Source organism: Pseudarthrobacter sp. H2, assembly GCF_050157045.1.
Lineage (GTDB): Bacteria > Actinomycetota > Actinomycetes > Actinomycetales > Micrococcaceae > Arthrobacter.
The window spans coordinates 3864411-3920421 of the sequence record NZ_CP189594.1 but is presented as its reverse complement, the minus strand read 5'-3'; the positions used below and the strand labels follow the sequence as shown (position 1 = coordinate 3920421).

The window sequence follows — 56011 nt, the reverse complement described above, 5'->3', positions numbered from 1 at the left end:
CAGGCTCATCAGGGTGGGCTCAGATTCGCCGCAAGAGTCCTTGCTGCGGCTGGCCATCGTCCGGGCCCGTCTCCCCGAGCCGGAACTGAACGTCCCCATCATCGCCGGCGACGGGTCCCGGCACCACGAGCCGGACCTGTCCTACCGCAACTACAGAATCGGAATCGAGTACGAGGGGGAGCAGCATGGTGAAGAAGGCCAGATCGTCCGGGACATTGCGCGGTCGGAACGGTACTCGGCCCTGGGCTGGACAGAGGTCCGCATTTCCAAACGCCACATGCACGACGACGCGAGAGCCGCGGTTGCCAAGATCCGCACCGCGCTCGTCCAGGCAGGCTGGCGTCCAGGCAAGTGATTAAACGGCTGCTCCGTAACTGCCGTTTCCGGAGTGCGGAAGGGCGGTTACGGAGCAGCCGATGGAGGTTGGTTAGCCGAAGTACTTCGGCAGGGTGGACTCGTGGGCTTCGCGGAGCGCCTCGAGGGACAGGGTTTCGACGCCGTTGATCTCGAGCGTGCCGCCCTCGGCGTCCACGACGCCGATCCGGACGTGTGCGAAGCCGCGGGCGGTGCACATGTCCGTGAAGCGGATCTCCTCGGACCGGGGCACGGCCACGATCGCGCGGCCCTGGGACTCGGAGAACAGCGCCGTGAACAGGTCCACGCCGTCGCGGTCCAGGACATCCTGCAGGGCGATCCGGGCACCCACACCGTAGCGCAGCGCGGATTCCACGAGGGCTGCCGCGAGGCCGCCCTCGGAGAGGTCGTGGGCAGAGTCCACCATGCCGTCGCGGGACGCGTTGATCAGGATTTCACCCAGCGCGCGTTCGGCGGCGAGGTCAACCTTGGGCGGCAGCCCGCCGAGGTGTCCGCGCATGTTGGACCATTCCGAACCGTCCAGTTCTGCCGCCGTCGTGCCCAGCAGGTAGATGGCCTGGCCGTCCTCGCGCCAGCCCGAGGGCGTGCGGCGGGCGACGTCGTCGAGCTTGCCCAGCACGGCCACCACCGGGGAGGGGTGGATCGGTGTGGTGCCGGTCTGGTTGTACAGCGAGACGTTGCCGCCGGTGACCGGGATGCCCAGCACCATGCAGGCGTCGGACAGGCCCCGGATGGCCTCGGCCAGCTGCCACATGACCGCGGGGTCCTCGGGAGAGCCGAAGTTCAGGCAGTCGCTGACGGCCATCGGCACGGCGCCGGAGGTGGCCACGTTGCGGTACGCCTCGGCCAGCGCCAGCTGTGCGCCGTGGTACGGATCGAGGTAGGTGTAGCGGCCGTTGGCGTCGGTGGCCAGGGCCACGCCCAGCCCGGTTTCCTCGTCCACCCGGACCACGCCGGCGTCGTCCGGGAACGCCATGGAGGTGTTGCCGCCGACGTAGCGGTCGTACTGCTTGGTGATCCAGGACTTGCTGCACATGTTCGGCGAGGAGATAAGCTCGGTGACTGCGGCGGCCAGGTCCGCGGGGGCGGAAGGGCGGACGGCATCCTGCACGGACCCGGTGAAGGCATCGGCCTGCACCGCGTCCTGCCATTCGGGGCGGGCGTACGGGCGGTCGTAGACCGGACCGTCGTGGGCCACGGTGCGCGGGTCGACGTCGACGATGATCTCGCCTTCCCACGTGATGATGAGGCGGCCGGTATCGGTCACCTCGCCCAGCCAGGAGTACTCCACGGCCCACTTGGCCATGACCGCTTCAAAAGCGGCCATGTTCTCGGGGGTGACCACGGCCATCATGCGTTCCTGCGATTCGGACATCAGGATTTCGCCGGGGGTCAGGGTGGGGTCGCGCAGCAGGACGGAGGTCAGCTCGACCTCCATGCCGCCGTCGCCGTTGGAGGCGAGCTCGGACGTGGCGCAGGAAATGCCTGCCGCGCCCAGGTCCTGGATGCCCTCCACCAGGGAGCCCTTGAACAGCTCCAGGCAGCACTCGATCAGCACCTTCTCGGCGAAGGGGTCGCCCACCTGGACGGCGGGGCGCTTGGACGGCTTGGTGTCGTCGAAGGACTCCGAGGCCAGCACCGAGGCGCCGCCGATCCCGTCGCCGCCGGTCCGGGCGCCGAACAGCACCACCTTGTTGCCCTTGCCGGAGGCGTTGGCGAGGCGGATGTCCTCGTGGCGCATCACGCCGACGGCCAGCGCGTTGACCAGCGGGTTGCCCTGGTAGACGGAGTCGAAGACCATTTCGCCGCCGATGTTGGGCAGGCCCAGGGAGTTGCCGTAGCCGCCGATGCCGGCCACCGCGCCGTGCATGACGCGGGCGGTGTCCGGGTGGTCGATGGCGCCGAAACGCAGCGGATCCATCACGGCCACCGGGCGCGCGCCCATGGAGATGATGTCGCGGACAATGCCGCCGATGCCGGTCGCCGCACCCTGGTAGGGCTCCACGAACGACGGCGAGTTGTGGGACTCGATCTTGAACGTCACGGCCCAGCCGTCGCCCAGGTTGGTGACGCCGGCGTTTTCGCCGATGCCCACGAGCATGTCCTTCTTCATTTCCTCGGTCACCTTTTCGCCGAACTGGCGCAGGTGGTTCTTGGAGGATTTGTAGGAGCAGTGCTCGCTCCACATCACGGAGTACATGGCGAGCTCGGCGCCGGTGGGGCGGCGGCCCAGGACCTTCACGACCTCGGCGTACTCGTTGTCCTTCAGGCCCAGTTCGGCCCAGGGGAGCTCGGTATCGGGGGTCTTGGCGGCGTTTTCAACGGTGTCGATGTTGAACTTCTTGGCGGTCTCGACAGGCTCGACCACCGAATGCGTCTCCGTCATTTGTTGTCTCCCACAATCTTGTTCAGGACAGAGGTGAAGAAGCCCAGGCCTTCGGTGCCGGAGCCGTCTTCGGGACCGAAACCGGCCTCCACGGCGTGCTCCGGGTGCGGCATGAGGCCCACGACGTTGCCGGCGGCGTTGGCGATGCCGGCGATGTCGCGGCGCGAGCCGTTGGGGTTGAAGCCGACGTACCGGAACACGACGCGGCCTTCAGCCTCCAGCGCGTCCAGGGTCTTCTCGTCCGCGATGTACTGGCCGTCCTGGTTCTTCAGCGGGACGGTGATTTCCTGGCCGGCGGCGTAGTCCCGGGTCCAGTCGGTGGAGGTGTTCTCCACACGGAGGACCTGGTCGCGGCACATGAACTTCAAGTGGTCGTTCTTGATCATCGAGCCGGGCAGCAGGTGCGACTCGGTGAGGATCTGGAAGCCGTTGCAGATGCCGAGCACGGGAAGCCTGGCGTCCGAGTTGGCGGCGTCGATGATCCGGGACATCAGCGGCGCGAAACGGGCGATGGCGCCGGCGCGGAGGTAGTCGCCGTAGGAGAAACCGCCGGGAATCACGACGGCGTCGATGTCGCCCAGCGTGGTGTCTGCGTGCCAGAGCGCCACCGGGGTGGCGCCGGCCAGGCGGACCGCACGGGCGGCGTCGCGGTCATCCAGGGTGCCGGGGAAGGTGACGACGCCGATCTTCGCGCCGGCGAGGCTGCCAGCACTAGAAGCGCGCTCTGCGCCAGGGCCTGCGGCGGTGGCTTCACCGATGAGGGGGAGTTCAGTCATCTCAGGCCTCGACGACCTCGACGTTGACGACGTCCTCGATGACCGGGTTGGACAGCAGGGTCTCCGCGGCGTTCCGGGCCTGGGCCAGGATCTCCTCGGTCACCTCGCCGTCAACCGTGAGTTCAAAGCGCTTGCCCTGTCGGACAGAGCTGAAGGCGGTGAAGCCGAGCCGGGGGAGTGCACCCACGATGGCCTTCCCCTGCGGGTCCAGAATTTCGGGCTTGGGCATGACATCGACAACGATCCGGGGCATCCGGCAACTCCTGTGCGTGAGCATTGGGTAAGGGCGCAGCGGAGTGGTGCCGTCTCACGCCGCACGTGCCCCTGGTCAACTAGCGAACAACTGACAGGGCCAATGAAGCACGGTGAACGGGCGCTCCGCGAGCTTGCATGCCCATTCTACCGGCCACTCTGCGTCCCGGCGCATTCGCGCGGCGGGCTCTGGTCCGGGATGCGCGACGTCCGTAGGATGGGCGCATGGCTGAGAAACCGAAGTCCGTGCTGTTGCCCGTGCTCGCCGCCGTCGTGTTTGCCGGACTGGGCCGGATGGTTGTGCAGAAGATCAAGGCGGACCGTGCGGTCCGTGCGGACCGGGAAAGCAAGGTGGCAGGCCCCGTCGACGAGAAAACCCGGGCCTGGATCAGCGACGTGGTCAGGACCCCGCGGCAATAGCGCCGCCACAGAGCCGCGCACCCGGGCACCCGGTCGCTGCCGCCGTCTCCGCGCGCCGGGCAGCGCGCCGTCGCCGCCCTTGAACGATGCGACAAAAGGGCCCTTCGTGACTGTGTAGCGAACTTTTGTGACACATTTTGATTTGTCCTTGTGTTAGATCTCATATCTCACTCTCAGTCTGTACTGTATGAATCGGCCGGTATCCGTCGGGGCTGCACGAGCCTGCGCTCGCGCGGCCCCGCCTGCCTGTTGAGCCCGGCAAGGTCGCTGGGACCATTCCTTATGAAAGGTTCATTCAGTCGTGAAATCACCAGGAAAGAGCTTCCTTCGAAGCGGGGGACTCCGGAGGGCCGCGGCGCTGACCCTGGGTTTGCCGGTTCTCCTGTCAACAGCCGCCATTGCGCCGGCCCACGCGGCGCCCCGGCAGGGCCCGCCCGTCGCCTCGGTTGCCCAGAAGAGCCTGGATCCGAACTCCTACAAGGACGGCCGCTACGTTGTGGTCCTGGCCGAAAAGCCGGCGGCCACCTACGACGGCGGCACGGATGGCCTGCCGGCCACCAAACCGGAGTCCGGGCGCAAGCTGGATGCCAAGCGGGCCGACGTCAGGAAGTACCAGGCGCACCTCGAAAAGAAGCAGGCCGAGGTTGCCGGACAGCAGAACGTCAAGATCCAGCGCCAGTTCACCGCGGCCCTCAACGGCTTCAGCGCCAGGCTGACGGCGGACCAGGCCATCAAACTGGCGAAGGACCCCGGCGTCCTGGTGGTTGCCCCGGACACCGAAAACACGCCGGACTATTCCAGCACGGACTTCCTCAGGCTCAGCGGCGCCACCGGCACCTGGAGCACCAGGTTCGGCGGCCAGGACGCGGCCGGCAAGGGCGTCGTCGTCGGCGTCATCGACACCGGCTACACGCCGTCGAGCGCCTTCTTCGCCGGCGAGCCGGTTGCCCCCCTGGCCGGGGACCCCGTCGTCGGGGTCCCGTACCGTGACGCCGACGGCAAGATCGCCATGCTCAAGTCCGACGGCGACACGTTCGTCGGCGAATGCCAGAAAGGCGTGGAAACAGGTGCAGCCTTTGACGGCACCGCCTGCAACTCCAAGGTGCTCAGTGCCCGCTACTTCGCCGACGAGTTCGAGCATTACGTCCCGGCCGGGAGCCGCGGAGCCGAAGAACTGCTCTCCCCGGTTGATGTCGCCAGCCACGGAACGCACACGGCAAGCACCGCCGCCGGCAATGCCAACGTCGAGGCGGTGGTGGACGGCCGCAGCTTCGGCCTGACCAGCGGCATCGCCCCGGCCGCGAAGCTCTCCATCTACAAGGTCTGCTGGGAAGATGACGATCCCAACACCGGTGGCTGCTATTCCTCCGCTGCCATTGGCGCCATCAACCAGGCCATCCTGGACGGCGTGGACGTGCTGAACTACTCCATCTCCGGCGCAACGTCGACCACCACCGATCCGGTCTCGCTCGCGTTCCTGTCCGCCGCCTCGGCCGGCATCTTCATCGCCGCCTCGGCCGGCAACACGGGTGCGGCGGCCGGCACCGTGGAACACGGCGCACCGTGGCTGACCACCGCCGCGGCCAGCAGCTTCTCGCAGGAACTGCAGGGAACCGTTGAATTCTCCGACGGCAGCAAGTACCGCGGCGCCAGCATCATGAGCGGCCAGGTCGCGGACGCCGGCGTCGTACTGGCCGCCAACGCGGCAGCCGACCCGGCAGCCGTGGCAGACGAGCTGAACGCCGCGTTCTGCGGCCCCGGAACCCTGGACCCGGCGAAGATCGCCGGCAAGGTTGTGGTCTGCGACCGCGGCGTCGTCGACCGCGTCGCCAAGAGCGCCGAAGTCAAGCGCGGCGGCGGCGCCGGCATGGTGCTCGTCAACCTGGACGACTCGTCGCTGGACACCGACAAGCACTCCGTCCCCACCGTTCATGTGAACCCGCCAGCCACCGGGGCCATCAAGGCCAAGGTCGCCGCCAACCCGGCCCTCACGGTCTCCCTCGTCAACAAGGACACCACCGGAGCGCCCCTCGAGGCCGAGCCGCAGATCGCCGGTTTCTCCTCCCGCGGGCCGCTCCTGGCCGCCGGGTCCGACCTGCTGAAGCCAGACGTTGCCGCTCCGGGCGTGGCGGTGCTGGCCGGCGTTTCACCGGTCGGCACCGGCGGGGACACCTTCGGGTTCCTCTCCGGCACCTCGATGGCCTCCCCCCACGTCGCCGGCCTGGGCGCGCTGGTCCTGGGCAGGAACCCGAAGTGGTCACCGGCCGCGGTGAAGTCCGCCATGATGACCACCGCCGGTGACCTCAGGCTTGCCGACGGCACCAGGGACACCGACGTCTTCGCCACCGGCGCAGGCCAGGTGGATCCGGCGCGCGTGCTCGACCCGGGACTGGTCTACGACGCCGGCTACGACGAGTACGCGGCCTTCGTCCAGGGCACCGGCATGGAGCTGGGCAAGGGAATCGGGACCACCAGGCCGCGGGACATGAACGTCCCCTCCTTCGCCCTGGGCAACCTGACCGGCAAGATCGAGGTCACGCGCACGGTGACCGCCCTGACCCCCGGCAGCTACACGGCCACGGCCGACGTTCCGGGCGTGAAGGTCAGCGTGACGCCCGCCGTCCTGGACTTCAGCGCAGCAGGTCAGCAGCGCACCTTCACGGTCTCCTTTGAGAACCAGGGCGCGCCGCTGGGCCAGTTCGCGACGGGTTCGTTGACCTGGCGGGGCGCCGGCAGGACTGTCGCCTCGCCGATCGCCGTCCGTCCGCAGTCCATCGTGGCCGCCGGCGATGTGGCCTTCACCTCCAAAGACGGCGCCGGGTCCGGAGACATCAGGGTGGTCTCCGGCACTAACGGGCCCGTCAGCATGACCCTCGACGGGCTTTCCAAAGCGGACTCCACCCCGGTGGACCTGGTCCCCGGCGGGTTCTCCGGAGTCACCGATACCTCAAACCTCGTCAAAACCGTCTCTGTTCCGGAAGGCACTCCGCTGGCGAAGTTCTCGGTGCTTTCCGCCGACCCGGACGCCGACTTCGACATGTACGTGATGACCCCCGAGGGTCCGCTCACCGTCGCGACGACCTCTGCCAGCGAGTCGGTGTCCCTACCCAACCCGACGCCCGGCCCTTACACCATCTACGCGAACCTCTACGCCAGCCCCGGTGGCCGGGTTACCAAGGCGTCGGTGGACACGGCGGTGCTTGGGGCCAACGTCGGCAATGCGACGCTCACGCCGAACCCGCTCCGGCTGTCCAACGGCAAGTCCGGGAAGGTCACGCTGGCCTGGAAAGGCCTGTCCGCCGGCTCCTACCTCGGCCGCGCGACCTTCGCCGGAGCCAGCGATCCGACCTTCGTCAGCGTCCTCGTGACCCCGGCCGGCACCGTGGTGGTTCCGCCCACCTCCGAGGACCAGGACAGCAACGACGGCCCCGGTGATGATGGCGACAACGGCGGCGCCGACGGCAAGGACAACAAGGACAAAAAGGAAAAGAAGGACAAGGGCAAGAAGGTGAAAAAGGAGAAGGGCAAGATCCAGAACGGGGAACGTCGCGCGGCTCCGAACAACGCCATCTAGGCGGACGTCAGCCGGCAGCAACGGCAAATGCGGTAACGGCAAATGCCCGGCGGTTTCCACCGCCGGGCATTTGCCGTTAAAGTCCAGTGCCGTGTCAGTTCAGATTGCGCCGGTGGACCCGGCCACGCCGCCGAGCAGCGGTGCCATGGCGTGCCAGCGGGCGATCTCGCAGCCGTCGGTGCGGCTGAACCGGCTGTGCACTTCGCGGCCCAGGAACCGGCCCGTCACGACGGCAACCTGCGGACCGCCGTACTGCTGGGTGCAAATTTTCGGCGGTCCCGGCACGGGGAAGAAGACCGCCTCGCCGTGCCGTTGCACGGCCTCGAGGGCGGCGCCGGGATCCGGCAGGGTGGACGCGGCGGTGGGGGCGCCGTCCCTGGCCTCGAGCCGGAAGGTGCGCTCCGGGGCTCCCGGGGACTCCGTCAGGCGGATGGTGAGGTCGACGTCGTGCGTGCTGTGCCGGTCACCGGGGGCTGTCATGGCTGTCCTTCCGGGTGCCGGGGCCGCTGCCGGCGCCGGGTGCCGTGACTGTGTCTACTGCATGGGGCCACCGCGCGAGCTCGGCCAGCAGCCGGCGCCGCAGTTCCTGCGACTCCGCGGCGAATCCCCGCTGGTACTGGACGTACTCGGCCTTGCCGTCCGGCGTCTCGATCCGGATGGCCGGGTAGCCCCAGGCGCTCAGGTCGTAAGGGGAGGCGCGCATGTCCATGGCCCTGATCCGCCAGGAGAGTTCGAAGCAGTCCATCACGAGCTCGCCGGGCAGTAACGGCGCCAGTTTGTAGGCCCACTTGTACAGGTCCATGTTGGCGTGCAGGCAGCCGGGCTGCTCCATGCTCCGCTGGTTCTCCCGGCTGGGCGCCAGGCTGTTCAGCCCGATGGCATCCGGGGTGTAGAAGCGGAAGGCGTCAAAGTGGGAGCACCGGATCCGGTTGTCCTCCACCACCTGGTCGGTGCGTTCCCCGCCCAGCCGCAGCCGGAGGTATTCGTGCCGCAGCTCGAACTTGTCCTGGCGGTAGACCATCGCCCACTCGTGCAGCCCGAAGCAACCGAACTGGGCAGGCCGGGCGGCGGTTCCGCCGAGAATCACGGCGGCGAACTCCAGCGCCTCCCGCCGCTCGCGCCGGAAGGCGTCGACGTCGACCGTGACGGCCGCAGTTCCCGCCGGGAGACCGGCGGAGGCGAGTTCGCCGTCGTCGGCGGCGCGGTAATACTTCCAGCCGGTCCGCTCTGCCGCGGCGGGGCCGGAGAGGACGACGCCGGCGCCCGGGTGCCAGCGCAGCAGCTGGCCGGGCTTCTGCGTGTAATAGGTGAAGAGGAAGTCCTCCACCGGATGCTTCCGGCCGGCCGAGCGCCGGGCCAGGTAAGGGTCGGCGTAGCGCCGGACACGTTCCTGGTAGGCGGCCTGGCGTTTCAGCCAGCCGTCCTGCGGGAGGTGTATCAGCTTAACCAGCTCCACCGCTGGAGCCCAGGACGTCCTTCGCCGCATTCCAGGCGGCGATTTCACACCCGTCGCGCAGGCTGAAGCTGGCTTCCACCGGGCTGCCGTCCACGACGCCGGTGACGGTTGCCTGCTGCGGGCCCCCGTACTGCTGGGTGCAGGCCTGGTCGGTCGCCCGCGGGGCTGGGCCGAGGATCGCGGGGTTGTTTTTCAGGGCAGTGCAGGCCGCGGCGGCGTTGGGGTGCTGGCTTTCGGCGGCCGGGGCACCGTTCTGGCAGACGAGCGTGAAGTTGGCGGGGGTTCCGGTCTCGGAGGGTTTGACCATGATGGCCAGTTCGGCATTGCCCTGCCCCGGCCCGGACGTCAGCGGCGCGGCGGACGGCGACGGGGCGGGGGCGGTCGTTTCGGTGTCCGGCGAGGGCGTGCCGGACGCCGGGCCCGTGGTGGCGCCGGTGGGTGCGCCAGTGGAGGCGGGGGCGGTGGGGGACGGAGCAGGAGGGGGCCCGCCCGTGCAGCCGGCCAATCCGGCCACGGCCAGCAGAACGAGTGCCGTGCGGGCCAGTTGCTTGCGCATCAGAAGTCCTCCTCCGGTTTGTGCACAGTCTACCGCCGGGGCGCGTCTCCCGGGGTGGCTTCTGGTGTGTGCCTGGTGGCCGATCTGGTGGCGGCGATCAGGTCCGTCATGGATGCGTGCAGCGCGGCCACCTGGTCCCGGGTCAGCCCCAGTTTGGCCATCATCGTGCCGGGGACGGCCAGCGCCCGTTGCCGGAGTGCGGCGCCCTCGCCGGTCAGCCGCACGTCGAGGGTGCGCTCGTTGCCGTCCCTGCGCTGGCGGGTGATGAAGCCGGCCGTTTCCAGGCGGCGCAGCAGCGGAGAGATGGTCGCGGGCTCCTGGGCGAGGGCCTCGCTGATGTCGCGGAGGGAACGGGGACTGGACTCCCACAGGCACAGCATGACCAGGTACTGCGGGTGGGTCAGGCCGAGCGCGTCCAGCACCGGCTTGTATGCGCCGACCACGCTCCGAGAGGCCACGGTCAGGGCGAAGCAGAGCTGTTGTTCGAGCAGGAGATCGTCGTCGGCCGGGCTGCCGCCCGTGACGGGTGCAGGGGCGGCGGCGGGGGTTCCGCGGGTTTTTTCGGTCACGTTGGTCATGCGGGCCTCCTCCTGATAGTTAGTGCACTAATGATTAGCGTACACTGATGGGAGCATCTGGTTCGTTCCGAAGAGAGGATAGCGATGGCCAAGGGAAGCCCTGTCGAGAGGTTCATGCGTGCAACCGGGAGGATCCGGGCCATTTTGGGGCCGGCAAACCGCAGTTCCCTGCGGCACGAGATGACGGAGCAGAACAAGGCGTTGCTGGTGCAGCGGCAGGCCGAGACGCAGCAGTGGGAGACCGTGCGCAGGCCGGACGGCAGTACGTATGTCGTCCCTAGGAATCCGGACGACAAGTCCCTGCGCTAAGGGGCGTTTGCTGCGTTACCGCCCCCTGGCATCGTCGACGCTGCCCGGGCTTTTTTTCGGCGCCGGGCGTAAAATAAGGGCACCGGCACAGCGAGGTGCAGCATCCGTTATCTACCCGCGCGGCAAGGGAAGGGGGTGGGGAGAGTGGCACATGCAGCCATCCGCTTCATGAACGCGACCGACAGGCTGAAGTTTGTTTTCGGTCCCGCAAGCCAGGGCGACAACTCAGCGCCGGTGGTTCACCGGCACGATGACTTCGAGCACGCTTCGGAAGAGGACCTTTCAACGTTTGAAGTGGAGACCGACTCGCAAGGGCATCATTACGCGGTGCGCAAGGAAGACCTCCCGAAAGAACAGATCTGACGGCGCCCACCAGGGGTGCAAAAAGGGAGCGGCAGGTGCCGCTCCCTTTTTTCGTGCGTGATTTTCGGGCGTGTCTTTCGTGCGTGTCGCGGGCCGCGGCGCCGGCGTTCCTAGCGGCCGGTGCCGCCGTAGACGGTCGCCTCGTCCTCGCTGTCCAGGCCGAAGGCCTGGTGGATGGCGCGCACGGCGTCGTCCAGCAGGTCGGCGTGGGTCACCACCGAGATGCGGATTTCCGAGGTGGAGATCATGTTGATGTTGATCCCGGCGGCGGACAGCGCCTTGAAGAACCGGGCCGAGACGCCCGGGTGCGAGCGCATGCCGGCGCCGATCAGGGACAGCTTGCCGATCTTCTCGTTGTACTCGATGTTCTCGAAGCCGATCTCCGGCTGGGCGGCGCGGAGGGCGGCCAGCGCGTCCGCACCCTCAACGATCGGCAGCGTGAAGGAGATGTCCGTTTTGCCGGTGCCATGGGTCGAGACATTCTGGACGATCATGTCGATGTTGGAGTGCGCGTCCGCGATCACCTGGAAGATCGCCGCGGCCTTGCCGGGGATGTCCGGCACGCCGACCACCGTGACCTTCGCTTCGGAACGATCGTGGGCAACGCCGGAGATGATTGGCTGCTCCAAGGCAACTCCCTCTTGGATGGTGATCTTGTCGTCGGCGCCGGGCAGGACCCAGGTGCCTTCGTTCTGGCTGAATGAGGAACGGACGTGCAGCGGCACCCCGAACCGGCGGGCGTATTCGACGCAGCGCAGGTGCAGGATCTTGGCGCCGGACGCGGCGAGCTCCAGCATTTCCTCGCTGGAGATCCGGTCGATCTTCCGTGCCGCGGGAACAACCCGCGGGTCGGCGGTGTAGATGCCGTCGACGTCGGTGAAGATCTCGCAGACGTCGGCGTCAAGAGCGGCCGCCAGCGCCACCGCCGTCGTGTCCGAGCCGCCGCGCCCCAGCGTCGTGATCTCGTGGGTGACCCGGCTCATGCCCTGGAATCCGGCGACAATCGCGATGTGGCCTTTGTCCAGGGCGGTGCGGATGCGGTGCGGGTCGACGTCGATGATCCGGGCCTTGCCGTGGATGCCGTCGGTGATCATGCCTGCCTGGGAGCCCGTGAAGGACTGGGCCGAGGCGCCGAACTTGTTGATGGCCATGGCCAGCAGCGCCATGGAGATGCGTTCGCCGGCGGAGAGGAGCATGTCCATTTCGCGGGCCGGGGCCGAATCGGTCACCTGGGCCGCGAGATCGAGGAGCTCATCGGTGGTGTCGCCCATCGCGGAGACGACCACGACCACCTCGTCGCCGGCGTTGCGGGCATCCACGACGCGCCTGGCGACACGCTTAATGCCTTCCGCATCCGCCACCGAGGAACCGCCGAACTTCTTCACCACAAGGTGCTTGGTGACGGCGGCCGAAACGGGCAGCTCCTGCGGCTGCGGTCCGGGCTGGACTTCGGTAGTGGGCAAACTCATGCGCGCACCCTCACTGGATCATCGGGGTTCTGGGCCAAGCAACCAAACGGCGCGACGGCGTAACTTCTGAGGCCAGTTTATCGCCGGGAGCGCTCAGGCGTTGAATTGTGACCGAATGGCAGACCGCCCGGCTCCGCCGCCACCGGGCATGCCCTCCCTTCGGGCTCAGCAGTGGACATGTCCCCCGGCCACCCGGGACATGCTCCCCGCTGGAACCAGAGGATGGGCATATTGGCATTATGTCCAGTCCTTGGCGCCAGGGGTGGACATGTCCAGCGGGGTGGGGCGGACAGATCCTGCGGGCCAAGGGTGGACATGTCCTGCGGGGTGGGGCGGACAGATCCTGTGGGCCAGGGGTGGACATGTCCAGTGGCCAGCCGGGACCACGGCGCCGGAGCGGTTGCGGCCCGGCGGCAGCTCAGGTCAGCGCGTTGCGGCGGCCTTCGAAGGCGCGGCCCAGGGTGACTTCGTCGGCGTATTCGAGGTCCCCGCCCACGGGCAGGCCGGACGCCAGCCGGGTCACGGCGATGCCGATTGATTTGAGCATCCGCGCCAGGTAAGTGGCCGTGGCCTCGCCCTCGAGGTTGGGGTCGGTGGCGATGATGATTTCCTGGATGGCGCCGTCGTTGAGGCGGGTGAGGAGCTCGCGGATCCGGAGCTGCTCGGGGCCGATGCCGGCAATCGGGTTAATCGCGCCGCCGAGGACGTGATACCTGCCGCGGAAGGACCGCGTGCGCTCCACGGCCAGCACGTCCTTGGACTCCTCGACGACGCAGATGATCGAGGGGTCCCGCCGCGGGTCGCGGCAGATATTGCAGAGTTCCTGCTCGGTGACGTTGCCACAGACCGTGCAGAACTTGACCCGCTCCTTCACCGTGGTGATGGCGTCGACGAGCCGCTTCATGTCCTGCGGATCGGCCTCGAGGATGTGGAAGGCCAGCCGCTGGGCGGACTTGGGCCCGATGCCGGGAAGGCGTCCGAGCTCGTCGATCAGCTCTTGAACTGCACCTTCGTACACAATTTCCTCGTTCGTTTGGGGTGGGGGCGGTGTCCGCTGCGGGCCGGCTAGAAGCGCGGCGGCAAAGGACTTCCGTCCAGGGAACGCTCTTCAACAAGCTTTCCGCCCAGAATGCGCTCGACGGCGGCGCGGCCGAAGACGCCCGATTCCTCGATCGTTTCGTCGTCGGCGCTGGGGATGTCCTGGACGTGGGCTGTGGCCGATACCGCCGCCCGGGACGGTGCCTTCGCGCGTCCGGCCTCGGCTTCCGGGCTGTTGGACAGCCGCTGGTACAGGCTTTGACGGCCCGTAGGAGCCGGCGCGGCGGGGGCCGCGGGCGCCGAAACCGGGGCGGCGGCCGAAACCGGGGCGGCGGCAGCCGCGGCCGGCACCAACTGCGGCGGCGCCCAGCCGTCCGAAACCTGAGGGGCAGGGGCGGCCGGCATCGCCGGGGCCCCGATATCCTGCGGGATCTGGGCGGCTGCCGGTTCGTAGTGTTCCGGCTCCGGCTCCGGTGTGGGCCCGGGTTCCGGTGCCGCCTCCGACGCGGTGTAGTGACCGACATTGGTGCCTGCGCCGACGGTCCAGATCCCGGGGGACTGCTCGACGGCACGCGCCCAGAGGTCATCGGAAGCTTCCGGCGCCGAGGGTGCTGCAGTCCCGGTCGACGGGGTTGGGGAGCCGGCTGAACGGGAGGGCGTGGCTGCCCTCTTCCGGGCGGGTGTGGCGGAAACAGTCGGCGGGGCAGACAGGGCCGTTGCCGTCGCCGAGGGGCTCCAGTCCATCGGAGGCTCCTCGTCAAGCGGCGGCGCATCTTCGTCCCGCGGCGGCCCCCAGTCGTCGTCGTAGGCAAACGATCCCGCGGATTCGCCGGGATCAGCAAGCACGGCGGGCTGTCCGCCGGCAGGGGCGGCGGATACGGGTACCGGCGCCGTCTCGGGCTGTGCAGCGGCCGGCGTCGGGGGCAGTGGCGCCGGTGAAGCGGATGCCGGGGAAACGGTCGACGGCGCGGCCCCGGGTCCGGCGGGACGGCCAGCCGGCGGAGCGGACGGCCGGGCCTCCGGCGTCAGGCCCCAGGCGGCATCAGCGGACGTTGCCGGAGTGTCCGGGCTGGCGGGTGCTTTTGGGTTTGGCTCAGAGCTCGCCGCAGTGTTGGCTCCGCCGGCCACGGCGTTGATCTGGCAATCGATGCCGATCGTCTTATGGATCGCCTGCCGCAGGTTCTCGGCATGGTCCGCGCGGCCAAAGGCTCCGGCGAGTCCGGAAGTGGTGAACGCCAGCGTCAGGACCTGGCCCTCGAAATGGCCGACCTGGGCGTTTGGTTCCACCAGCGCCCAGGTGCTGCGCTTGATCTTGGTCAGTGTCTGCAGGATCTCGGGCCAGGCACGGCGGAGGACCTCGACGTCGGCACCCGGGCCGGCGGCGGGAGCGGCGGCAGGCGCAGCCGCCACGACGCGCGGGGATTCCACCGGGGCGGGCTGTGCCGGTTCGGGCGGCACCGGGCGCGACGGTGATGCTTGTGCCGGCGGTGCCTGCGGTGCCGCCTGGACAGCGGGGGCCTGCGCGGGCGGAACCCGGTGGGCGGCGGCGGGCTCGTCCACGGGCCAGTCGCTCGTGCTGACGCGCGGCGCCGTGAGCGGTTCCCGGACCGGCTCTTCGGCGCGGGCGGCGGGTGCGGGGGCAGCTGCTGGCTCGGCGGACCAGACGGCGGCCGGTGCAGAGCTGGCGACGGCCGGGGGCGGGGGTGCGGCGACGGCCGGGGCCCCGACGTCGTTCCCCGCGTAATTCAGGCGGCGCTCCACCCTGTCGATCCGGGCGGCAATGCCTCGCTCGGTCTGTTCCGAGCTCGGCAGCAGGATGCGGGCGCAGAGCAGTTCGAGGTGCAGCCGCGGCGAGGTGGCCCCGGTCATCTCGGTGAGCGCTGTGTTGGTGACGTCCGCCGCGCGGGACAGTTCAGCCGCGCCCAGGTTGTGCGCCTGGTTCCGCATCCGGGCGATCTGGTCCGCGGGCATGCCGCGGAGGATGGACTGTGCGCTCTCGGGCATCGCCTGCACGATGATCAGGTCACGGAAACGTTCCAGCAGGTCCTCCACGAAACGCCGGGGATCGTGTCCGGTCTGGATGACCCGGTCCACGGCCCGGAACACGGTGGCGGCGTCGGAGGCGGCGACGGCCTCGACCACATCATCGAGCAGCGAGGCATGGGTGTAGCCGAGGAGCGCGACGGCCAGTTCATAGTCCAGGCCCGCCGGTCCCGCGCCTGCCATGAGCTGGTCCAGTACGGAGAGCGAGTCGCGCACGGAGCCTCCGCCGGCACGGATGACGAGGGACAGCACGCCGGGCGCCACCGGGACGTTCTCCTGCTGGCAGAGCAGTTCCAGATACGCCATGAGGGGCTCCGGCGGCACGAGCCGGAAGGGGTAGTGGTGCGTCCGGGACCGGATGGTGCCGATGACCTTGTCCGGCTCGGTGGTGGCGAAAATGAACTTGATGTGCTCCGGCGGCTCTTCCACGATCTTGAGCAGGGCGTTGAAGCCTGCCGACGTGACCATGTGGGCCTCATCGATGATGAAGATCTTGTAGCGGTCACGGACCGGGGCATAGGTGGCCCGTTCACGCAGGTCGCGGGCGTCGTCCACACCGCCGTGGCTCGCGGCGTCGATCTCGATGACGTCCAGGGAACCGGATCCGCCGCGGGCCAGTTCAATGCAGCTGGGGCACGTGCCGCAGGGGGTGTCCGTGGGGCCCTCGGCGCAGTTCAGGCAGCGGGCCAGGATGCGCGCGGAGGTGGTTTTCCCGCAGCCCCGCGGGCCGGAAAATAGGTAGGCGTGGTTGACGCGGTTCTTGCGCAGGGCCGTCATCAGCGGCTCCGTGACGTGTTCCTGCCCGATAACGTCCGCGAACGAATCCGGGCGGTATCTGCGGTAAAGGGCGGTCGTAACAGTCACAAATAAACCCTACCAATCGGCACAGACATAAAAGACCCCCCATGCACCCGCCAGAGCCCATTTACCCTTGCTACCTTCCGGTCCTGGGGGAGTTCAACAGGATGACGCCACATGAGGGGCCGCCAGTAAGCTTACCCGACGTTTGAGCGTGCCCCGAATCGGCCCGTTTGCGCCCGGGATTCCCCGTGGGACATGCCCATTTTTCGGGTCCAGCGACGGGCACAGCGGGTCTATGTCCATCCCTTGCACCGAGGACGGGGCATGTCCGGCGGAAGGGGAGTCCGGGGCCGGCCCGGCGCGCGGGACATGCCCATTTTTCGGGACCAGCGACGGGCATGATGGGCCTATGTCCATCCCTCGCGGACAGGGGTGGGGCATGTCCCCTGGCGGGAGGGTCCTGGGAGGGCTTGAGGGCCCAATTGGGCGATGCCGGGAAGATCAGGTAGTCTAGTATCTGCTTTTGATTCAGAAGCTACTGGAGAATTCGCCTAGCGGCCTATGGCGCACGCCTGGAACGCGTGTTGGGTTAACGCCCTCGGGGGTTCAAATCCCCCATTCTCCGCGTCTGGCCCCGGTCCCCTGGACCGGGGCCTTTTTGCGTCTTCGGGACCCGTTGCAGAGCGGCGTGCAGGCAGGGCCGGCCGGATCAGGCCCGGCAGGCCAGCCTGCCGAGGCGGTTCCGGGCAGCCTTTTCGCTGGGGCCTACCCGGCCCGGGGCCAGATGGACGACGGCGGGTGCCACCTTCGTGGCCAGTCTCGCCGGCATCGGGATGGGGCCCAGCCGTGCGGTCCGCAGTCCCGGTGAACGTGAACGTGAACTTGAGTGCGGCCCGCCACTCCCTGGGGACGTTGCGCATACTCCTTTCCCACGCACACCCACTCGGCCCAGCACCTGCTTCGGTGCAGGAGACTACTGGGTCGCCACTCGGGTTCTACTCGGAGGCCACGAGAATTCCGGAATGAGGCCACAATCGGGCCGTGTCGGCGGTTCACAGGGCCGGCCCCCTGTGGTCCCATTGGTAGGTGAGTCCGTCGAGATTGGGGTCTGGCGGGCAGACAGCAGGAGTCTCATCGTGGGAAAACACTGGGGAAATTCATCGAGTGAGCAGCAAATCAGGGCACGGACCATTGCCGTGCGCTGTTTGTCAGGGGGCGTGTGCCTGTCCTTGGCGGTCCTGACCTTCGGGATTCAAGGCCTGGCGGGCACGGCGGTTCGCGACGCAACCGGCGCGTTGCCGCCCACCGGTGTCGTGGGACCCGGCACGCTGGATCCGGGAGTGCCGGCCACCGCACCGAGCGCGGCGACAGCGGCTGCATCAGCGTTCACCGCGGATGCCTTGGCGCTCGTGGCCTTCACCAGGTCCACAGTCGAGACCACGTCCAAAGAGGGCGGCGGCGAGCTCAATGTTGCCTCCGCCGGGATGAAGCGGCCGCCGTTGGGTTCGCTCATGGCTCCGTTGGAGTCGCTCGTACCATCTTCCCCGTTCGGCCTGCGCATCAGCCCGCTGACGTTAGAGGCGGGTGAATTCCACTGGGGCCAGGACTACGCCGCGGCCTGCGGCACGCGAGTCTACTCGGCCGACGCCGGCGTAGTGCGCGCCGTCGGTTGGCACCCCTGGGGTGGCGGCAACCGGGTGGAAATCGACCACGGCAACGGCCTCATCACCACGTACAACCATCTGGAGGCAATCGCCGTCAAGAAGGGCGATTCGGTGCGGGTGGGCGAAGTCATCGCCAGGGTGGGGTCCACCGGCTCATCAACAGGCTGCCATCTGCATTTCGAGACCATCCTCAACGGCTCGCATACCGACCCGCTCCGCTGGGCGATGATACCTATCCGGCAGGTGGACCCGCTGGGCCCCCTTGCCATGACCAGTTACGCCCCGGAGGCCGACAAGGCATCAAACGCAGGCCTCGGCTGGGCCATTCCTGTCCGGACAGACCTGACGCACGTGGTCGCCGGCGGCGACCAGGAACGGACCGTTGCCGCCGTGGCCGCCTCCTCTCCGCCGGCGTCGGCGGCAGCCATCAAGGTCGCCGCAGCAGCGCCGCCGGCCTCGCAGTCAGCTCCGTCAGCGTCGCCGACGCCGTCAGCACCCCCTACGGCTTCGCCGACGGCGTCCGCCACCCCGTCGCCGACGCCTACTGAGACGCCGGCTGCACCACCGTCGGAGCCGGCTACTGTCACGCCGTCGCCTACGGCACCCAGCGTGACGCCCCCACCGAGCCCGACACCGCCGCCGGCGGAACCGGCACTGCCCACCACGCCGCCGGCGGAACCGGCACCGCCCACCGCACCGCCCGCAGCTGATACGCCAGCTCCCGGCCCGGACCCGGCCGCCCCGGACCCGGCCGTGCCGGCCGCAGCGCCGCCCGCAGCGCCAGCCATCGCTTCCCTCACCCCGCCCGCCGCGGTCCAGCCGCCTCAAACGGTGGCTCCGGTGCCTGCAACGACTCCGGCACCCGCCGCGACCGGCCCCGCGACTGACCCCGCCACCGGCGCCGCCACTGACCCCGCGACGGCGCCGCTCCCGTAGCGTCGAGGCGACGCCCCGCGGGCGCGGGTGCGTTTCAGGGCGCACAACCGTCCCGCGGGCGTGGGCCGCGAAGGCAGACGTCCTGGCGGGAACCAGCACCCGCTCGTCGAGGCCCGCCCGGGCAGCCCTCGCCTGATCCCGGCCTAGGACCAAGGACCCTACCCCTGATCATCCTTGCCGCCTAGACTGGGCGGACATTCCAACCTTCCGGGCCTGCCTGCCGGGCTGCCCCCGGAGTCCTCCGGATGGCCCGGCGGCCAGCCGGCACATCGGCGGAGGGCGCATCAGAAAGCTTCGTGAATCACAACAGGGCACCCGTCCAGGGGGTCCGTGACACCAGGAGGAAGAGATGACAGCGAACAAAGCCGTTGCCTACAAGGGGCCAGGCAAGGTCGAACTCATCGATATTGACTACCCCAGCTTTGAGCTCAAAGACGGCCCGGGAGTAAACCCCGCCAATGTGGGCCGCCAGGTGCGCCACGGCGTGATCCTCAAAACCGTTGCCACCAACATCTGCGGCTCGGACCAGCACATGGTCCGGGGCCGCACGACAGCCCCCGTGGACCTTGTCCTCGGCCACGAAATCACCGGCGAGGTGGTGGAAGTGGGGCCCGACGTTGAATTCATCAAGGTGGGGGACATCTGCTCGGTTCCCTTCAACATCTCCTGCGGCCGCTGCCGGAACTGCAAGGAACGCAAGACAGGCATCTGCCTCAACGTCAATCCTGACCGCCCCGGCAGCGCCTACGGCTACGTGGACATGGGCGGCTGGGTGGGCGGCCAGGCCAACTACGTCCTGGTCCCGTACGCGGACTGGAACCTGCTGAAGTTCCCCGACCGGGACCAGGCCCTGGAAAAGATGATGGACCTGACCATGCTGTCCGACATCTTCCCGACAGGATTCCATGGTGCCGTCACCGCAGGAGTCGGGGTGGGCTCCACGGTCTACATCGCCGGCGCCGGCCCCGTGGGGCTCGCCGCGGCCACCAGCGCGCAGCTGCTGGGCGCCGCCGTCGTGATTGTCGGTGACATGAACACGGACCGCCTGGCGCAGGCCCGCAGCTTCGGCTGTGAAACGGTCGACCTTAGCAAGGGCGGCCCGGCGGAACAGATTGAGCAGATCCTGGGCGTTCCGGAAGTCGATTGCGGTGTGGATGCAGTCGGGTTCGAGGCGAAGGGCCACGGCGCGGGTGCGCACGAGGCTCCGGCGACGGTGCTGAACTCCCTGATGGAGGTGGCCGCGGCCGGGGGCGCCCTCGGTATTCCCGGGCTCTACGTGACGGGCGATCCGGGCGGCATTGACGAGGCCGCCAAGAAGGGCTCCCTGTCGATCAGCCTCGGCACCGGCTGGGCAAAGTCACTGAGCTTCACCACCGGCCAGTGTCCGGTGATGAAGTACAACCGCGGCCTGATGATGGCCATCCTGCATGACAAGGTCCACATCGCCCGGAACGTCAACGCCACGGCGATCTCCCTTGAGGATGCCCCGAAGGGGTACGCCGAGTTCGATGCCGGCGCCGCCCGGAAGTACGTTCTCAATCCGAACGGATACCTCAGTTGACGGGACCCTGTTCCCGATATATGCGCCGGAGGGCATGTGGAGGAGGGAAGACGATTAATAGCCCTTTTTTGAACACGCCTCCGGAAGTTTGCACATTGTTTGCCCAATGTCTGGTTGGATAGACCTTACTGAGAGGGACGCTGGAGGCAACCGCTTCCACCCAACCAAGAAGGCAGCAATGGAACTCATGGAGGCCGAGCACCCCCGGCCACGTCATTTCCTACTCCACCTGAGTGACCCCCACCTGTTGGGCGGACCACAACCCCTGCACGGAGCGGTGGACAGTGATGCCCTGCTCAGGCAACTCTTCGAGGAAGTCCACGCTTCGGGCGCGCGCCCCGAAGCAGTGATCTTCACAGGGGACCTCGCCGACCAGGGCGAAGCAGAGGCCTACACCAAGCTCCGCGCCATCGTCGAGCCCGCCTGCCGGGCCATGGGCGCCCGCGTCATCTGGGCGATGGGAAACCATGATGACCGGGCCAATTTCCGGGCCGGACTCCTGGACCAGCCGGCCAATGACGCGCCGGTGGACCACAGCTACTACATCAACGGCCTGCGGATCATCACCCTGGACACCTCCGTGCCGGGATTCCACCACGGCGAACTGAGCCAGGCGCAGCTGGACTGGCTGGCGACCGAACTCGAAACCCCGGCGCCGGACGGGACCATCCTCGCCTTGCACCACCCGCCCGTTCCGTCGGTGCTGGATCTCGCCGTACTCGTTGAGCTCCGCGGCCAGGCCGCGCTCGCCGGCGTGCTGCGCAATTCCGACGTCCGCACGATCCTGGGCGGCCACCTGCACTATTCGACCACCGCCACCTTCGCCGGCATTCCCGTCTCCGTGGCCTCGGCCACGTGCTACACCCAGGACCTGAATGTGCCGGTGGGCGGCACGCGCGGACGTGACGGCGGGCAGGCCTTCAACCTTGTCCATGTCTACGAGCACACGATCGTGCACTCCGTGGTCCTGCTCGGTGAAACCCCTCCGGTGGGGGAGCTGGTCTCCGCCGAGGAAGTCCAACGGCGCATTGCCTCCGCCGGAGTCCGGATCCCGCGCCAGGCGAGGCCCGAGGATCCGGCCAAGACACCGGGCCACACCAAGGTCACGACCCGCAACTAGGCCGGCTGACTCACTTTTCCCAGGGCGCCTTGATGGGGTAGTACTTCTCCAGGAAGTCCGTCACGAGTTCGGCGCGCTCCTCTGCCGGCACCTCGGGGAAGCTGCCGTCGTTCAGGCAGAAGAAATCCATGTTCCGCTTGGTGAGCAGCTTGGGCAGGTAGTTCAGGCCGGCCCGGGCCGTCGTGTCGACGTACCGCACCCTGGCAGCCGTCTGGGTGACGGCCCGGCCGGTGAGCAGCGCGTAGTAGTGGTAGAACGAGTTGGTCACGGAGATGTTGTCCGCCGCCCGGAAGGTGCTGGCGGCGGTCTTGGCGAATTCCGCCGGGAACTCCTGTTCCATCTGCGCCATCAGGCTGCGGCGCAGCGGTGCGGCCGTGTGTTCCAGGTGCCGGGTGGTGATCCGGCCGAAACGGTTCCAGAGCAGCTTGCGGTTCACGCGGGCCGCGTTCTCAAAGCCGCTGCGCTCGGCGTCGTTGTCGCCCAGCCCGATCCGTGTTTCCGCCTCGATGAACTTGGTGATCCCGCCCGGCGTGAAGAACATGTCCGGTCCCACGGCGCGTCCGAAGAACATATCGTCGTTGGAGTACAGGAAGTGCTCGGAGAGCCCGTCAATGTGGTGGAGCTGGCACTCGACCGCCTGCGAATTATGGGTCGGCAGCACGGACGGGTCCGCGAAGAACTCCTCGCTGCGGACGATCGTCACGCCCGGGTGGTCCGCCAGCCAGGACGGTGTGGGGGAATCCGTGGCAATGAAGATCCGGCGGATCCAGGGCGCAAACATGTAGACCGAACGCAGCGCGTACTTGAGCTCGTCAATCTGGCGGAAACGGGCCTCATGGTCATCGCCTTCGCCCACCACGACGCCGGCCATGCGGGCCCGGCGGGCCGCGATGTACTCCGGGGACGTGCCGTCCACCCAGGAGAACACCAGGTCGACGTCGAAGCTGATGTCGCTGGCGTGGTCGGCGAACATGTTCTCGATGGTGGGCCAGGTATGGCCGTAGCGCTCCACGGTGCCGCGCACCGCGTCCTGCGCCAGCATGGTCCGGCGGGTCAGCGAATTTTCGATCGGCAGGACCAGCTCGTTCCCTTCGAAGCTCCAGAGCTCCAGCTGGACACCGGCCGAGGCGCCGAATTCAAAGCCGCCCTCCGGTTCGACCCGGGGCCGGTACAGCCGGAAGATCCGGGACTGCCGGTTGGGCGAGAGCTCGCCGTCGGCCACCAGCACGGATGACTTCTTCTTCGCATCGATGCTCATGGAGTAAAAAGGCTCGTCACGGCAGGCCTCGACGAGCGCGTCGCGGAGTTCCTTGCGTAGCTTCCAGTCCACGGCAATGACCGGGCGGTGGTTATTGCCGCGCACCAGCAGGTAGTCGAGGCCGGCGCCGGCCAGGACGGAGCGCAGGAACAGCAGGTCTTCGACCATGGCCTGGTACTGCGTGCGGTTCTCATTGATCAGCGCATACCGGCCGCGCCGGCGCACCACGTCCTCGCGGGGCCGGAACCTCGCGACGGCGGCCGCGGACGTCACCTCGGCGTGGGCGTCTTCGGAGGCCTGGCCGCCGTAGTAAATCTCGTCCTGGATCAGTGCTTCTGTAATGTTGTTTCTCCGAGCTGCGTTGAATGGTGTTGCATCTACTTGCATAATAACCTCCCGCCCAAAATCGGTTCCGGAAAAAACCCGCATGTCCGCGCCGCCAGAGCCCTCCCAGCCGCCGCCGTACCGGGCCGGGGCTCAGTCCGCGAGGGCTGACCGCCAGCTGCGCAGGAAGGCGGCCCCGGCGTCGTCGTGGATGACGTCTTCCGCCAGGCCCAGATCAGCCGCGGTGAGCACCTCATACGGTTTCACCGGGATGCCGTCGGCGGGCCGGACGTCCACGTGCTTCACCGGGTGGTCGTTGTGGTGCAGCCAGTCCGCCATCGCGTAGTCGGTGCGGGAATCGCCCACCGTGCGCCAGACCTGGGGGGTGATGCCCTGGGCCGCCAGCAGTTCCACCGCCCGACTCGCGCCCAGGTCCTTGCCCAGCCGGATGGACTCGATGTCCGTGGAGATGATCGTGGGATCCACCCGGTAGTCGATCTGGTCGTCGGAAGCGGGGGCATGGTGGTCCAGCCGTACGACGCCGAGACCGTGCCGTGCCATCAGCTCCATCGCGTCGGCGTCGAAGAGTTCCTGCTCGGCCCGGTAATCGGAGTTGGCGACCGCGATGTGCTGTTCCACGGAAACCATGGCCCGCTTCGTTTCATCGAAGAACATGTGGGCGGAATAGTCCTCGGCGACCAGCCGGCGGATGTCGTCGCCGTAGGCCCGCGGGACGGCGAGCTCCTTATCCATATGGACCGGACCGGGGCCGGCCGCGGTGTAGCTGAACCAGACCGCACCCTTCTCGCACACGGCATGGATGATGGTGCCGGCCGGCATGCCGGCGGCGATCATCGGCTCCATCACCTGCTCGCGGATGAAGGCATCGGACCGGCCGGTATTGAAAACGACCGGGATCCCGACGGCGGCCAGGGCCAGCAGGTCCGCGATGATCCCGTCCTGGACAACCCGGGTGACCGGGCTCGCGATCGGGCCGTCGACGTCGAGCAGCAGGGCGAGCGGGGGAGCCGACGGCGTCGGGGCGGCTGAAATCCCGGCTGAAGTTTCGGATGCAGTCATGCACTTATTCTCTCAGCCGCCACGCCCCTTTGCATGTGTCCGGGAGCGGGGCGGCAGCCGAGTCCCAACCGTGACAGGACCGGCCATTCAATGTGACAAATGGTTACCGTTTGGCTACAACCACCCGCGACCTCCGCCCGGTGATTCCCTTGGCCGTCCAAGTTCCTTACGCTTGCAGGGTGATATTCAAAGCTGTGGGCGAGGGACGCCCTTACCCCGACCATGGTTACACCACGCCCAAGGACTGGGCCGCCCTCCCGCCCAGGCCGGTGCGCCTGGACGAACTGGTGACCACCAAGCGCACCCTGGACCTCGAAGCGCTGCTCGCGGAGGACTCGACGTTCTTCGGCGACCTGTTCCCGCACGTCGTCCAGTTCCGTGGCGTCCTGTACCTGGAGGACGGGCTGCACCGGGCCGTCCGCACCGCCCTGCACCAGCGCACCGCCATCCACGCGCGCGTCCTGGTGATCAATGGCTAGAAAACCGAAGGACGTCAAGGTCCTGCACGGGCACCGCGTGGTCACCGCCTCCGAGCTGGAGGCCGCCGTCGTGGAGCCGGAGGACGGGGAAGGCAGTCGGGTCCGGCTGCGCCGCAGGATCCTGCACGGCGTCGTCCTGGCGTTGCTGCTCGGCCTGATTGCCGCGGGAGTCGTGACGGCCCTGGCGATCATGAACGGACAGATCAAGGTTCCGACGGCGGAGCGGAGCTCTGCGGCAGCGTCCCCCTGCCCGGAAGCCACCTTCGACTACACGCCGCCCGAGAAGATCACCGTCAGCGTCTTCAACGCCACGAACCGCCCGGGCCTGGCCCGCACCGTGGCGGACGAGTTCGCCGCGCGCAAGTTCATCGTCGGGGCCGTCGGCAACACCGCGTCCAGCTACCGCGGCGTGGCGCTGGTGGTATCCGGGGCCGCGGGCCAGTCGGCGGCCTTCAGCGTGCAGCGCAACCTGCCGGGCTCGGATTACGTCCAGGACGGCCGCACGGACCCGGGCGTTGACGTCATCCTGACCGGCGACTACAAGGAGCTGGCGAAGCCCGAGCTGGTGGACCAGACGCCGGGCAAGCTCAGCTGCCCGCGGGAGGCCCGGCGCATCGTTGACGAGCCGACATTGCCCGTCATTCCGACGGCGGTTCCGCCGGGCGGGTAGGACAGCCGGATCCGAGGGCAGCCTGGGTGGCGCGGTGGCTAGGTGCTGAGCGGGACGGGGGCGCCGGCGTCGTCGAACCGGGCGCCGGCCCCCAGCTGGATGAACCGCACGGTGCGCGCGACGCGTGCCTCGGCGCCGGGGTCCAGGCCCGCGCCGCCGCCACGGGCGGCACTTGAGGAGAGCGTGCCGTGGATGAGCTGCGCCAGCTGCGCGATGTCGGTCTCGGGCAGGTAGCCCTGGGCCATGCCGTCGCGCAGGATGCCCCGCAGGAGCACGCTGAGCTCGCCCACATGGTCCGCAAGCTTGGCGAAGGACGCCGGTGAAAGGACAGCCCCCATGGCGGGCCCCGGCGGCAGATGCCTGCGGCTCAGGTCCTCGACCTGGGCGCGCACGTAGACGGCCAGCCTCTCCACCGGGTTCTCCAGCGAGGCCAGTGATTCCCTCAGGTCCAGGAGGAACCGTTCGGTCTCGTCAAGGGCGTAGGCAATGAGGAGCTCTTCGATGTCCGCGTAATAGTTGTAGACGGCGGTGCGTCCGATCCCCGCATGCCTGGCCACGTCCGTCATGGTCAGCCCGGGCAGCCCGTGGGTGAACAGCAGTTCACCGAAGGCGGTCAGGATGCGGCGTTGGGTCTCGGCACGTTGGGCGGCGTTGTTCGCGGCCGAAATCCTGGGCATAGGGACACTTTAGCGTGATCTGTCACCAAAGCTCCGGTTTCCCGGCGCGAACGTACACTTCGCGCCCAAAAAACCGTGATTTCGGGGCGCCAAGTGTCCGCTCGCGCGGGGGAGGGGGAGGGGGAGGGGGAGGGGGAGGGGGAGGTCCGGGGTGCGGACGTTTGGCTAGACCGCGCAACCTTCCGGTCCGCACGCTTCACCGGTGGCCCCGCCGCTGCCGGCTGTGCTGCCGGCGGCGGCAACCATGACGAGCGGATGGCTTTCCTGCCAGGCCTGGTCGAGGGCCGCGCTGAACGTCCCGGCCGGCTGGGCGCCGGAGAGCCCGTATTTCCGGTCGATGACAAAGAAGGGGACGCCGTTGATGCCCAGGGCGCGGCCCTCCTCGAAGTCCTGCCGGACGGCGTCGGCGTATTTGTCGGTGCTGAACAGTTCGCTGAGCTCGCCGGCGTCGAGCCCGAGGTCCAGGCCGAGGGAGGTGAGGTATTCCCGGTTGCCGATGTCCTTGCCGTGCTCGAAGTGGTCGCTGAGCAGGCGTTCCTTCGCCGCGTCCTGCTGCCCGTGCGCGGCGGCGAGGTGGATCAGGCGGTGCGCGGTGAAGCTGTTGGCCACCACGACGTCGTCAAAGCGGTAGTTGAGCCCCTCGCCTTTGGCCTGGGCGGCCACGTGCTCGAACATCCCGGCGATCTGCGCCGGAGCCAGGCCCTTGCGGGTGCTCAGGTACTCCAGTTCGGTGCCGTCGTAGTGCTCCGGGAGGGTGGGATCCAGCTGGTAGCTGCGCCATTGCACCTCCACGGAGTCGCGGTGCGGGAAGGCCGCAAGGGCAGTTTCAAAGCGGCGCTTGCCGATGTAGCACCAGGGACACGCGACGTCGGACCAGATCTCAATCTTCATGCTTCCCACAACCTCCGCCCACGCGGTCTCATTCCCCTTGGGCGTTGTTGGATAGGCCACAGGGGCGGCGGAAGGTTTGATCCTTGCCCGGAACCGTTGCGGGCAATATCGTTTGACGTAGGCTATGCAGCCAGCCCCCGGATGCCTTTCGTCCGGACGCCATCGTGAACCTGCCGTGATGCGCCGAAGCGGCCCTTCGACCCACCGTGCGGAAGCAGTCTGCCCTGCGACCTGGGAGGCCAGGCAATGCGTATAGGACTAATAGCGGGACCTTGGATTCCGGTACCTCCGGCCGGTTACGGTGGTATTGAGCGGGTGGTGGACAGCCTCGCCCGTGGTTTTACTGCTGCGGGGCATGAGGTTTTGCTCGCCGTTCCCTCGGACAGCGAATGCCCGGTTCCCCGCGTTTCCGGGATGAGGATCTCGCAACCGGCCGCACTGGGGCATACCCTGTCGGAGCTTAGCCACGTGATACGGGCGTACCGGGGCATGCAGGGAGTGGACGTCATCCACGACCACACCCTCGCCGGTCCGCTGTACCCGCATCGCCCGTCCTCGGTCCCGGTGGTCACGACGATTCACGGCCCGCTGACGCCCCCGGCAGTGGACGTCTACCGGGCCATCGGGAAAAACGCCAGCATCATCGCCATTTCCCGTGATCAGGTCCGTCACGCTCCGGAGGTGCCCGTTGCGCGGGTTATCCACCATGGATTGGACCTGTCCGCCGTTCCCGCGGGCGCGGGCCGGGGCGGCTACGTTTGCTTCGTGGGACGCATGTGCCCCGACAAGGGCGTGACGGAGGCGATCGCGATCGCCCGGAAGGCGGGATTTCCCCTGCGTATCGCGGCAAAAATGCACGAGCTTGAGGAGTTGCGCTATTTCCGGGAGGTCGTGGAGCCGCTTCTCGGTCCCAATGAGGAATTCATGGGGGAGATCGGGGATGCCGAAAAGTACGCGCTGATGGGCGGCGCGTTCGCATTCCTCAATCCCATTCAGTGGTCCGAGCCTTTTGGCCTTGTCATGATTGAAGCCCTGGCCACGGGAACCCCCGTGGTGGGCACCCCGATCGGCTCAGCCCCGGAAGTCGTGGAGCACGGCAGCACCGGATATCTGGCCTCCCTGGCGGACCTGCCGGCGTTGCTGCCCCGGGCGGCCGCGCTCAGCCGGGCCGCCTGCCGCGCGTCCGTCCAGGAGCGGTTCAGCTCTGATCGCATGGTTGCCGAGCATCTGGACTTGTTCGCGCAGATCCTGGAGCAGCGGTCGCCCCTCGGGGATTCGGGCCCGCGCACGGTCCATGAGAATCAGATACAGGATTCGTTGACGCCTGGTGCATGAGTCCAGGGTCCGCGACGTCTGCCCGAAGGGAAGGGATCACCCCCATGAACGCCTGGAACGCCGATACCTCAGCAGGGCCGTCCGAGGCGGGCGCCGTCACCGTCGTCGAAGGCTCTTCGTTTTGTATCTCGTCCCATAGCGGCGACATCATTGCGCGCCGCAGGGCGATTTCTACCAGGACACCCGGATAGTTTCCCGGTGGATGCTCCGCGTCAACGGCAAGCCGAGGGAACCGCTGGTGGCCCGGACACCCACGGCGTTCCAGGCGACCTTCGTGGGAAGGGCGCGCTGGTCGGACGGGAGGTTCGACAGCCCCCTGGTGGTCCGGCACCAGAGGCATGTGGGGCCCGGGCTGCGGGACGACATCACCATCCGCAATTACTCCTCCGAACCTGCGGAATGCGACATCGAGCTGATCGTCGACGCCGACCTGGCGGATCTCTTCGACGTCAAAGGCGGCAGGGTGGCAACCGGGGCCGTTGTCCGCCGGAGCGTCCACGACGGGGAGCTGCATATCGAAGCCGAGCGTAACGGCCAGCGCCGGGGGGCGGCCATCCGTGCGGCCGGTGCGCACGTCCGGGAGGATGCCCTGACTTTCCGGGTGGATATTCCGCCCCGGGGACACTGGTCCACGTCCGTCATCGTGGTGCCGCTGATCAACGGAAAGGGCCCGGACGAGCCCTTTACCGAGACCACATCCCCCAACCACCGGACCGGCGTGCAGCGGCATATCGCCTGGGGCGAACATGTACCGCGCATTACCGTCTCGGACCGGAATGTTCAAAACGTCCTGAACCGCAGCCAGAGCGATCTGGGTTCCCTCCGGATCTTTGATTCGGCGCACTCGGACAGGGTCGCGGTTGCCGCCGGCGCCCCCTGGTTCATGGCCCTGTTCGGCCGGGATTCGCTGCTTTCCTCCTACATGGCGCTCCTGGTGGACCCGAACCTGGCCGCCGGGACGCTGCAGACCCTGGCAGAGATCCAGGGAACGAAGGTGGACCCGGCCTCGGAGGAAGAACCGGGCAGGATCCCCCATGAGGTGAGGTTTGGCCTTGCTTCGGGTCTTGCCCTGGGCGGTACCGCGTATTACGGCACCGCCGACGCGACACCGCTGTTCGTAAGCGTCCTCAGCGAACTCAACCGTTGGGGGCTGGGCGGGGACATCATCGAGTCGCTGCTGCCGCATGCGGACCGCGCCCTGGAGTGGATCGAGCACTTCGGGGACCGTGACGGCGATGGCTTCGTGGAATATCTGCGGCCCAACCCCCACGGACTGCTGAACCAGGGGTGGAAGGACTCGTGGGACGGGATAAATTTCGCCGACGGCAGGATGGCTGAGCCGCCCATAGCGCTCTGCGAGGTCCAGGGCTACGTGTACGCGGCCTACATCGGCCGGTCGTTGCTGGCCCGGTCCGCCGGCGACAAAGCCCTGGAACACAAATGGGCCGAACGCGCCGCCAGCCTGAAGACATCGTTCAACGAGCGGTTCTGGTTGCCCGGGAAAGGGTACTTCGCCCTCGCGCTGGACAAGGACAAGCAGCCGGTGGATTCCTGCACCTCAAATATGGGCCACTGCCTCTGGGTCGGGATTGTCGATGAGGATAAGGCGCCCCTGGTCGCCGAGCGCCTGATGTCCCCGGAGATGTTCACCGGCTGGGGCATCAGGACACTGGGATCGGATATGGGTGCCTACAACCCCGTCAGCTACCACAACGGCTCAGTCTGGCCGCACGATACGGCCCTCGTTGCCACCGGCCTCATGCGGTACGGCTTCGTGGAAGAGGCCAGCCGGATTGCCAGCGGTCTTTTTGCGGCCGCCGCGCATTTCGACGGGCAACTGCCGGAGCTGTTCTGCGGGTTTGACCGCAGCGATTTCCCGGAACCGGTGCCCTATCCCACCGCCTGCTCCCCCCAGGCGTGGGCAGCGGCGGCCCCCGTGCAACTGGCCCGCATCCTGTTGCGATTTGATCCCGACTTCACCCGGAGCGTGCTCCATCTGGCACCGATCCTGCCGGAGGACATTGGCGATTTCCAGGCACAAAACGTGCTGCTGGGCCAGTCCAGGATCGCCATCCAGGCCCGGGGCAGGACGGGAAGCGTGGACGGGCTGCCTCCTGCGCTGACGCTCAGGAATGAGCCCCGACCGCCTCTGGACGACGGCCTGCGCGGAATCACCCGAGCGGGCGCTCCATGACGAAGTCGTGTTCCACCGTGTTTCCGAGCTGGAAGGATTTGGTTCCGACCTTCCGGAATCCCGATTTTTCGTAGAAGCGGATGGCCCTGGCATTCTGGCTGTTGACCCCGAGCCAGATCCCGGCGGCCCCGGCGGCTGCCGCGGACGCGACGCTCGCGTGCATGAGTTCGGCCGCAGCGCCGAGCCCGTGGTGGTCGGGATGGACATAACACTTGCTGAGCTCGGCGGACGGCAGGCAGCTCAGGACCGCCGCCACGTCCGGATCCTGCGCGGGGCGGAACACCTGCAGGCTGTAGCCGCGGAGTCCGCCGTCGGCATGAATCACCAGGACGATGACGTCCGGATCCGCCAGGTACGCGCGGAAGTTTTCCTCGCTCAGGGTGTTCGCCAGGTGCGCCGCGATGTCCTCCGGCGCCGAACCCGGAGGGCACGCCAGCGGAAAGGTTACGGCCGCCAGCTCGGCCAGGCTGCCGGCGTCGTCCGCACCGGCTCTCCGGATCACATGGTTCATGCCAAAAACCCTAGTCGCATTCCGCTGCGCAAGGGCTGGGTGCGCTGCGGGCGTTCAGTCCGGCCCCCGCCGTGATAGCAATGGAACTGATGAAAGTTACTTCCAGCTCCAAGCCCGGCAACCCGGGCCGCCGCATGCCGGCCAAGATTCCTTCCAGGGGGCCCAGCGGCTGGATCCTGCTGGCCGCGATCGGGCTGATCGCCCTGAACATGCGCGGTCCGCTCGTGGCGGTGGCGCCCGTGGTCGGCGCCATGAACCGGGACCTCGGGTTTTCGCCGGCGGAACTGGGCTACCTCACCGGCATCCCGGTGCTGTGCTTCGCCCTGGCCGCGCCGCTGGCGGCCCTGACCGGACGGAAGCTGGGCCCGGAGTTCGCGATCACGCTCACCCTGCTCGGCGTGCTCCTGGGGGTAGCCGTGCGGTCCGCGGACGGCGGCGCCCTGGTCATGCTCGGCACCGTGATCCTGGGCGTCGCGATCACGGTGGGCAACATCGTCGTCCCGCTGATCATCCGGCGCGACTTCACGCCAGCCCGCCAGGGCGCGGCGATGGGTGTCTACACGGCGGCGCTGAACCTCGGCTCCTTCATCACCGCCATGGTCACGGCGCCCCTGGCCGAATTGCTCGGCTGGCGCCTGGCGCTCGCTTCCTGCGGTGTCTTTGCCGTGGCCGCGGCGGTGTTCTGGGCGCTCGCGGTGCGCCGCAGGGCCTTCATTCCCGAGGCTGTGCCGGTGTCGGATCCGGCCCGGCCCGCAGCCAAGCCGGCGTCGCGGTGGATCACGGCAGGCCTCACCGCCGCGTTCGCCGGCCAGGCCTTCTCCTACTACGGCGTGACCGCCTGGCTTCCCACCCTGCTGGCCGATGAGCTCGGCATGACGGCCGCGGCCGCCGGCGCCGGGTCCTCGCTCTTCCAGATTCTTGCGATCGCCGGCGGGCTGGGAGTGCCGCTCGTTGCCCGCCATGTCAGCACGACGACGGCGGGCCTCGCCCTGGGGGCGCTGTGGCTGACTGTTCCGCTGGGCCTGCTGCTGGCCCCGGAGCTGTGGTGGCTGTGGTCCTCGCTCGGTGGCGTCGCCCAGGGCGGTGGCATCACGCTGATCTTCATTGCCATCATCAAGCTGGCCCGCGACCAGGCCTCGGCGGGCCGGATGTCCGCCGTCGTCCAGGGCGCCGGCTACTGCTTCGGGGCCGCTGCCCCCACCCTGCTGGGCTACGTGCACGGCGTCACCGGGTCCTGGGCGGGTCCGCTGCTGATCGTCCTCGGCTCGGCGGCAGTGTTCACCCTCGGCACCGCCCTCTCGCTGCGCCACGTCCCGAAGCAGCACTGACCGACTCCGCCGAGCGGACAGTTCAGGCCCATGTTTCGCAAAACATGGGCCTGAATTGTCCGCTCGGCGGAATGGAACGGGGTGTTCCGCAGCCGGGCCGCCGCCCCGGATCTCGGGGTGCCTGTTGCGAAGGGCGTGGCAGCCCGGCTGACGGAAATCTCTGCGGACCAACCGGTCCGTTCCGTGCCGGTCAGGCCGGCACGAGCGCGGGGTCCTCGCTGGCAACGTCGACGCCGTCGCGCGCCTCGTGCAGGAACCGGTCGTAGGCGGGAAGCGTCAGGAAGGCCGGGAACTCGGCGCTGAGCGTGACTTCCTCGAAGATGTCGCGGGCGTCGGCGAAGCGGTCCCCTTCGAAGCGTTCCAGTTTCGCGAACTCCTCGTCGAGCATGTCCTCCACCCACTCGCGGGTGATGACGTCGCCCTTGTCGGTGATGGCGCGGGCGAAGATCCACTGCCACAGCTGCGAGCGGGAGATCTCCGCGGTGGCGGCGTCCTCCATCAGGTTGTGGATCGCCACCGCGCCGTTGCCGCGCAGCCAGGACTCGATGTAGCGGATCCCGACCTCGATGTTGTTCCGGATGCCCTGTTCGGTGATGGTGCCGGTGGTGGAGGCGATGTCGAGCAGGGCGCGGTCGTCCGGGGTGACATCCTCGCGGAGCCGGTCCAGCTGGTTCGGGCGGCCGCCGAGGACGCCGTCGAACACCTCGCGGCACACGGGGACCAGGTCCGGGTGGGCCACCCAGGAGCCGTCAAAGCCGTCGGCCGCCTCGCGGGTCTTGTCGGCGCGGACCTTCTCGAAGGCGCTAGCGTTGGCTTGTTCGTCCTTGCGGTTGGGGACGGCGGCTGCCATCCCGCCGATCGCCATGGCGCCGCGCTTGTGGCAGGCCCGGACGAGCTGTTCGGTGTAGGCGCGCATGAACGGCTGGGTCATGGTGACCTGGCTCCGGTCCGGCAGGACAAACCGGGGGCCGCGGGTGCGGAAGTTCTTGATCAGGGAGAAGATGTAGTCCCAGCGGCCGGCGTTCAGCCCGGCCGCGTGGTCGCGCAGTTCGTAGAGGATCTCCTCCATCTCGAACGCGGCGGTGATGGTCTCGATCAGCACGGTGGCACGGATGGTGCCCTGCGGGATGCCGAGCAGGTCCTGGGCCAGGACGAAGATGTCGTTCCACAGCCGGGCCTCGAGGCGGTTCTCGATCTTGGGCAGGTAGAAGTAGGGTCCCTTGCCCTGGGCGATCAGGCGGCGGGCATTGTGGAAGAAGTACAGCCCGAAGTCCACGATCCCGCCGGCGATCGGGGTGCCGTCAATGAGCATGTGCTTTTCCGGCAGGTGCCAGCCGCGGGGACGGACCACGATCGTGGGCAGCTCCCCGGCGGGGCGAAGCCTGTACTCCTTGCCCTCGGGTGAAGTGAAGTCGATCCGGCGTTCCAGCGCATCCGTGAGGTTGAGCTGGCCCTGGATGACGTTCCGCCAGGACGGGGTGGAGGAGTCTTCCATGTCCGCGAGCCACACCTTGGCGCCGGAGTTCAGCGCGTTGATGGTCATCTTCTTGTCCACCGGCCCGGTGATCTCCACGCGGCGGTCCTCCAGCCCCGGAGCCGGGGGAGCGACGCGCCAGTTGGGATCGTTGCGGACGGACTCGGTCCCGGGGAGGAACCGCGGGTCCTGGCCCTTGGAGATCTGCGCGCGCCGTTCCCGGCGGGCCTGCAGCAGCTCCAGCCGCCGTTCCGCCGTGGCCTTGTGCAGTGCGGCCACGAAAGCCAGCGCATCAGGCGTAAGCACCTCGCCCTGCCGGCAGATAGGCTGCGCGGCCAACGTGATCCCGTTGATGGTGAAGTTGTCAGTGAAGCTGTTCATTTCAATCTCTCCTTGGAGAAGCAAGTTCGACGGCGGTGTGCAGTTTGGGGCCGAAAAAGGCAATCCTCCGCGTGTTATTCCCCATCCCCGCCGTAGGCCTCGCAGAGCTCGGCCGGGCGGGGACAGGGCCCCTTTTACGCACGCTTCCGGATCACCTTTCCCGGCCCCCGGTGGCATCGGCACCATGGGTGCCGGCCGCCGTCGTGCCTTCCGGTGAGCGTTGTGAACAACTCACCTTGGGCGGGGAATATTAGTGGAACTGGCCCTCTTCTGTGGATCCCACGAGGGCCAAAGTTGATGCGTTCGGGTTGAGCGCGGTAGCGATGTCGTCGAAGTAGCCGGTGCCGACTTCGCGCTGGTGCTTGGTCGCGGTGTAGCCGCGGGACTCGGAGGCGAATTCCTTCTCCTGCAGCTCGACGTAGGCGCTCATGCCTTCCCGGGCGTAGCCGTGGGCGAGGTCGAACATCGAGTAGTTCAGGGCGTGGAAGCCGGCCAGGGTGATGAACTGGAAGGTGAAGCCCATGGCGCCGAGTTCACGCTGGAACTTCGCGATCGTGGCGTCGTCGAGGTGCTTCTTCCAGTTGAACGACGGTGAGCAGTTGTAGGAGAGCATCTGGTCCGGGAAGTCGGCCTTGACGGCTTCGGCGAACTTGCGGGCGAGTTCCAGGTCCGGCGTGCCCGTCTCCATCCAGATGAGGTCCGAGTACGGGGCGTAGGCCTTGGCGCGGGCGATGCAGGGTTCGATCCCGTTGCGGACCTTGTAGAAGCCTTCCGCGGTGCGGACCGGCTGCCCGCCTTCGCGGAGGATGAATTCCTGGTCGCGCTCGTCGACGTCGGAGGTGATGAGGGTGGCTGCCTCGGCGTCGGTGCGGGCGATGATGACCGACGGGGTGCCGGCGACGTCGGCGGCCAGGCGGGCCGCGTTCAGGGTCCGGACGTGCTGCTGGGACGGGATCAGGACCTTGCCGCCGAGGTGGCCGCACTTCTTCTCCGAGGCGAGCTGGTCTTCCCAGTGCACCCCCGAGGCGCCGGCCTGGATCATGGACTTCATCAGCTCGTAGGCGTTCAGCGGGCCGCCGAAGCCGGCCTCGGCGTCGGCGACGATCGGGACCAGCCAGTCCTCGACGGTCTGGATGCCCTCGGAGAACTCGATCTGGTCGGCGCGGAGCAGGGCGTTGTTGATCCGGCGGACCACGGTCGGCACCGAGTTGGCCGGGTAGAGCGACTGGTCCGGGTAGGTGTGGCCGGAGTTGTTGGCGTCCGCGGCGACCTGCCAGCCGGAAAGGTAGATGGCACGCAGCCCGGCCTTGACCTGCTGCACCGCCTGGTTGCCGGTCAGGGCGCCCAGGGCGTTGGTGTACTTGCCTTCCTTGTGCTCCTCGGTGAGCTGCTTCCACAGCTTCTCGGAACCACGGCGGGCCAGCGTGTGCTCTTCGGAGACCCGGCCGCGGAGGCGGACGACGTCGGAAGCCTTGTAGTCCCGGGTGACACCTTCCCAGCGCGGGTCGGCAGCCCACTCGAGCTCCAGGGCGGCGGCCTGCTCTTCGGGCGTCTGCTGGGTGGGCTCAAATGCTGCAGTCATCGTTGTCTCCTTGGTTGTGCCCCGGGTGGCCGGCCCGCCTTCGTCTTTGAAGGCGGGACCGGCGGCTCCGGTGCGGTGTTTTTCTCCGTAAGACCTACTTTTCTGCACTTTCAAGAGGGTTTCTAGACCAAAACCATGGAAAGAAATGCACTTCTTCGCGTATCCTCAAGAAATGCACCCCGCCAGTTGGAACCGCCAGGCTTCGTCCGTCTCAGCCCCCGCCGCGCCCGAGGTGGACGTCATCAGCATGGGCCGCCGGGTCCGCCACCTGCGCAAGGCGGCGGGGCTCACCCTCGATGACCTGAGCGCCGCCGTCGGGACCGCGCCGAGCCAGCTGAGCCTGATCGAAAACGGCAAACGCGAGCCCAAACTCGGCCTGCTCCAGCAGCTCGCCGCGGCGCTCGGCGTCAGCATCGACGAACTGCTGGGGGCGGAGCCGCCCAACCGGCGCGCGGCGCTCGAGATCGAGCTGGAACGCTACCAGCGCAGCCCTATCTACGAATCCCTCAAGCTGCCGAAAATCCGCATCAGCTCGCGGCTGCCGATGGATGTGCTCGAGTCCATGGTGGGCCTGCAGCACGAGCTGGAACGCCGGCTCAACGAGCAGATCGCGACGCCGGAAGAGGCCCGCCGCGCGAACGGCGAACTGCGCGCCATGATGCGTGAACGGAACAACTATTTCCCGGAGTACGAGGCCGAGGCACAGAAGGTCCTCGCCTCCGTGGGGCACACCAGCGGCCCGCTGTCCCACCATGTCATCGCGGACATCGCCGGGCACCTCGGTTTCAGCCTCCATCACGTGGGCGACCTGCCCCATTCCACCCGCTCCGTGACCGATCTTAAGAACCACCGGATTTATCTCACGCAGAACGCGCGCAGCGACCACGACCCCCGTTCTGTGCTGCTGCAGGCCCTGGGGCACTACGTCCTGGGCCACCAGACCCCCAGCAACTACGGGGATTTCCTGATGCAGCGCGTGGCCACAAACTACTTCGCCGCGGCGCTCCTGCTGCCGGAACAGGCGACCGTGGAGTTCCTGCAGAAGGCAAAGGCAGCCAAGGAAATCGCGGTCGAGGACATCCGGGACGCCTTCGCCGTCTCCTATGAGACCGCCGCGCACCGCTTCACCAACCTGGCCACCGAGCACCTGGACATCCGCACCCACTTCCAGAAGACCCACAAGAGCGGCATCATCTACAAGGCCTACGAGAACGACGGCGTGACGTTCCCGCAGGACCACACCGGCGCCATCGAGGGCCAGCCCTCCTGCCGGAACTGGACGTCGCGGGTGGTCTTTGACGTGCCGGACAAGTTCAGCGCCTACAACCAGTACACGGATACTCCGGCGGGGACCTACTGGTGCACCGCCCGGACGGAGCGCTCTGCGAACGGCGAGTTCTCGCTCTCGGTGGGCGTGCCCTACGCGCAGGTGAAATGGTTCCGCGGGCGGGACACCACGGAGCGGTCCAAGTCCACCTGCCCCGACGAAAGCTGCTGCCGGCGCCCGCCGGCTGCCCTGGCGGCGGAATGGGCCGGGAACGCCTGGCCCTCGGCCCGGGCGCACTCGCACCTGCTCGCCGCGATGCCACCGGGAGCGTTCCCGGGCGTGGACGAGACCGAGGTCTACTCGTTCCTGCAGGCGCACTCGGGAAGCTGAGCCCCGACCCCCGACGCTCCCTCACGTCCCGCACGGTGTGGGCCGACGCTCCCTCACATCATCTGAGGGAGCGTCCGGCCGGTTGGTGCGGCAGCTGAGGGAGCGTCCCAGGACAAGACCCTGCCAGCGCGGACTATATTGGCCCTATCAGCCGACAGATCCGATTGCGGGAGCGTGCACCCATGGCAAAGGAACTTGCAACCCAACTCGTCGAACAACTCCAGGCTGCCGGAGTGCAGCGCATCTACGGGATAGTCGGCGACAGCCTTAACCCGATTGTCGACGCCGTCCGCAAAACCGGTGGCGCCAAACAGGGCGGAATCGACTGGATCCATGTGCGGCACGAAGAGGCCGCGGCGTTCGCAGCCGCGGCGGAAGCCCAGCTGACCGGCCGCCTCGCCGTGTGCGCCGGCTCGTGCGGGCCCGGAAACCTGCACCTGATCAACGGGCTCTACGACGCCAACCGCTCCGGAGCGCCGGTCCTGGCCATTGCGTCGCACATCCCCAGCAAACAGATCGGCAGCGGCTTCTTCCAGGAGACGCACCCGGACAGGATCTTCACCGAATGTTCGGTGTATTCCGAGCTGATCAGCACCTCCGACCAGGCCCCGAGGGTCATGCACAGCGCCATCCAGCACGCCGTCGCCCTCCGGGGAGTCGCCGTCGTGACCCTTCCCGGTGACATCGCCGGCCTGGAAGCGACGGCCGCCACCCCGCTTCCCGCCGCGTTTGTGCCGGCAACCCTGACGCCGGCTGCGGAAAGCGTCCGGCAGCTGGCCGATGCGATCAATGCGGCCGAAAAGGTGGCCATCTTCGCCGGGGCCGGCGTGCAGGGCGCCCATGACGAGGTCATTGCCCTGGCCGAACTGATCCGGGCGCCGATCGGCCATTCGCTCCGCGGCAAGGATTTCATGCAGTACGAGAACCCCTATGACATCGGCATGACGGGGCTGCTGGGCTACGGCGCCGCGGCGGAGGGGATCGAGGATGCGGACCTGCTGATCCTGCTGGGCACCGACTTTCCGTACGACCAGTTCCTCCCCGGGACCCGCACGGCGCAGGTGGACCGTGCGGCCCAGAGACTGGGCCGCCGGACCGACGTCGACATCGCCGTCCACGGCGACGTCCTGCCCACGCTTGCTGCGCTGATGCCCTTGCTCCAGGCGAAGAAGAGCCGCCGCTTCCTCGACCGGATGCTCAGGAAGCACGACCGGCTCATGAACAAAGCCGTCGGAGCCTACACCCGCAAAGTGGAGACGATAGAGCCGATCCACCCGGAGTACGCGGCCTCGCTGCTTGACCAGGTGGCGGCGAAGGACGCGGTCTTCACCGCGGACACGGGCATGTGCAATGTCTGGACCGCCCGCTACATCAACCCGCTCGGCACCCGCCGCCTGATCGGCTCGTATCTGCACGGCTCCATGGCGAACGCGCTTCCCCATGCGATCGGTGCCCAGCTGGCATACCCGGGGCGCCAGGTGGTCTCGGTGTCGGGCGACGGCGGCCTGTCGATGCTGTTGGGGGAGCTGATCACCGTCGCCGCGCACCGGCTGCCGGTGAACGTGGTGGTATTCAACAATTCCACCCTGGGCATGGTCAAACTGGAAATGCTGGTGGACGGGCTCCCCGATTTCGGTGTGGACGTGCCCGATGCGAACTATGCCGCGGTGGCCCGGGCCCTGGGGTTCCACGCCGTCCGGGTCAGCGACCCGGCCAAAATCGAGGCGGCCTACCGGGAAGCCTTCGCCCACCCGGGCCCATCGCTGGTGGAGCTGATCACGGACCCCAAAGCGCTCTCCCTCCCGCCGAAGATCAAGGGCGCCCAGATCCTGGGGTTTGCCACCGCGATGTCCAAGGTTGTCCTCAACCGGGGCGCCGGCGAGGCAGTCAGCATGGCGCGGAGCAACCTGCGCAACATCCCCCGGCGCTGAGCGGCGCAGGAGGTGGGGGAGGGGCGGGCGCTGAGCGGCGCAGGAGGTGGGGGAGGGTTCGCCCAAAATCCGCGAAAGGTGAGGGAGCGTTGGTGGCGGCGGACCCAGCCGGGTACAAACCGTGACCGTTCCGGCATCTCCCCGTGCCGCCGTCGCTGGTTGACTTGCGATGGCGGGGCCGGGACTGTTCTTAGGTGAAAACGTTTTGGTGATCTTTACTACGTTTTGATTTGCTATCACTGACATGATGTCACCACGAATTGGAAGGAGTGGACCGTTTCGGAGAGTATCCACCCGCGGACCGCCTGCAAGTGGTTCAGAGACGGGACGCTGCCCGCCCCACGCTCTTCTTCGTGCTGAATCCGAAGCCGCGTCAGGAATGAACGGTGAGCGACCCGGAATCCGCCGGCTGCTGGCGGGCCAGGCACTCGAAGACGGCTTCGCCAACGCCGCCGGTCCCGCCCGGATTTCGGCGGCCCGGCACCGCTGGGGCTCCACCGACGACGGCTGGTTCGTGATCCTCGACGGCGGGGTCGCGGCCCGGGCGCCAGGCCGCGGGGGATGTCGCGTGCCGGGCTGCGCCCAGGAGGTTTTCCACATAGGCCCACGGGCTCTGGACCATGCACACCCTGGCTTGTAGCGTCGGATCATGAGTATTCGAACCGGTTTCGACGTCGAGATTCTTGCCCGCCGCAAGGCCGGCCAGTGACTGCACCGCGCAGCGCGACAGGGCTCCGGGTCATTGCCCCGGCGTTCATTGCCGCTGCGCCCTCGGGTGTGCGGATCCGCACCCGCCTGCACCCCACGCCCGGGGAGGAAACCGCGCTGTTCGCGGTCGGCACGCACCTGGGATCCCTGTACCGGAAAGACCTGGCCGCCCGCATCCGGATGGGGACGGTTCCTGCCGCCGCGCGCGGCCGGACGGAGCGTAAGCGGGCCCTGACCGCCCTGTCATCCTCGCGGTGGGCCGGGAGCATCACCCGTGCCACGGAGGACCAGTACCAGTTGGGCATGCGTGGCCTCGCAGCGGAGGTCGGCACGCTGCGGGCCGCCTGCGCCGCCATCGGGAAGCGGGCCGCCGTGCCCTGCGGCGGAACCGTGGACCGCGCCAAGGGGTACCGGACCGCGGCGGAGCGGCACCGGAAGACCCGGCGCCTGGCGGCCCTGCAGGACCGGCTCACGGACGCCACGGCACGGCTCGCGGCCGGGAGGCCACGCATCGCCGTGGGCGGCGGCCGGCTGTGGCGGACACGGAACAACCTGGAGGCGGCAGGGCTGACGCCGGCCGGGTGGGAGGCCCGATGGGCTGCCGCCCGGCTGTTCCTGACCGCCGACGGTGAATCGGGGAAGCGGTGGGGCAATGAAACCATCCGCATCGACACCGGCGGGCGGCTGTCCCTGAAAGTCCCCGCCGTGATGGCCGCGGAGCATGGTGCGCGGTTGCATCTTTGCGTCCCGGTGCTGTTCCATCACCGCGCCGGCGAGTGGCGCGACCGTGCCGCGTCCAACATGAATATCCGCTACGACATCAGCCACGACCCCGGGACCGGGCGCTGGTACATCGACGCGTCCTGGGGATACCGGGACCTGCCGGCCCCCTCCCTTCACAGCCTGCACGGCTCGTCCGTGCTCGGCGTTGATCTGAATGCGGACCATCTGGCCGCGTGCGTGATCGACCCGTCCGGTAACCCCGTCGGGGCGCCCCTGAGTATCCCGCTGGACCTGAACGACATCCCCGCGGCCACCCGGGACGGCAGGCTCCGTGCAGCGGTCACAGCGCTGCTGGACGCCGCCCGGGACGCGGGCTGCGCGGCCGTCGCCATCGAAAACCTGGACTTCCAGGACGCCCGCTCCACCGGCCGCGAAACCATGGGCCGCGGCACCCGCGGCAAAACCTTCCGCCGCACCGTCGCTGGCATCCCCACCGGAAAATTCCGGGACCGGCTCGTGTCCATGGCCGCCAACCGCGGCCTCCACATCATCGTCGTTGACCCTGCCTACACCTCCAGGTGGGGCGCCCGGCACTGGCGCAAACCACTCCAACAAACGACCGAGGCCACCGTCACCGGCCATCACGGCGCGGCCGTGGCTATCGGACGACGTGCCGGCGGTTTCCGTATCAGGCGACGGGAGGACGGACCCCGCACCCGACAGAGGACGAGTGCGGGCCAGCCCAGTCCCAGGCCCGGTACGGGACCGTCCGGCATGGCACCCTTCACAGGCCCGGCTCGCCCGACGGTCACGAACCGCTCCGGCCCGCCAGGAACCGGAAGCCGTGCAGCTCCCAGGACCGTCCGGGGAGCAAGTACGGGACTGATCCGTACTACTTAGGAACGGTGGCGATGAGAGCTTTTCGGTTTGCGCGGTTTCTGACGTTGGGTGCGGTACTGGTGTTGGCCGCCTGCTCGGCGCCGCCTGCGTTGTTAAAGGCCGACGGCGTCGAGCGCGTTTCGGTGGACCGCGCCGCTTTCAAGGGCGAACTGGACGCCTTCCGGCGCTCCGCCCTGACGCTGGGGGTCGCCCTCCTGGCGGACGGCGGAGGGGGCACCGGCAATGTCATCGCGTCACCGGGGAGCCTGCTGATCGCCCTCGCCATGTTGCGTGCCGGGGCGTCCGGCGAGTCCGCCGCCGAGCTGGACACCGTGCTGGGAGTTCCGGCAGCCACCCGGGATGAAGCCATGAACGCGCTGCTTGAGTCCCTGTCACGGTTCGACGGCGACCCCGGCTCTGTCGACGAAGGGAACCCGCCGCGTAAACCGCTGATGCACACGGCCAACGGCCTGTTTGTGGACAAGAACGTTGCAACCGGAGAGTCATACCTGGGGACGTTGGCGAAGCACTACGGGACCGGCGTCTATCCGGTGGATTTCCGCGATCGCGCTGCCACTGAGCCTGCCATCGATGCCTGGGTGGACAAGAACACCGGGGGCCGGATCACGAAAGCGCCGGCACCCTTTGACCCCGACAACACGTTCAGCCTGCTCAACGCCGCCTATTTCGCTGCCGCCTGGAAGACGCCCTTCAGCGCCAACGCCACGTCGGATCAGCCGTTCACAACGGCCGACGGCGTGACGATCAGCGTTCCCACGATGCACGGACTGCAGGACATGGCCTACGCGGAGGGGGCTGGCTGGCAGGCCGCGGACCTCCCCTACGGCGAGGGGTTCGTGATGCGGCTGGTACTGCCGGATGCCGGCCCGGGCGCCCGCGCCGGCGCATCAACGGCTGACGGCCTCAACGCGGACAAGCTGGCGGAGATCGCCGTCGCACTCGAGGCCGCGAGCCCCGGGCCCGTCCAGTTGTCCCTGCCCGTCTGGGACCATAAAAGCAGCTTCGACCTTCGCGTTGTCCTTGACGATCTCGGCCTGAGGAAAACCCTGAAGACATCGCATGACTTCGACGCGATACAACACGGTCTGACCATCACCCAGGCGGCGCAGTCGGCGAACATCACCGTGGCGGAGAAAGGGACAATAGCCGCGGCGGTGACCCAGGTCAACGGCATGGCCGTGAGCGGTACGGTGCCAGTGTCTGCGCGCGAGCTGCGCCTCGACCGGCCGTTCCACTACCAGATCGTGCACCAGGAAACGGGGCTGCCGCTCTTTATGGGTAAGGTTTCCGATCCGCGCTAACGCTGCGCCGGCCAGCGGGGTCGGCTGCTCCCCGGGAGGACATGCCCATCCGCCGCGCCGTGGACCGGACATGACCGGAATATGCCCGCCCGCCGGCCCCTGCGCGGGGCATGTCCTTGAGCCCGGCCACCCCGCCGCCTGGACCTGAACCCCCCGGCGAACTAACGAAAAAGCCGACGAGCTGCTGATCCACGGGGACGAACCGGGGATTCCTGCCACCTAGCCATGCAGGTCACGATAGGCGGCTGCCGCGGCAGGGTGCAGCGGCACGCCGGCGGTGTTGATCAGTGTTTCAGGACTCAGGAACTGCACGCCGAGGCTGGACCGGGGGATGAGTTCCTGGGCCTGGTCCACCAGCAGTTCGACCGTTCGCTTCACGATGCGCTCGTCCAGATCCCCGCGGCACAGGAGCAGGTTGGCCACGCCTACCGTCCAGACCCCGGGAATGCCTTCGTAACTGTTCTCCGGGATCAGGACCCGGTCGTAGAAGGCGCCGAATTGTGCCCGGGTCTGCCGGATGAGGGCAGACAGGTCGATCATCGCGAGCCCCATCTCCTTGTTGGCCGCCGTGATGGCGGCCGTGGGCACACCGCCGGACCAGAACAGGGCATCCACGGACCGCTCCTTGAGGGCTGCGAGTCCATTGTTCAGGCCGAGGTTCAGTTCCCTGACCGGATTGTCCGCGGCGGTGGTTCCGGCCGCGGACAGGCCGGAGGCCGCGATGACGCGGTGCGCGGTCAGCGACGTTCCCGACCCTGCCTCGCCGATGGCCACGGCCTTCCCGGCGAGATCAGCGAAGGACCGGATGGCGCTGTCCTTCCGCACCAGGCAGTGGACGTAGTTTTCATAGACCTTCCCCAGCGCGACAATGCCCCCAGCGCCCGACGACGGCCCTGGCGCTGACGCGCCCGACGACGGCCCTGCCGCCGCCTGCTGCGCGGCCTGCTGCGCCGCCGCATCAGCCAGGGCGACGGCGAACGTGGCGTCGCCGGCGAGCAGGCGCTGCAGATTCTCGAGGCTGCCACCCGTAACCTGGGGCACGGCGGTGCCGACCACGCCATGACGCTGCAGCGACTCGGCAAGCAGGGTGGAAAACTCCAGGTAGAAGCCGCCGGGCTCGCCGCCGGCCACCGTTACGGTGCGTGAACGGTCTTCCGGGGTGCAGGCATTCAGCGTGGGCAGCAGGAGGCCGGACAGGCCCAGGGCCAGCCCTGCCTTGAAGGCTGTCCGCCGCGAGGGAAGATGGGCATCCGTGGTCCTGGCGTCAGCCATCCGTCCGCCCCTGGTCCTCCACGGACAACGGTCGGGGAAAATCGATGCGGGCGATGAGTCCATGCGGAGACCGCTCCGCCAGCAGGAGCCGGGCACCGTTGGCCGCGGCCAGCTTGTCCACGATGGTCATACCCAGGCCGTTGCCACGGATCCCATTGTGCCGCGGTGACCGCCAGAACCTGGTGGTTGCTGCGGCCATTTCATCCGCCGAAAGTCCGGGGCCGTCGTCGGATACCTCAACGATGGCCCCGTCGGGGCGCGCGCGGACGGCAACCGAGATGTGGGCGCCGGCCGCGTACTTGATGGCGTTGTTGAGAAGTTCCCCCACCATCTGGGCCAGCTCAGCGGAGTTGCAGGCCACCTGGAGCGCAGGTTCGGGCGGCCGCTCCAGCACTATGGACGTTGCGGTGCGCTGGGCGGCGGGTCCTGCCCGTTCCACTTCCTCCTGCAGGACCACGAAGGGGTCGATGAGGGTCCGGTGCCCGCCGGAAGCGGTGCTGAGCGCGGCACGGGCAGAATCCTCGGACGCTCTGTGCTCCGCCGCCGCCAGCTTCAGCACTCCGTCCAGGATCTCCTCCACACGCTCAAGTTCTGCCAGCACTCCGGCCGCTGCGGCCTTCTCCCGGTCCGTGTGAAGTTCCAGCTGCAGCAGGTCGATCCGCAACCGCAAGGCGCCCACCGGGTTGCGCAACTGGTGCGACGTGTCGGCTATCAGCTGGCGTTGGGATTCGATGCTCTGGCTGACGGTTTGCGCCATTTTGGTGAACGAACGGCTGAGTTGCCTCAGCTCCGGCGGCCCGGCCTCCGGAAGCTGGCTGGTCCTGCCCGTTGCCTCAAGTTCCGTCACCGCCGAATTCAGGCGGTGAACCGGCCGCAGCACCCATCCGGTCACGCGCGCGGCAGCCGCAATGAGCAGTGCCCCGAGCATGGACGCGGCAAGCCCGACGACGAGCCACCGTTCCCGCAGCTTCTGGCGCGCTGCGTCCGGGTTGACTTCGAGGACGGTCTCGCCAAGGACCTGGCTGGCGCTTCCGAAGGAGCGGGAGATCACCTCGGAGCCGGCTCCAAACGGCTGCAGCGGGGCGAGGCTGGTGTCGCTGAGGTTCAGGTTCGCCCTGGCGATGGCGTCCCTGACGTCTGCCCTGTCCTCGCTCAGGGCGCCGGAGCGCACGGTGCCCTGCTGCAGACGGACCAGGACGCCCTCCCCGTAAAGCCCGGAGTACCTGTCCATGTCCCGTTGAAGCTGGGTGGAATCACCGTCCACCGCGGCGTCGTAGGCCACCTGGGCGAACCGGTTGAGCGCGGCGACCCGGTTGATCTGGAGCTCCTGCGTGAGCTCCCGGCTGACGGACGTCAGGATGGCGCTGGAAACGGTGATGACCATCAGGACGGACATAAGGCTGAGGAGGCCCAGGACGCGCAGTTTCACGCGGGATCCGCCTCGATCCGGTACCCGACGCCGCGGACGTTGATGATGAAACCAGGCAGCTGCAGTTTGCCCCTCAGCCCCGTCAGGTGCACATCCAGGGAACGCGAGGACGCGACGAAAGCATCTCCCCACAGCGCGTCCAGGATCTGTTCCCGGGTGACCACCGAGCCGGCGTGCCGGGCCAACAGGGCGAGCAGATCGAACTCGGTCGCGGTCAAAGGCAACACCTGGGAGCGGAGGGCCGCGACGCGCCGGTCGAGGTCCACCTCCAGATCCCCCAGCACGATGCTTCGTGGCCTGTTGGCGCTGGGACGGGCTGCGCGCCTGGTGACGGCTTCGATCCTGGCCAGCAGCTCCACCAGTTTCACCGGTTTGACGAGGTAGTCATCCGCCCCTGACCGCAGCCCAAGCACCACACTCCGCTCATCGTCGCGGGCGGTGAGGATCAGGATGGGACACTGCGTGACCTGGCGCAGTTTCCGCAGTACGTCGAGACCATCGATATCGGGGAGTCCCAGATCCAGGAGGATGACTTCAAACCTCCGGTGGGCCAGCAGCGCGTCAGCTCCCCGGGACACCCTGGCTGCCCTGTGCCCGGCGGACTCGACGGCGGCCGCAAGCGCTGCCGCCATGGCGTCGTCGTCCTCGACGATGAGCACTTCCATTGCTGGTCCCTTTTCGTTGGTCGGGCGCATCAACCCCTGCCCGCTTTGGAGATTACCCCTTCCCCTGCCTTTTCGCCCTGCCCGGCAACTCGCCCTGCCCGGCAACGGCGGCGGGCACGGAGCGGAATCCGCAGGGAGCCGGAATCCACGGGAGGGCGAAACCTAAGGAAGTGTTAGGAAATCCCCACGGACAGTGGTTGTGCCGTGGATCACGCATAGTTTGGATAGGGTCCTCGGGTTTTCAGGGGACTGACAACGTCGAGGAGGAACCATGGGCAATGTTGCCATGGACAGCACGAAAGCACGCGCGGAACGGTTACCCGTGGCGGCGCCGCCAAGGAAGGTTCACTGATGAGCACCATGCAAGCCACGCCCCAGACTGAGGCAGCGCAGACCCGCAAGGCCGTAGGCAACATCCTCAAAGGCTCTGCCGGCAACCTCGTCGAGTGGTACGACCTCTACGTCTACACGGTGTTCGCCGCGTATTTCCAGTCGCACTTCTTCAACTCCAAGGACGAGCTCCAGGCCGGCCTGGAGGCGATGGCCGTCTTCTCGACGTCGTTCCTGATGCGCCCGATCGGCGCCTGGTTCTTCGGCCGCTACGCCGACCGGAAGGGACGCAAGGCCGCGCTGACCCTGAGCGTGACGATGATGTCCGCCGGCTCCTTCGCCATCGCCGTGCTGCCCACCCAGGACGTCATCGGGATCTGGGCCATGATCCTGCTGGTCATCATCCGCGTGATCCAGGGCTTCTCCGTGGGCGGCGAATACGGCACCAGCGCCACCTACATGTCCGAGGCCGCCACGTCCAAGCGCCGCGGCTTCTTCTCCAGCTTCCAGTACGTCACGCTGATCGGCGGCCAGATGCTGGCCCTGCTGGTCCTCGTCATCCTGCAGAACACCATGGACAAGGGAATCCTGACCGAGTGGGGCTGGCGCATCCCGTTCGCGATCGGCGGCGTCGCCGCCCTCGTGGTCCTGTGGCTGCGGCGCTCGATGGAAGAGACCCTGTCGGCCGAACAGGTCGAGGCCGCCAACGCCCCGGCCGCGGCCGGCGAAGCCCGGCCGGGCACCATGAAGCTGCTGCTCACCAAGCACTTCAAGCCCCTGATGATCTGCATCGGCGTGACGCTCGGCGGCACTGTTGCCTTCTACACGTACACCAACTTCATCCTGAAGTTCATGAATGACACCTCCGGCATCGCCAAGACCGACACCTCGGTCATCAACTTCTGGGCGCTGCTGATCTTCATGCTGCTCCAGCCGGTCTACGGCATCATCTCGGACAAGGTCGGCCGCAAACCGCTGCTGCTCTGGTTCGGCATCACCGGCGTCCTGTTCACCTGGCCGCTGCTCTCCGCGCTGTCCGGGACCAAGGACCCGTTCACGGCGTTCCTGCTCATGATGGGCGGCCTGCTGATCGTCGGCGGCTACACCTCGATCAACGCCCTCGTGAAGGCCGAGCTGTTCCCGGCCTCCATCCGCGCCCTGGGCGTGGGCCTGGGCTACGCGATCGGCAACTCGCTCTTCGGCGGCACCGTTCCGCTGATCGGTGCGGCGCTGCAGAAGGCAGGCCAGGTGGACCTGTTCTTCACCTACGTCACCGTGGCCATCGCCGTCTCGCTGGTGGTGTACATCTTCGCGCTGAAGAACAAGAAGTCCACGCACCTGGACCACGAACAGGGCCACGCCTGGGAGCCTGCTGCGGCTTCCGCCGGCACGGGCCCCGGCCGCAAGGACGACGGCAAGGATCTTATCGACGCCTAGCCTCGCGCGCCACAGGCCGCGGGGAGGACGACGGCGGGTGGCCGGCTACGGGACTTCGGTTCCGGCAGCCGGCGGCCCGCCGTCGTCGTTAACGCTTGGGACGCCCCGGCCTCCGGGGTGAGAGAATGGAGGGCGGTTCCGGCAGTCATCCTGCCCGGAGCCATCCAGTGCTAATATAGCCGGCTGCCCTGCGTCGTCCTCCACGAGGATCCGGGCGGCCGAGCGAACCACTCTGAATGGAACACCCATGACTTCCGCCAAGACTTTCCCGGCCGCAGCGCCGCCGAAGTTCGCCTCGATCGGTTCCCCGTACTTCGGCATCATGCTGGCCGTCATGGCCGTGGTGCTGATCCTGTCCAACATCGGTGCTGCCAAGGGGGTGGCCATCGGCCCGATCATCACCGATGGAGGCTTCTTCCTCTTCCCGCTGGCCTACATCCTGGGCGACGTCATCAGCGAGGTCTACGGCTTCAAGGTGGCACGCAAGGCCATCTTCACCACCTTCGCCCTGTCCGTCTTCGCCTCGCTCTGCTACTGGATCATCATCGCGCTGCCGGGCTTCGACGACGACTTCGGCGCCGCCAAGCAGGCGGCGCTGGAAGGCGCGCTGGGCCCCGTCCCGCAGATCGTGCTGGCCTCGCTGCTGGCATTCCTGGCCGGGCAGACGATCAACTCCTGGATCCTGGTGAGGATGAAGGCCCGTACCGGGGAGAAATCCCTGTGGGCCCGCATCATGGGGTCCTCCGTCGCCGGCGAGTTCGTGGACACCCTGATCTTCTGCAGCATCGCCGCGTCCGTGATCGGGATCAGCGACGTCGGCATGTTCGTGAACTATGTGCTCGTCGGCTTCGTCTACAAGACCGGCGTGGAGTTCCTCTTTGTGCCGCTGACGTCGCTGGTGATCGGCTGGATCAAGAAGCGCGAACCGAGCTACGGGGCGGTGACCGCCGCCACTCCGTAGCTGCGCCGGGGTCGCCGGAACGGTTCAGGGTCGCCCGAACGCTCGGGCGACCCGGCACCGTTCCGGCGATCTCGACGACGACGACGGCCCCGGCGAGGACGGCTAACGCCGGTGTGCGGCCAGGATCCGGTTTTTGAACTCTTGTTCGCGGAACAAGTCCTTCCATTCCACCCGAACGAAGCGCCAGCCATCTTCGGTGAGGGCTTTCTCCCTGCGCCGCTCCTGGTAGATCACCTCGTCTGTTGGCTGGTAGTCGAAGTATTTGACCCTGCCGTCGAACTCGAGCGCCACCTTTTTCTCCTTCCAGGCAAAGTCCAGGCGGTGCCGGCCGGCCGGGCTGTGCACCTCAACCTGCGCCTCGGGCGTGGGGAGATTCAGCCGTGCGATAAGTTCGCGGGTGAGCGTTTCACCGGCCGACTCGGATCTCGGATCGGCGTTGATCATGGCCATGCGAAGATTCCTGATGCCGCGGCGACCCGCCAAACTGTCCGCCATGGCTTCCATCAAGGCACGGTCCGCACCAAGCCTGAGCCCATGGTCCATGATCACCAGTGCCTGCCGGTAGCTGAGCATCATGGCGCAGTCCACCACTGTCCGCTCCAGCGTCCTGCCCCGGAGCTTGCCAATGGTCTGGACGTCCGCCTCCGTGTACGGCCGGGTGTGCCCGCGGACATCCTTGCCCAAGCGCTCGCTGGAAGGACGGACCCGAAGCAAGATGTGGATCAGATCGTCCACATTCCAGAGGAACAGGCCGTGCAGCCGGGCGGCCGAGGTGTGGCTGTAGACGAAGTCTCCCGTCGACGTCGTAAGAGTTCCGTGGGCATGCGCGTGGATCAACTGCTTGCTGCGGATCGTGGCGAACTGCTTGTCCCACAATGCAGCCCGGAGGTAGCAGCCGTATCGCAGCCGGACCAGCTTGCCCTGGCTCAATAACAGCCGGATTGCCCGCGAATTGAGCCCTTTCTCGTGGAGCTGGTCGGTCCGCCAGAGGTTTCCGGTTTCCGGAAGTTGTGGGAGAGGTGCCTGAATCTGGGTCATCCACCCAGATTCTGCCGGGCACGGAACAACCGGTAGGCGCCGCCGTCGTTATGTGGAAAACCCCGGGTCGCCGGAACGGTTCTGGGTCGCCCGAACGCTCCGGCGACCCAGCCGCATTCCGGCGATTTCGACGGCGGACCGGCGGACCGGCGGACCGGCGGGACCGGCGGACCGGCGGGACCGGCGGTGGTCGGCGGCCCGGCCCCCGGCGCGCGGCGACCTAGGAGTAGTACCGGCCCAGGGTTTCGGCCTTGAACTCGAAGAAGTTGCCGGCCTCGATGGCCTGCCGGGCGTCGTCGACCATCTTCACCACGACGCGCTCGTTGTGGATCGAGATCAGCGTGGCCGAGACCATTTCCTTGGCCTTGAACAGGTGGTGGATGTAGGCCCGCGAGTAATTCAGGCAGGCGTAGCAGTCGCAGCCTTCCTGCAGCGGGCCGAAGTCGCGCTTGTACCTGGCGCCGGAGAGGTTGTACCGGCCCGTGGGCGTGTAGAACGCGGAGTTGCGGGCCACCCGCGTGGGGGAGACGCAGTCGAAGGTGTCGGCGCCGTTCTCGATGGCCGTGAAGATGTCGTCCGGCTCGGAGATGCCCAGCAGGTGCCGCGGCTTGTTCTGCGGGAGTTCCTCGTTGCACCAGCGCACGATCGTGCCCAGGTTTTCCTTCTCCAGCGCCCCGCCGATGCCGTAGCCGTCGAAGTTCATCGCGCCGAGGTCCCGGCAGGCCTTGCGGCGCAGGTCCTCGTACTGTGCCCCCTGGATCACGCCGAACAGGGCCTGGTACGGCTTCCCCGCGCGCCCGGACGTCAGCCGGAAGTGTTCGGTGAGGCAGCGCTCGGCCCAGCGCCGGGTGCGCTCCAGGGACTCCTCCTGGTACCCGCGGGAGTTCTGCAGCGTGGTCAGCTCGTCGAAGGCGAACATGATGTCCGCGCCGATCTGGTGCTGGACCCGCATGGAGATCTCGGGGCTGAAGCGGTGCCGGTCCCCGTTGAGGTGGCTCTTGAACCAGACGCCGTCCTCGTCCACGTGCGCCAGCCGCTCCTTGCCCGGGGCCACGGCGTCGTCGGGTCCGGAATTGTCCACCGATTTCATGTCGATGACCTTCTTGAACCCCGAGCCCAGGCTCATCACCTGGAACCCGCCGGAGTCCGTGAAGGTGGGCCCGGGCCAGTTCATGAAGGCACCCAGGCCGCCGGCCTCGTCCAGGATCTCCGCGCCCGGCTGCAGGTACAGGTGGTAGGCGTTGGCCAGCACGGCCTGCGCCCCGAGCTCGGCGATGGACTCGGGCAGCACGGATTTGACCGTGGCCTTGGTGCCGACCGCGATGAACGCCGGCGTCCGGATCTCGCCGTGCGGGGTGGTGATGGTGCCCGTCCGGCCCAGGAATTCCCCGCCGTTGGCGGCAAGCTGCCCGGCCGACGGCGCGCAGCTTTCGCTCAGGAGCTTGCCCACGCGGAAGGAGAATTCGGACTGCCGGGCCGGCGCGGGGGGCAAAGGATCGGAGACGGGATTGGCTGGCACCGTTCAAGTCTGCCAGCTATCACCGGGAAGCCTTAGCGCGGCGGGTCGGATGTGGGGTAGTTCTCAGCCCGCCACTTGTCCCAGTGGCCGCGGACTGCCTCGAGCTGATGGGCGCCGAGGTCGTAGGTGGAGACGATCACGAGGGAACCGCCGTCGGGCCGGATCTCCGGGATGGTGGGCTGGTCCGCCACGATCACGAGGCCTTCGCCGTGCTCGGCGTAGTTGTGGACGGTCAGGCCCACCTGGTGGTTGCTGCGGAACCACACCCTGCCGGAGACCTCCTCGCCGGTGGCCAGGGTGAGGTCGTAGGGTTCCCCGGGAGCCGGGACGTTGCTGAGCCCGAGCTTCTCGATGGCCGAATCTTCGCCCCCGGGCACGGCGAAGAAGGAGGTCCTGCGCTTCCCGTGGGGGTGGCGTTCGAGTGCGAAGCGCAGCTGCTGGAGGAAGGTCAGCCAGCCTTGGGTGATGTCCTCGTCCCAGGCCGCCCACTCGGAATTGTGGTCGATCGCGGCCCGGGTGACACTGACTTCCGTGCCCGTGGGGACCGGTTTCAGGGTGAAGATGTCCCCGCCGTTGACCACCAGGGACGTGTGGTCCGCGTCTTCGACCACCTTGGGGCTGAAATAGATCTGGTTGATCTCGGCGGCCAGGTCATCGGTCTCCCAGCCGTGCCACTGGGCCACTTTGGCGGGTTCGCGCAGCATCGTCCAAACCTGCTGCGCGTCGGAGTTGATCACAACGCTCAGATTGTTCGTCATGGCCTGAATCTACAACGCCGGGCCCCGGCGGGGTAGGGCCGGGCCGCAATCAGCAGTCCGCAGCCTGGCCCGCCGCCCTGTGCCGCAGTGGCCCGCGTCAGGAGCGGACCGACTCGAGTTCGTTGCCGATCCGGCGGTCCAGTTCGTGCGCGCCGATGGTTTCCGAGCCGCCGTGGGCCCGCAGGAACAGCAGCGACTGGAGCCGCAGCAGGCGCCAGTCCCGTTCCGCAGCCGGATTCGAGTTGTCGATCGAGCGGAAGATTTCCTTGTCATAGAGGTTCGGTTCGTTGAGCGAACGCTGGCGCACCTTGGCGCTGATCCTGGCCTTGAACGGGTCGGTTTCCATGGCCTCCGGGGTGCGGAGGAACCTCTCGTAGACGGCGGCGCGTTCCTCCTGCCCCAGCTGGCGGCAGATGTAGCTGGAGAGCGCCAGCGACGCCTCGACCGAGGCCCAGCGGCCCGGGTTGCCGTCGAACGGCAGGACATTGAGCAGGTCCGCGACGGCCAGGGCGTTTTCTGCGTCCTTGAGGGTGATGAACAATTCGTAGGCCAGATCGCTGAGGTCCTTGAGGCAACTGCCGGATTTGGTGTTGATGCCCTTGGTCAGCCGTTCGCTGAGCAGCAGCACGCCCTCGGCGCGGGGGTGGGCCTCGGCCACGGCCTCAACGACCGATTCCGGCGTGCCGTCGGGCGCCGGGATGAGGGCCAGGTCCTGGTCGCTGGGGCCGCTCACGGCAGGCGGTCCGGCAGGAAGCGGAGGAACGACGACGGCGGGAGCCGCGGCGGCGCCGCTGTCCGCCACGCCGCTTGCGGCGTCGGTGGGCTCCGCGGCGGCGCTGTCATCCACGCCGCTCTCCTCCCCGGCAGAGTCCTCCTCGGCAGGGTCCTCCGGCGGAAGGAGCCGGCCGGACTGCAGCGGGGGGACGGCGTCGTCGGAAGGGCCGGCCACAGTGCCGCCGTCCGGGGTTTCCATGTCCGGCCCGTCCACCGTGAGCAGGACCGTGGACGCCGCCGCGATCCGGAGCATGCCGCCGCCGGTTAGCGTCGCCAGCACCATGGCGGGCGAGCCGAAATCGTCGGTTTCGACGTCCACGCGCTCGATTTCGGCGGAGCGGTCTCCGTCGGGCAGGAGCAGGTGGTCGCCGCCCTGCAGAGATCCAGCCTGCTGTTCTATGTAGTTCCGGGAGGCTGGGGGGTGGGTCATCTGGAGTCCTTAAATTTCTTGCGGTCCGCCCAACAGTCTACAAAGGCGGCGGCGTGAAGCTGGGACGCACGTATTGCCCCGGGCGTCCCGGGGCCTCCACTGGGCCCCCGAGGGGCCTAGTTGCCGACGCCCGCGAACGCCAGCGCCTGGCGGATGAGTGCGCCGCGGCCTCCGTTGAATTCAAGCTGCACGTCCGGGCTCATGACTTCCTGCGGGGTCATCCAGGTCAGCTCGAGGGCATCCTGGCGCGGGGAGCATTCACCCGTGACCGGGATGATGTACGCCAGGGACACGGCGTGCTGCCGGTCATCGGTGAAGCCCGTCTGGGACGGGGCCGGGAAGTATTCGGCCACGGTGAACGGCACCGGGCTGATCGGCAGTTGCGGGAAGGCCAGCGGGCCGAGGTCCTTCTCCATATGGCGCAGCAGCGCCGCGCGGATGGTCTCGCGGTACAACACCCGGCCGGACACCAGGGAGCGGACCATGGTGCCGTCCTGGTCGGCCTGCAGCAGGGTGCCGACCTCGTTCACGAACCCGAGCGGATCCAGCCGGACCGGAACGGCCTCAACGTAGACCATGGGCAGCCGGCCGCGCGCCTCAAACAAGTCGTCGTCGGAGAGCCAGCCGGGATTCGGGTCGGGAGTGCGAACGTTCATGGTTAAGTTCTACCCCATCCCCGCAGGTCCGACGTTGTCACACTCAGGCGGGCCCCCGGGCCGAGGCGATCCAGAGCGCCGGATGATGGGCCGCAACTCCTTCCGCATCAGGACTTGGCACATGCAGGGAACGGCCGAACGCCTCTTCGACCAGGGTCACGTCATGCCCCGCCGCGGTGAGCCGGCCCCGCAGGGCGTCCAGATCGCCGCCGTACTCGAAGCCCAGCCCGGCCCGCGCCGGGCCGGAACCCGGGCGCACCATCAGCACCCCGCCGTTCTTGGCGGTGAAGTCAGCCGTCTCGTCGGCGTCGGGGACGGGCCGGAACCTGGCGCCGATGCTCCGCAGCGTAGCGGCGGCGGCGGCGGCATCCTCGGTGAACCAGACCTCGACGACGGCGAGCGCCGGGTCAGCGTCCGCGCTGCCGGCCCCGGGGGCGGCCTTGTCGGCCGCGGCGGCCTTCGCGGCCGTGTCGGCCAGGAAGGTGAAGCCGTCCTCGCCGGTGATGCGGCAGGAATCGCCGTGGTCCGCCCGGATGAGCTCGGCCGGCGCATTTCCCGTTTCCACACCGGCCTGGTTGGTGCGGCGGGCGAACTCCGCGAGGTCGCCCACTTCGACGCCGAAGGCGGTGGTGCCGTCCTCGGCGGAACCGGCCGCGGCCAGGTGCAGGGCCAGGCGGCCGGCGCCGGCGTCGAACTCCCGCCATTCGGTACCGTCTACGCTCTTCACCAGGCCCAGATCGGTGAGGAGCCGCTCCCACTGGTCCGGCCGGGAGGTGAAGTGGACAGGCCTGGCACGCAGCATCGTTGCTCCTCGGGACGGGTTCGGGCTCTTAGGGCTATGGTGCCACCAAAGCCGCGGTTCCGGGCAGCCTCGTGGAAAATGAAGGCATGGCTGCTGAGCTTGAGGAACTGTTGGTGAAGGACGCCGCCGGGTGGCGCGCGTGGCTGCAGGCGCACCACGCGGAGAGTCCCGGCGTGTGGCTGGTCCTGCATAAGAAGGGCGGCTCGGTGACGGAGCTGGATTACGAGGCGGCCCTGGCGGAGGCCCTCTGTTTCGGCTGGATCGACGGCCAGGGCAGGCGCCGGGACGAGGGGAGCTCCTTCCAGCGGATGACCCGCCGGGGCCCGAAGAGCAGGTGGTCCGCGCGGAACGTGGACCGGGCAGAGCGTCTCGAGGCTGCCGGGAGGATGACCGCTGCCGGCCGCGCCGCCGTCGAGAGCGCGAAGGCGGACGGGCGCTGGGAAGCCGCCTATCCGGGGGCGGCGACGGCGGAAGTTCCCGCGGACCTCGCCGCGGCCATCGCCGCCGAGCCCCGCGCGCAGGCCATGTTCGACGTGCTGAGCTCCGTGAACCGCTACGCCCTGATCTACCGGACCAACGCGGTCAAGCAGGCCTCGACCCGAGAGCGGAAGATCGCCGGGTTCGTGGCGATGCTGGCCCGGCACGAGACCCCGTACCCGCAGGCCAGACAGCCCCCGGCGTCCTGAACGCAGCACCCTGGGACCAGGAGCCCTGCCGGCCGCGCAGCGCCCTTAAACCGGGCGCGCCGCGCGGGGCGGCCCTGCTGCTCATTCCGGGGCCAGGTCCTCCATGGGGAAGGCCACGGCCTCGCCCACCACGCGCAGGCAGAGCTCGGTGCCCGGGCGGGTGATCGAGGCGT

General features: G+C 68.0%; 47 protein-coding genes, 1 tRNA gene, 1 other RNA gene and 1 pseudogene (2 of these 50 only partly in view). 22 read left to right on the top strand and 28 right to left on the bottom strand.

The annotated features are described in order from the left end of the window. Nucleotides 1-355, top strand: partial view of a hypothetical protein gene (locus tag ACQCSZ_RS18120; RefSeq protein ID WP_427005068.1) — the end only. It extends 587 nt beyond the left edge of the window; the window shows 355 of its 942 coding nt (coding positions 588-942); its start codon lies off the left edge, out of view; it ends in the stop codon at nt 353-355. A gap of 72 nt (nt 356-427) precedes the next feature. On the opposite strand, the gene purL is transcribed toward ACQCSZ_RS18120, so the two are convergent. From purL to purS, 3 genes are read right to left on the bottom strand one after another with little or no spacing between them, the layout of a single operon-like run. Next, on the bottom strand, nt 428-2761 hold the full coding sequence (gene purL / locus ACQCSZ_RS18115) for a phosphoribosylformylglycinamidine synthase subunit PurL (protein ID WP_427005067.1): 2334 nt from the start codon (nt 2759-2761) through the stop codon (nt 428-430). Then, nucleotides 2758-3537 (bottom strand): phosphoribosylformylglycinamidine synthase subunit PurQ, encoded by a 780-nt coding sequence (gene purQ / locus ACQCSZ_RS18110; protein ID WP_427005066.1) that lies wholly within the window; start codon nt 3535-3537, stop codon nt 2758-2760. The genes purL and purQ overlap by 4 nt, the downstream gene beginning before the upstream one ends. A gap of 1 nt (nt 3538) precedes the next feature. Beyond that, nucleotides 3539-3790: a phosphoribosylformylglycinamidine synthase subunit PurS gene (gene purS / locus ACQCSZ_RS18105; protein ID WP_011690410.1), complete on the bottom strand. Its 252-nt coding sequence runs from the start codon at nt 3788-3790 to the stop codon at nt 3539-3541. A 224-nt stretch (nt 3791-4014) separates the two neighbouring features. Here purS and ACQCSZ_RS18100 point away from each other — a divergent pair, with 224 nt between their 5' ends. Together ACQCSZ_RS18100 and ACQCSZ_RS18095 are read left to right on the top strand one after the other, a co-directional pair. Beyond that, on the top strand, nt 4015-4209 hold the full coding sequence (locus tag ACQCSZ_RS18100) for a hypothetical protein (RefSeq protein ID WP_427005065.1): 195 nt from the start codon (nt 4015-4017) through the stop codon (nt 4207-4209). A 301-nt stretch (nt 4210-4510) separates the two neighbouring features. Beyond that, entirely contained in the window at nt 4511-7783 is a 3273-nt protein-coding gene (locus ACQCSZ_RS18095) for a S8 family serine peptidase (protein WP_427005064.1), read from the top strand. Nucleotides 7784-7882: 99 nt separating this feature from the next. Here ACQCSZ_RS18095 and ACQCSZ_RS18090 read toward each other — a convergent pair whose 3' ends face one another. Genes ACQCSZ_RS18090 through ACQCSZ_RS18075 form a run of 4 tightly spaced genes read right to left on the bottom strand, consistent with a single transcriptional unit; the run spans nt 7883 to nt 10373 of the window. Next, nucleotides 7883-8263, bottom strand: a complete 381-nt coding sequence (locus ACQCSZ_RS18090) for a serine protease inhibitor (protein ID WP_427005063.1) — start codon at nt 8261-8263, stop codon at nt 7883-7885. Next, complete coding sequence (locus tag ACQCSZ_RS18085) at nt 8247-9269, bottom strand: 3-methyladenine DNA glycosylase (RefSeq protein ID WP_427005062.1); 1023 nt, start codon at nt 9267-9269, stop codon at nt 8247-8249. The genes ACQCSZ_RS18090 and ACQCSZ_RS18085 overlap by 17 nt, the downstream gene beginning before the upstream one ends. Beyond that, nucleotides 9226-9795, bottom strand: a complete 570-nt coding sequence (locus ACQCSZ_RS18080; protein ID WP_427005061.1) for an SSI family serine proteinase inhibitor — start codon at nt 9793-9795, stop codon at nt 9226-9228. Before ACQCSZ_RS18080 ends, ACQCSZ_RS18085 begins: the two co-directional genes overlap by 44 nt. A 29-nt stretch (nt 9796-9824) precedes the next feature. Beyond that, nucleotides 9825-10373: a MarR family winged helix-turn-helix transcriptional regulator gene (locus tag ACQCSZ_RS18075; protein WP_427005060.1), complete on the bottom strand. Its 549-nt coding sequence runs from the start codon at nt 10371-10373 to the stop codon at nt 9825-9827. A gap of 84 nt (nt 10374-10457) precedes the next feature. Between ACQCSZ_RS18075 and ACQCSZ_RS18070 the strand changes: the two genes are divergently transcribed. Both ACQCSZ_RS18070 and ACQCSZ_RS18065 read left to right on the top strand, forming a co-directional pair. Further along, nucleotides 10458-10682, top strand: a complete 225-nt coding sequence (locus ACQCSZ_RS18070; protein ID WP_211880134.1) for a hypothetical protein — start codon at nt 10458-10460, stop codon at nt 10680-10682. A 168-nt stretch (nt 10683-10850) separates the two neighbouring features. Further along, a complete protein-coding gene (locus ACQCSZ_RS18065) occupies nt 10851-11045 on the top strand; it encodes a hypothetical protein (protein ID WP_427008378.1) in 195 nt (64 codons plus the stop codon). A 110-nt stretch (nt 11046-11155) separates the two neighbouring features. Here ACQCSZ_RS18065 and ACQCSZ_RS18060 read toward each other — a convergent pair whose 3' ends face one another. From ACQCSZ_RS18060 to ffs, 4 genes are all read right to left on the bottom strand, one after another. Next, the gene (locus tag ACQCSZ_RS18060; RefSeq protein WP_427005059.1) at nt 11156-12514 is read right to left on the bottom strand and encodes an aspartate kinase; all 1359 of its coding nucleotides are present in this window, start codon (nt 12512-12514) and stop codon (nt 11156-11158) included. Nucleotides 12515-12932: 418 nt separating this feature from the next. After that, the gene (gene recR / locus ACQCSZ_RS18055; RefSeq protein WP_136320825.1) at nt 12933-13532 is read right to left on the bottom strand and encodes a recombination mediator RecR; all 600 of its coding nucleotides are present in this window, start codon (nt 13530-13532) and stop codon (nt 12933-12935) included. Nucleotides 13533-13579: 47 nt separating this feature from the next. Next, on the bottom strand, nt 13580-16459 hold the full coding sequence (locus ACQCSZ_RS18050; protein ID WP_427005058.1) for a DNA polymerase III subunit gamma and tau: 2880 nt from the start codon (nt 16457-16459) through the stop codon (nt 13580-13582). 27 nt (nt 16460-16486) lie between these two features. Further along, nucleotides 16487-16583: signal recognition particle sRNA small type (gene ffs / locus ACQCSZ_RS18045), an RNA gene on the bottom strand. A 353-nt stretch (nt 16584-16936) separates the two neighbouring features. Between ffs and ACQCSZ_RS18040 the strand changes: the two genes are divergently transcribed. From ACQCSZ_RS18040 to ACQCSZ_RS18025, 4 genes are all read left to right on the top strand, one after another. After that, nucleotides 16937-17021, top strand: a tRNA-Ser gene (locus tag ACQCSZ_RS18040). Nucleotides 17022-17613: 592 nt separating this feature from the next. Further along, entirely contained in the window at nt 17614-18996 is a 1383-nt protein-coding gene (locus tag ACQCSZ_RS18035; RefSeq protein WP_427005057.1) for a M23 family metallopeptidase, read from the top strand. A gap of 349 nt (nt 18997-19345) precedes the next feature. After that, nucleotides 19346-20557: a formaldehyde dehydrogenase, glutathione-independent gene (fdhA, locus tag ACQCSZ_RS18030; RefSeq protein WP_427005056.1), complete on the top strand. Its 1212-nt coding sequence runs from the start codon at nt 19346-19348 to the stop codon at nt 20555-20557. Between the two features lie 178 nt (nt 20558-20735). After that, complete coding sequence (locus ACQCSZ_RS18025; protein WP_427005055.1) at nt 20736-21677, top strand: phosphodiesterase; 942 nt, start codon at nt 20736-20738, stop codon at nt 21675-21677. Nucleotides 21678-21687: 10 nt separating this feature from the next. Here the strand turns inward: ACQCSZ_RS18025 and ACQCSZ_RS18020 are convergent, their stop codons facing one another. After that, nucleotides 21688-23322, bottom strand: a complete 1635-nt coding sequence (locus ACQCSZ_RS18020; protein ID WP_427005054.1) for a stealth conserved region 3 domain-containing protein — start codon at nt 23320-23322, stop codon at nt 21688-21690. A gap of 90 nt (nt 23323-23412) precedes the next feature. Beyond that, a complete protein-coding gene (locus tag ACQCSZ_RS18015) occupies nt 23413-24339 on the bottom strand; it encodes a hypothetical protein (RefSeq protein WP_427005053.1) in 927 nt (308 codons plus the stop codon). Between the two features lie 179 nt (nt 24340-24518). On the opposite strand from ACQCSZ_RS18015, the gene ACQCSZ_RS18010 reads away from it, so the two are divergent. Next, nucleotides 24519-24818 (top strand): type II toxin-antitoxin system VapB family antitoxin, encoded by a 300-nt coding sequence (locus ACQCSZ_RS18010; RefSeq protein ID WP_211880116.1) that lies wholly within the window; start codon nt 24519-24521, stop codon nt 24816-24818. Continuing rightward, nucleotides 24811-25488, top strand: a complete 678-nt coding sequence (locus tag ACQCSZ_RS18005) for a LytR C-terminal domain-containing protein (protein WP_427005052.1) — start codon at nt 24811-24813, stop codon at nt 25486-25488. Before ACQCSZ_RS18010 ends, ACQCSZ_RS18005 begins: the two co-directional genes overlap by 8 nt. A 38-nt stretch (nt 25489-25526) precedes the next feature. Here ACQCSZ_RS18005 and ACQCSZ_RS18000 read toward each other — a convergent pair whose 3' ends face one another. After that, nucleotides 25527-26165, bottom strand: coding sequence for a TetR/AcrR family transcriptional regulator (locus tag ACQCSZ_RS18000; protein ID WP_427005051.1), 639 nt, complete (start codon nt 26163-26165; stop codon nt 25527-25529). Nucleotides 26166-26330: 165 nt separating this feature from the next. After that, nucleotides 26331-27056 (bottom strand): DsbA family oxidoreductase, encoded by a 726-nt coding sequence (locus ACQCSZ_RS17995; RefSeq protein WP_427005050.1) that lies wholly within the window; start codon nt 27054-27056, stop codon nt 26331-26333. 246 nt (nt 27057-27302) lie between these two features. On the opposite strand from ACQCSZ_RS17995, the gene ACQCSZ_RS17990 reads away from it, so the two are divergent. Continuing rightward, nucleotides 27303-28391, top strand: coding sequence for a glycosyltransferase family 4 protein (locus ACQCSZ_RS17990; RefSeq protein WP_427005049.1), 1089 nt, complete (start codon nt 27303-27305; stop codon nt 28389-28391). A 44-nt stretch (nt 28392-28435) separates the two neighbouring features. Beyond that, a pseudogene (locus ACQCSZ_RS17985) lies at nt 28436-30585 on the top strand (glycogen debranching N-terminal domain-containing protein). On the opposite strand, the gene ACQCSZ_RS17980 reads toward ACQCSZ_RS17985, so the two are convergent. Then, the gene (locus tag ACQCSZ_RS17980; RefSeq protein WP_427005048.1) at nt 30563-31096 is read right to left on the bottom strand and encodes an N-acetyltransferase family protein; all 534 of its coding nucleotides are present in this window, start codon (nt 31094-31096) and stop codon (nt 30563-30565) included. The pseudogene ACQCSZ_RS17985 and the gene ACQCSZ_RS17980 sit on opposite strands and share 23 nt — an antisense overlap. A 134-nt stretch (nt 31097-31230) precedes the next feature. Here ACQCSZ_RS17980 and ACQCSZ_RS17975 point away from each other — a divergent pair, with 134 nt between their 5' ends. After that, nucleotides 31231-32424: a CynX/NimT family MFS transporter gene (locus tag ACQCSZ_RS17975; RefSeq protein WP_427008377.1), complete on the top strand. Its 1194-nt coding sequence runs from the start codon at nt 31231-31233 to the stop codon at nt 32422-32424. A 190-nt stretch (nt 32425-32614) separates the two neighbouring features. Here the strand turns inward: ACQCSZ_RS17975 and aceB are convergent, their stop codons facing one another. Continuing rightward, on the bottom strand, nt 32615-34279 hold the full coding sequence (gene aceB / locus ACQCSZ_RS17970; RefSeq protein WP_427005047.1) for a malate synthase A: 1665 nt from the start codon (nt 34277-34279) through the stop codon (nt 32615-32617). A gap of 250 nt (nt 34280-34529) precedes the next feature. Then, nucleotides 34530-35861: an isocitrate lyase gene (aceA, locus tag ACQCSZ_RS17965; RefSeq protein WP_427005046.1), complete on the bottom strand. Its 1332-nt coding sequence runs from the start codon at nt 35859-35861 to the stop codon at nt 34530-34532. Nucleotides 35862-36006: 145 nt separating this feature from the next. Between aceA and ACQCSZ_RS17960 the strand changes: the two genes are divergently transcribed. The 5 genes from ACQCSZ_RS17960 to ACQCSZ_RS17940 all read left to right on the top strand — a co-directional run bounded on the left by ACQCSZ_RS17960 (nt 36007) and on the right by ACQCSZ_RS17940 (nt 43081). Beyond that, nucleotides 36007-37518 (top strand): helix-turn-helix domain-containing protein, encoded by a 1512-nt coding sequence (locus tag ACQCSZ_RS17960; protein WP_427005045.1) that lies wholly within the window; start codon nt 36007-36009, stop codon nt 37516-37518. Nucleotides 37519-37700: 182 nt separating this feature from the next. Further along, nucleotides 37701-39449, top strand: a complete 1749-nt coding sequence (locus tag ACQCSZ_RS17955) for a pyruvate dehydrogenase (protein WP_427005044.1) — start codon at nt 37701-37703, stop codon at nt 39447-39449. A 379-nt stretch (nt 39450-39828) separates the two neighbouring features. Continuing rightward, entirely contained in the window at nt 39829-40089 is a 261-nt protein-coding gene (locus ACQCSZ_RS17950) for a hypothetical protein (protein WP_427005043.1), read from the top strand. 65 nt (nt 40090-40154) lie between these two features. Next, on the top strand, nt 40155-41780 hold the full coding sequence (locus tag ACQCSZ_RS17945) for a hypothetical protein (RefSeq protein ID WP_427005042.1): 1626 nt from the start codon (nt 40155-40157) through the stop codon (nt 41778-41780). A gap of 11 nt (nt 41781-41791) precedes the next feature. Beyond that, nucleotides 41792-43081 (top strand): serpin family protein, encoded by a 1290-nt coding sequence (locus ACQCSZ_RS17940; protein WP_427005041.1) that lies wholly within the window; start codon nt 41792-41794, stop codon nt 43079-43081. Between the two features lie 219 nt (nt 43082-43300). On the opposite strand, the gene ACQCSZ_RS17935 is transcribed toward ACQCSZ_RS17940, so the two are convergent. Genes ACQCSZ_RS17935 through ACQCSZ_RS17925 form a run of 3 tightly spaced genes read right to left on the bottom strand, consistent with a single transcriptional unit; the run spans nt 43301 to nt 46447 of the window. Next, complete coding sequence (locus tag ACQCSZ_RS17935; protein WP_427005040.1) at nt 43301-44353, bottom strand: TAXI family TRAP transporter solute-binding subunit; 1053 nt, start codon at nt 44351-44353, stop codon at nt 43301-43303. Continuing rightward, nucleotides 44346-45782 (bottom strand): HAMP domain-containing sensor histidine kinase, encoded by a 1437-nt coding sequence (locus tag ACQCSZ_RS17930; RefSeq protein WP_427005039.1) that lies wholly within the window; start codon nt 45780-45782, stop codon nt 44346-44348. The genes ACQCSZ_RS17935 and ACQCSZ_RS17930 overlap by 8 nt, the downstream gene beginning before the upstream one ends. Next, nucleotides 45779-46447 (bottom strand): response regulator transcription factor, encoded by a 669-nt coding sequence (locus ACQCSZ_RS17925; RefSeq protein ID WP_427005038.1) that lies wholly within the window; start codon nt 46445-46447, stop codon nt 45779-45781. The genes ACQCSZ_RS17930 and ACQCSZ_RS17925 overlap by 4 nt, the downstream gene beginning before the upstream one ends. A 351-nt stretch (nt 46448-46798) precedes the next feature. Between ACQCSZ_RS17925 and ACQCSZ_RS17920 the strand changes: the two genes are divergently transcribed. After that, nucleotides 46799-48214 (top strand): MFS transporter, encoded by a 1416-nt coding sequence (locus tag ACQCSZ_RS17920; RefSeq protein ID WP_427005037.1) that lies wholly within the window; start codon nt 46799-46801, stop codon nt 48212-48214. Between the two features lie 247 nt (nt 48215-48461). Then, nucleotides 48462-49175 carry a queuosine precursor transporter gene (locus ACQCSZ_RS17915; protein WP_427005036.1) on the top strand — a complete coding sequence of 238 codons (714 nt, stop codon included), beginning with the start codon at nt 48462-48464 and terminating at the stop codon, nt 49173-49175. A 102-nt stretch (nt 49176-49277) separates the two neighbouring features. On the opposite strand, the gene ACQCSZ_RS17910 is transcribed toward ACQCSZ_RS17915, so the two are convergent. The 6 genes from ACQCSZ_RS17910 to ACQCSZ_RS17885 all read right to left on the bottom strand — a co-directional run bounded on the left by ACQCSZ_RS17910 (nt 49278) and on the right by ACQCSZ_RS17885 (nt 55152). Further along, nucleotides 49278-50213 (bottom strand): type IV toxin-antitoxin system AbiEi family antitoxin domain-containing protein, encoded by a 936-nt coding sequence (locus tag ACQCSZ_RS17910; protein ID WP_427005035.1) that lies wholly within the window; start codon nt 50211-50213, stop codon nt 49278-49280. A gap of 220 nt (nt 50214-50433) precedes the next feature. Continuing rightward, complete coding sequence (gene tgt / locus ACQCSZ_RS17905) at nt 50434-51732, bottom strand: tRNA guanosine(34) transglycosylase Tgt (protein WP_427005034.1); 1299 nt, start codon at nt 51730-51732, stop codon at nt 50434-50436. Nucleotides 51733-51764: 32 nt separating this feature from the next. Continuing rightward, nucleotides 51765-52490 carry an SRPBCC domain-containing protein gene (locus ACQCSZ_RS17900; RefSeq protein ID WP_427005033.1) on the bottom strand — a complete coding sequence of 242 codons (726 nt, stop codon included), beginning with the start codon at nt 52488-52490 and terminating at the stop codon, nt 51765-51767. Nucleotides 52491-52587: 97 nt separating this feature from the next. Then, the gene (locus ACQCSZ_RS17895; protein WP_427005032.1) at nt 52588-53694 is read right to left on the bottom strand and encodes a DUF6707 family protein; all 1107 of its coding nucleotides are present in this window, start codon (nt 53692-53694) and stop codon (nt 52588-52590) included. A gap of 116 nt (nt 53695-53810) precedes the next feature. After that, entirely contained in the window at nt 53811-54350 is a 540-nt protein-coding gene (locus ACQCSZ_RS17890; protein WP_427005031.1) for an NUDIX hydrolase family protein, read from the bottom strand. 43 nt (nt 54351-54393) lie between these two features. Next, nucleotides 54394-55152: a VOC family protein gene (locus ACQCSZ_RS17885; protein WP_427005030.1), complete on the bottom strand. Its 759-nt coding sequence runs from the start codon at nt 55150-55152 to the stop codon at nt 54394-54396. An 86-nt stretch (nt 55153-55238) separates the two neighbouring features. On the opposite strand from ACQCSZ_RS17885, the gene ACQCSZ_RS17880 reads away from it, so the two are divergent. Continuing rightward, nucleotides 55239-55838 carry a YdeI/OmpD-associated family protein gene (locus ACQCSZ_RS17880; protein WP_427005029.1) on the top strand — a complete coding sequence of 200 codons (600 nt, stop codon included), beginning with the start codon at nt 55239-55241 and terminating at the stop codon, nt 55836-55838. 81 nt (nt 55839-55919) lie between these two features. On the opposite strand, the gene ACQCSZ_RS17875 is transcribed toward ACQCSZ_RS17880, so the two are convergent. Then, nucleotides 55920-56011, bottom strand: the 3' portion of a protein-coding gene (locus ACQCSZ_RS17875; protein WP_427005028.1) for an ABC transporter ATP-binding protein. The gene runs 1084 nt beyond the window's last position; only the last 92 of its 1176 coding nucleotides appear in the window; its start codon lies beyond the right edge, outside the window; the stop codon is at nt 55920-55922.

Coding starts and splice junctions, on each gene's coding strand:
- purL (WP_427005067.1), bottom strand. CDS start 2,761: ATGACGGAGACGCATTCGGTGGTCGAGCCTGTCGAGACCGCCAAGAAG.
- purQ (WP_427005066.1), bottom strand. CDS start 3,537: ATGACTGAACTCCCCCTCATCGGTGAAGCCACCGCCGCAGGCCCTGGC.
- purS (WP_011690410.1), bottom strand. CDS start 3,790: ATGCCCCGGATCGTTGTCGATGTCATGCCCAAGCCCGAAATTCTGGAC.
- ACQCSZ_RS18100 (WP_427005065.1), top strand. CDS start 4,015: ATGGCTGAGAAACCGAAGTCCGTGCTGTTGCCCGTGCTCGCCGCCGTC.
- ACQCSZ_RS18090 (WP_427005063.1), bottom strand. CDS start 8,263: ATGACAGCCCCCGGTGACCGGCACAGCACGCACGACGTCGACCTCACC.
- ACQCSZ_RS18085 (WP_427005062.1), bottom strand. CDS start 9,269: ATGCGGCGAAGGACGTCCTGGGCTCCAGCGGTGGAGCTGGTTAAGCTG.
- ACQCSZ_RS18080 (WP_427005061.1), bottom strand. CDS start 9,795: ATGCGCAAGCAACTGGCCCGCACGGCACTCGTTCTGCTGGCCGTGGCC.
- ACQCSZ_RS18075 (WP_427005060.1), bottom strand. CDS start 10,373: ATGACCAACGTGACCGAAAAAACCCGCGGAACCCCCGCCGCCGCCCCT.
- ACQCSZ_RS18070 (WP_211880134.1), top strand. CDS start 10,458: ATGGCCAAGGGAAGCCCTGTCGAGAGGTTCATGCGTGCAACCGGGAGG.
- ACQCSZ_RS18065 (WP_427008378.1), top strand. CDS start 10,851: ATGAACGCGACCGACAGGCTGAAGTTTGTTTTCGGTCCCGCAAGCCAG.
- ACQCSZ_RS18060 (WP_427005059.1), bottom strand. CDS start 12,514: ATGAGTTTGCCCACTACCGAAGTCCAGCCCGGACCGCAGCCGCAGGAG.
- fdhA (WP_427005056.1), top strand. CDS start 19,346: ATGACAGCGAACAAAGCCGTTGCCTACAAGGGGCCAGGCAAGGTCGAA.
- ACQCSZ_RS18025 (WP_427005055.1), top strand. CDS start 20,736: ATGGAACTCATGGAGGCCGAGCACCCCCGGCCACGTCATTTCCTACTC.
- ACQCSZ_RS18020 (WP_427005054.1), bottom strand. CDS start 23,322: ATGCAAGTAGATGCAACACCATTCAACGCAGCTCGGAGAAACAACATT.
- ACQCSZ_RS18015 (WP_427005053.1), bottom strand. CDS start 24,339: ATGACTGCATCCGAAACTTCAGCCGGGATTTCAGCCGCCCCGACGCCG.
- ACQCSZ_RS18005 (WP_427005052.1), top strand. CDS start 24,811: ATGGCTAGAAAACCGAAGGACGTCAAGGTCCTGCACGGGCACCGCGTG.
- ACQCSZ_RS18000 (WP_427005051.1), bottom strand. CDS start 26,165: ATGCCCAGGATTTCGGCCGCGAACAACGCCGCCCAACGTGCCGAGACC.
- ACQCSZ_RS17995 (WP_427005050.1), bottom strand. CDS start 27,056: ATGAAGATTGAGATCTGGTCCGACGTCGCGTGTCCCTGGTGCTACATC.
- ACQCSZ_RS17990 (WP_427005049.1), top strand. CDS start 27,303: ATGCGTATAGGACTAATAGCGGGACCTTGGATTCCGGTACCTCCGGCC.
- ACQCSZ_RS17980 (WP_427005048.1), bottom strand. CDS start 31,096: ATGAACCATGTGATCCGGAGAGCCGGTGCGGACGACGCCGGCAGCCTG.
- ACQCSZ_RS17975 (WP_427008377.1), top strand. CDS start 31,231: ATGCCGGCCAAGATTCCTTCCAGGGGGCCCAGCGGCTGGATCCTGCTG.
- aceB (WP_427005047.1), bottom strand. CDS start 34,279: ATGAACAGCTTCACTGACAACTTCACCATCAACGGGATCACGTTGGCC.
- aceA (WP_427005046.1), bottom strand. CDS start 35,861: ATGACTGCAGCATTTGAGCCCACCCAGCAGACGCCCGAAGAGCAGGCC.
- ACQCSZ_RS17960 (WP_427005045.1), top strand. CDS start 36,007: ATGCACTTCTTCGCGTATCCTCAAGAAATGCACCCCGCCAGTTGGAAC.
- ACQCSZ_RS17955 (WP_427005044.1), top strand. CDS start 37,701: ATGGCAAAGGAACTTGCAACCCAACTCGTCGAACAACTCCAGGCTGCC.
- ACQCSZ_RS17950 (WP_427005043.1), top strand. CDS start 39,829: ATGAACGGTGAGCGACCCGGAATCCGCCGGCTGCTGGCGGGCCAGGCA.
- ACQCSZ_RS17940 (WP_427005041.1), top strand. CDS start 41,792: ATGAGAGCTTTTCGGTTTGCGCGGTTTCTGACGTTGGGTGCGGTACTG.
- ACQCSZ_RS17935 (WP_427005040.1), bottom strand. CDS start 44,353: ATGGCTGACGCCAGGACCACGGATGCCCATCTTCCCTCGCGGCGGACA.
- ACQCSZ_RS17925 (WP_427005038.1), bottom strand. CDS start 46,447: ATGGAAGTGCTCATCGTCGAGGACGACGACGCCATGGCGGCAGCGCTT.
- ACQCSZ_RS17920 (WP_427005037.1), top strand. CDS start 46,799: ATGAGCACCATGCAAGCCACGCCCCAGACTGAGGCAGCGCAGACCCGC.
- ACQCSZ_RS17915 (WP_427005036.1), top strand. CDS start 48,462: ATGACTTCCGCCAAGACTTTCCCGGCCGCAGCGCCGCCGAAGTTCGCC.
- ACQCSZ_RS17910 (WP_427005035.1), bottom strand. CDS start 50,213: ATGACCCAGATTCAGGCACCTCTCCCACAACTTCCGGAAACCGGAAAC.
- ACQCSZ_RS17900 (WP_427005033.1), bottom strand. CDS start 52,490: ATGACGAACAATCTGAGCGTTGTGATCAACTCCGACGCGCAGCAGGTT.
- ACQCSZ_RS17895 (WP_427005032.1), bottom strand. CDS start 53,694: ATGACCCACCCCCCAGCCTCCCGGAACTACATAGAACAGCAGGCTGGA.
- ACQCSZ_RS17890 (WP_427005031.1), bottom strand. CDS start 54,350: ATGAACGTTCGCACTCCCGACCCGAATCCCGGCTGGCTCTCCGACGAC.
- ACQCSZ_RS17885 (WP_427005030.1), bottom strand. CDS start 55,152: ATGCTGCGTGCCAGGCCTGTCCACTTCACCTCCCGGCCGGACCAGTGG.
- ACQCSZ_RS17880 (WP_427005029.1), top strand. CDS start 55,239: ATGGCTGCTGAGCTTGAGGAACTGTTGGTGAAGGACGCCGCCGGGTGG.